Raw genomic sequence first — 44,594 nt, 5'->3', positions numbered from 1 at the left:
TCATTCGCCCTGACAAACTCAGCTGCTTCGCGAATTTGCTCGTCCGATACTTCATGATGATAGAGACGAATGTTGCTTGCAATCGTCCCCGTGTAAAGGAATGGATCTTGAAGAACGAGTCCAATTTTTTTTCGCAACACATCATTTCGAAACGATCCAATTGGTTGTCCATCAATCAAAATCTCTCCCCTTTTTATCGGGTAAAAACGCATGAGTACGTTAATAATCGAGCTTTTCCCACTGCCAGTATGTCCAACAAGAGCCACCGTTTCCCCTTTATTCACTTTAAACGAAATGTTTTTAAGCACGTCTGTTTTCCCGTCATAGGAAAAGCTGACATTTCTAAATTCTATTTCTCCTTCGGTCACTCGCCCTTCGCCGCTTCCTTCATGAGTCGGTGCCAGTTCTTGATGATCCATTAGCTTGAAGACACGTCCACCTGAGACAATCGCCTGCTGAAAAAGCGACAGCCGCATCATCATTTGATTGACAGGCTCGAAGAAACGGTCCAGATAGTTCACAAAAGCATAAAGCACACCAATCTCAACAGGACTAGAAAGGGACGTAATGCCAAAAAAGCTTAAGACTAACACGAGAGCCAAAATCGCAATAAAATCAACCATTGGACGTAAGAGTATACCGTCCAGCTTCATGCTTTTCATACCTGCGTTTAGATGCTGTTCATTAATCGACTGAAACTCTTTACGCATACGCCGTTCTTGGCGAAACATTTGGATGATCGCCATCCCTTGAATGGATTCATTCATTTTGGCATTTAGCTGACTCAGCTTCTCACTCATATCAGCGTAAAATTTGGCGCTCAATTTTCGGTAGAGCTGCATGAGACCGAAAATGATTGGTAAAAAAATCAGACAGAAAAATGCCAATCTCGTATTTAAATAAAACATGGCGATAAAGATTCCTGTCAAGAAAATAAAATTTTGTACAAATACAGCTAATACGGTAATATAAAAATCTTTGATCGTTTCCGTGTCATTTGTAATTCTTGAGATCAAGCCGCCTGCTGGTGTCCGGTCAAAAAAAGAAAGAGACAGCCGTTGAACATTTGAGAAAACATCCGTACGTAGCTGTTGAATAATAATTAAAGCAATCTTTTGGAAAAGAAAGATTTGAAAATAATTAGCGATAACCGATGTAAGATGCAAAACAACATAGAGAACCCCTAGCCATAATAATGGCTCGAACGGAAAATGCCTCGGCGTTAAATAATCATCGATAAAAATCTTCACAAGAATCGGCCCGAGAAGCTCTGTACCCGTCGCTAAAAATAGTAAGAGAAAGGCAAGAAATAAGCTTTTTTTGTGGGGCTTTGCGTAGGATAAGAGTCGCTTTAAAACAGCACGCTGCTCTTTTCCAGTTAGAACATCATCTTTATGCTCCATTGCCATTCCCCCCTCGTTCTACGAGTGACTCCAACTGCTGCTGCTCATACATTCGCCGATACCATCCAGCATTCTCCATCAAGGTATCGTGATTGCCTCGCTCGACAATCTCACCATCTTCAAGGACAAGAATTAAGTCGGCGTGTTTGATGGCGCTAAGTCGGTGTGCTGTTATAATCGTTGTTTTTCCTTTTCGTTCATTGCGAAGGGAAGATAAAATTTGCTCCTCTGTTTTCGCATCGACCGCAGATAAGGAATCATCAAGAATTAAAATGTAAGGGTCGGATAGAAGCGCTCGGGCAATCGATATCCGTTGCTTTTGACCGCCTGACAACGTGACACCACGTTCTCCCACCACTGTATCATACCCTTGTTCAAAACGAATAATATCATCATGGATGTTTGCCAGTTGACTCACCTTGATAATGTCAGCCATGCTTGCATCTGGTTTTGCAAAGGCAATATTATCTGCAATCGTAGCTGAAAAAAGAAAATGATCTTGTGGCACATAGCCATAAGCAGATTTTAGAGCGTCTAATGTAAATTGCGGTAACGACACGCCGCCAATTGAAATGTCTCCCTTTTTTAGTTCATATTCTCGCTGAAGTAGTCGAATGAATGTAGACTTTCCGCTGCCGGTTTTCCCAACAATACCAAGCGTTTCTCCTGAATTCAGGTGAAATTTTACCTTTTTTAATACTGGAGCTTCTTGATCTGGGTAAGAAAATTCTTCAATATCAACGAACAGATCGCCAGCTGGCGCTTTGTTCACAGTTGCATCAGCGTCGGTGATATCTTGCTTCACCTTCAGAAGCTCAGAGACTCGATCATAGGATGCACGACCTCTCTCTACGATATTAAAAAGCCAGCCAAACGCTAGCATCGGCCATATAAGCAGCCCTAAATAAATCGTAAAACTCGTCAGTTGTCCAATTGTCATCTCTCCTGCAACGACAAAGCGGGCGCCAAATACAACCGCAAGAAAATAAGAGGCGCCTACAATGAAAGAAATTGTCGGGTCAAAAAGTGCATCAATTCGAGCAACCGCAACATTTTTATCTACTACATCTTTTGATTGTTCACGAAACGATTCAATTTCGTCTTTTTCCTGGCCGAATGCTTTCGTCACCCGAATCCCTGTTATGCTTTCCTGCACTTTATCATTCAAGGAAGAAAACGCTGCTTGGGCATGATAAAACAATTTGTGGAGCAATGTACCATAATAAAAGGTTAAAAATGCCATGAACGGCATTGGCAATAAGCTAATCAAGGTTAACTCCCAGCTAATCGTCACAGCCATCGTAATGATCACAAATCCACCCATTGTTAAGGAGTCAACTAATGTTAACACACCTTGCCCTGCCGTCATTTGTATGGCCTTAATATCGTTTGTCGCATGGGCCATTAAATCACCTGTACGGTGCCGATGATAAAAACGATTTGACATCTTCGTAAAATGCTCATAGAGCTGGTTTCGCAACAGTCGCGCTAATCGAATCGATGCACCAAAGATCATAATACGCCATAAATAACGTACAACGTATACAATGAGACCAGTAGCCAAAAGAATTCCAACCCATTGAAAAAGAATCGTTTCTGTCAAAGTACCCTGATTAATATGATCGACAATGATCCCAACAATTTGTGGAGGTACTAATGTTAAGAGCGACACAATGGCTAGCAACAAAACCCCTGCTCCATAGGCAAGTTTCTCTTGCTTAAAAAACCACCATAAATCAATAAATACTTTCACGTTTTTTCCCCCAGTATCACAAGCCTGATGTAAGTGAATCAATCGTCTCTTTTACTTTTTTAACCCCATCTTCAAAACTCTTGATTTCAATCGTCTGTTCACACTGTTTGTACTGCTTGAACGAATGATCATATCGCTTGTCATAATACTGTTCAAGAAGAAGGGCAACATATCGATGGAAATCTTTTTGCTCAAGCGCACGAAGCGCTTCTTCTTGAAGCAATGGTGACAGTCGCTTTTGAATTTTTTCTGCCGCTTCATATATCGCTGTAGAATGTTCTTCCACTTTATATGTTGCTAAAATATGTTCCACACGTTTCCAAAAAGGATAGCGAAGCTCGATTCTTATTCCTTGTTGTTTTCCATCCATGATAAAATCAGGTAAAATCACGCGTCCAATACGTTTGCTTTCTGACTCAATAATAAAATAAGAAGCATTCTTTAATTCAATGAGCCGCTCACTTAACCTCGCCTCAAAGCTTTTTTGGCTTCGCGGCTCCATGCCAATATGGCCGAATATTGAGCCACGATGACCAGCAAGCCCTTCAAAATCAAGCACAGGATACCCTTCCTTTTCGAGCTGAAGCAAAATTTCTGTTTTCATTGTACCTGTATGACCGGATAATATGATGTATGGCCGTGGTGTTTTTGCAGCTTGTGCTAAAATTGCTTGTACATGACGTCGGTACGAGCGAATGCCTCCCTCCAGCTGATAGCAATCAATCCCCATTAGACTCATCGTTGATACAATGGTTTTGCTTCGCATCCCGCCACGCCAGCAATAAACGACGAGGCGTTTTTTAGGATTGGCTGCTCGCAGCGCTTTGACTTGCTGATAATACGAAGGCAGCTTCATTGAAAACTTAGTCAATCCTAATTCCATTGCTTTTTCACGGCTATGTTGTTTATACATTGTCCCTACTTCAGCACGTTCCTCATTTCTAAATAATGGAAAATTTACCGCTTGAGGTAGATGATACTCAGCAAATTCTGCTGGTGAACGTACATCGATAAATATATCCTCTGAAAGCTTAACATCCTTTAAAGCTATGGTTGAAACATTCATGGTAGACATACCTACTTCACCCACTTTTTTCCTCTTCATTCTTATCACACGAAAAAACACCCCGTCAAGAGGTGCTTTTGAAGCTCGTTATTTTGATTGCTGTTTTTGCATCGCTTTCATCATTTGATTAATCTTCTTTTGAGAAGGGTTTTGTCCCATTTGCATCATCATGACACGTAGCATCTGTTCATTGATGGGTGGGTTCTTCTTCAAATATGACATCATCGTTTTGCGGGCAATGAAAAAGCCGATTGCCACACCAGCAAGTAACGACAATGCGCCCACTAGGAAATACATCCAGTTCATAAGTCCTAAAATCCTCCTTCAACCTGTCTCACGTTGGGGATTGTCCCAACTCAATCTTGTTTATTATATCGTACTCACTCATCATTTGAAAGAGTCGGATGTAAAATCTCCTTTAAATAAGCCTGACTTGTTTAATTGGATTTAGCCAGCCGTAGTTTGCATGCTCAAAATCTACCGCAAAAAAACAAGCATGGAGCCTGCGCAGTACTTCAAAAAACATTGTCTCACAGACCGTCGTTCCCGCTCCAGTAAGAAGAATACGGTGTGAGTGGATAACGAGTTCCGCCTTCGATTCTTCCTGTTTCATCTCAAGATAATGGGTTTGCTCGTTTGTCACATAACCTAGTCGTTGCTTAAATGCTGCCTGTAGCTTTTGTTGAACTTGTAGAGTAGGAATCGGCTCACTAATATAGGCAATCTGACGATTCAAAAGATCACGCTGGCTCCACTTTGCCTGCTCATGCTCTAAAAACAGCTGAAACAGCTTTGCTTCTTGACCAAAGTAATGTCGTGCAACCTCTTCGACGATTAAATATATCTCATAGTGTCTCATCTTGCCCCTCCTCACTCCATCTTTTTTCTAAGTATAGTACAAGACAAGACAAATCATTGTCTGAAGTTGGAGCAAGATTTCACTACTTTTGTCGAAACCTCCTTGAGGCTCTCACTTTACTTTCAAACGATTCATTCCCCCTCTTAAAAAAAGCGCAAGGTACTTGTAGCTACACAGCTTCAAAGTTTTATTCTTTTTATCTCTTTAAAAAACCTCTCGTTCATGCGAACAAGAGGTTTCCAAGAGATGCTTATTTTTGTAGCAAGACTTTCGCCTTTGCCACAACATTTTCTACAGTAAATCCATACTCTTCCATAATTTTTTCACCAGGAGCAGAAGCACCAAAGGTATCGATGGCAAGAACATCGCCTTCGTCACCTACATACTTTGCCCAACCAAAGGAAGATCCCATTTCTAAACCAAGACGTGCTTTCACCTTTTTCGGGATGACTTGCTCCTTGTATTCTGCAGATTGAGCTTCAAATCGATCCCAGCTTGGCATGCTTACAACGGACGCATGAATCCCCTCTTTTTCGAGGATCGCTTGCGCTTCTACCGCAAGATGGACTTCAGATCCTGTGGCAAGAAGAAGCAAATCCTCCTCGCCATTTGCTTTTGAAATGACATAGGCACCTTTTTTGACACCTTCATATGCGCTTTCCTTTGTTCCTTCAATCGTTGGAAGATCTTGACGCGTTAACACAAGAGCTGTAGGTGTATCCGTGCTCTCAAGTGCCAATTTCCATGCTGCAACCGTTTCGTTACTATCAGCAGGTCTAATCACTGATAACCCAGGCATAGCACGTAAAGCAGCCAATTGCTCAACAGGCTCATGGGTAGGACCATCCTCACCAACTGCAATGCTATCATGAGTGAACACATAAATGACAGGAAGCTTCATTAATGCAGCAAGACGAATTGCTGGACGTAAGTAATCAGAGAATACAAAGAACGTTGCTCCAAATACTTTTAAACCGCCGTGTAATGCCATACCGTTCATTGCCGTACCCATGGCAAATTCACGTACGCCAAACCAAATGTTACGGCCGCCATAATCTTCACGAGAGAAGTTACTTTCGCCTTTAAGTAACGTTTTATTGGAAGAAGCTAAATCGGCAGAACCACCAATAAGTTGAGGGACCGACTGAGCAAACGCATTTAACGCTTCACCTGAAGAGGAACGTGAAGCAACGCTTGTTCCCACTTCATACGTTGGAGCAACAGAATCCCATCCCTCCGGTAATTCTCCACGATGGGCAAGCTCAAATTGCTTTGCTAGCTCTGGATGAGCTTCACTGTAGCGCTTGAATAGCTCATTCCAGGCTTGCTCCTTTTCTGCCCCTTGCTTCTTAACCTTTTCAAAAAATGCAGCGACTTCCTCAGGAATATGAAATTCCTCTTCGAAGCTCCACTGATAAAACTCTTTTGTTAGCTTCACTTCGTCAGCCCCTAATGGTGCACCGTGTGAAGCAGATTTCCCTGATTTATTAGGTGACCCAAAACCGATCAAAGTCTTTACTTCAATCAATGTTGGTCGTTCATCTGCCTTTGCAGCCTCAACTGCCTTGTCAATCTCTTCAAGATCATTACCATCTTCGACACGAATCACTTGCCATCCGTATGCTTTGAACCGATCTTCAACGCTCTCAGAGAAAGAAAGGTTTAATTCACCATCTAAGGAAATGTCATTTGAATCATAAAGTACGATCAAACGACCAAGCTTTAAGTGACCAGCAAGAGATGCAGCTTCTGCAGAGACCCCTTCCATTAAATCGCCATCACCACAAATGGAATAGGTATAATGATCGACAATTTCAAAGCCATCGCGATTATATGTACTGGCTAAATGTCTTTCAGCCATTGCCATTCCAACAGCCATCGCAACCCCTTGTCCAAGTGGGCCTGTTGTTGCTTCAACTCCTGGAGTATGACCATATTCAGGATGTCCTGGTGTTTTACTGCCCCATTGCCGGAATTGTTGAAGGTCTTCTAAGCTTACGTCATAGCCTGTTAAATGAAGCAAGCTATATAACAGCATGGAGCCGTGCCCTGCTGATAAAACAAAACGATCACGGTTTGCCCATTGCGGGTTTGATGGGTTATGGTTCATAAATTTAGTCCAAAGACTAAAGGCCATTGGCGCTGCCCCCATTGGCATACCAGGGTGACCCGAATTTGCTTTTTCAATGCTGTCAATAGAAAGTGTGCGGATTGTATTTACCGCTAAATTTTGAATGTTTACAGACATGCTATCTTCTTCATCCTTTCCGTTCTCTCATAACGTTATTGTTCGATTTCATGATATACTTTCTCGCCTAATTGCACAAGCGTCCATCCCAAAAAATCAAAATCAATCAGTTCAATAACAAAACAGGCTCCAAAAAATGTAGAAGCCTGTTCTGTCAATGCATTTTGTTACTCTTTTGCTTTTTCTGTTCTTTCAGCTTTATCGGCGTGACATCATTACCGTTTTGATCAACAACCGTTACCGAGTGAAGCTGATTTTCAAAGGATTGACGAAACTGTTGAATATACTGTTTTCGAAGCATTTGCTGCTCTGAATGCTCTTCCTTTGTCAATCCAGTCGTTTTTGCACGTTTGGCAAGCTCATTGATTCGCGCTAATTTATCTTTTGATAACATAGTAACCTCCTAAATAACCCCTTACCTCACTTACTCTACACGAAGGCTTCACTACATTCAAGAAATAAGCTTGCGCAAAAAAGTGGTAAAAGTCATTGGTAAAAAGTCTTTACATCCAGTCATTTTTTTAATCGCTTTGCCATCAATCATAAGCCACCACTATATCATGAGGCAGTATCCATTTTAAGGTAACCTTATAATTTATAAAAAATCCTGAGATGAATTTATTCATTTTCCTGTTCTATTTTTACCAGTTCAACATGCTCTTGGTATCGACGGTGAACCGTTGCTTTTGAAACTTGATAACCAAGCCCCCTTAATGTTGCAGCAATATCATGAAAGGTAAGTTTTAACGAGCGAAGACGGACGATTTCTTCGATTGGAACTTCCTTTTTATCTCGTCCTCCATTTGCACCCCGTTTAATGTTTCGTTCCGGACGATATCCATTTGTAATTGCCTTTTTCATTCCGCGCTTAATTTTTGCATTATGAAGCTTACGTTGATACTCTTCAACAATCGATACAATATCCAAAACCATCTCGTCTGCTTCAGATAAGCTTAATTTCCCTTGATCCCTCACTGTATAAACCGGAATCGCTAATTTTTTCAACTGATGAAGAAGCGCAATTTTTGCATGACCTCGAGCGAGGCGCGTATCATCCTGAACTAGAAGCACCTCTGCCTGCTTCTCTTGAAAAGCCACCAGACAATCTAACATTCCTGGCCGATCAAACTCAAACCCACTAGCTTGTTCCTTTATGACTTGCACGACTTCCCAACCATAAAGTACTGCCATTTGTCGTAGTTCGTCCTCTTGTCGAGTAAGAGAGGTTTCTTGCTCTTCCTTTTTCGTACTGACACGACAATAAATAATTGCTTTCATTTTCTCAACCTATCTTCTTTTCTATTATATATGATTGCTTAATCTTGTTCTGTCTGTTCAAGGGTAAAACGATAAGCAACGCTATTTGTTCCTTCCATCATCTTATCTTCAGACTCTTCATACGTAAAGGAATGGCTATCTTCAGTAACAGTTGTTGGATCAACTGAGAGCACGATCGCTCCATACATAAATAGTAATGTTAAAAATGCAGCGACTATGAGACCTCGTTCTTGTTTTGAAAAGCGCTTTAGCATTATCATCACTCCTACAAGAATGTTTGTTCTCATTCATTGTATATGAGAACATTCGTTTGTGTCAACAAAAATTAGAACTTACGTTTGCGTTACATACGTTCGCATGGTATAATTTAGTTAACAAAGGAAAGAAAAGTGAGGTGTCGGACGGTGTCAAAACTATCAAGACGACAGCAAGAAATTTTGGATTACATCAAAACTGAGGTTCGCAAGAAAGGATATCCACCTTCCGTTCGAGAAATCGGTGAAGCTGTCGGTTTAGCGTCAAGCTCAACTGTCCATGGTCATCTTTCCCGGCTAGAGAAAAAAGGCTATATTCGGCGTGACCCTACCAAACCAAGAGCAATCGAGATTTTAGAGCTTGAAGATTCTTTATCACATGTAGAAGAGACAAGAACAACTTACGCACCCGTTATCGGTAAAGTAACAGCTGGTCTACCGATAACAGCGATTGAGAATGTAGAGGATTACCTTCCTCTTCCTGAACGTCTTGTTGCTAATGACCAAGTATATGTTCTAGTCATTCAAGGTGAAAGTATGATTGAGGCCGGAATTTATGATGGAGATATGGTAATCGTTCGCCAGCAGCAAACAGCTAATAACGGTGATATTGTCGTTGCTATGACCGAAGATAATGAAGCAACAGTAAAACGTTTCTTCCGTGAAAAAGACTACATTCGCTTACAACCAGAAAACTCTACAATGGAGCCAATTATTTTGAAAGATGTGACAGTGCTCGGAAAGGTTATTGGTGTATTCCGAACCATTCATTAATTTTATAGGTAAGAGGCTTGCTGCTTGTCCTTTTTCCAATTTTATGTTCAGCTATTCCTAAGTATTCCTACCACTTATAAATTTTCAGACGTGGAAAAAGCCACTGGGTGTCACTCTCATGGGACTTCAGTGGCTTTTTATCATTCCTATAACTCTTACTGATACCTGCAGATAAAGCGTCAACCTTCTGATTAATAAACATAATCAAGTATGAGCGTTTTTCCTTAAAGCTAACAATGAATGTTTCGCATAGTTCTATTAACGATTTTTTTCTACCCTAGTGCTTCAATAAAGAGGCTGGGACATAACGAACGTGTATTGATTGAACATGCGAACAAGGCACAACCTTAGCGAAGGAAATAGACGTAGACTCCTGCGGGATCAAAGGCAAGGGTGAGGCCCCACAGTGCGAAAAGCACGAGGAGACTCACCAGCCGCCCGCGGAAAACGAAGTATAGTTCCGAAGCGAATGCTATGCATCAACTACGTTCGGATTACTCATCAATGTTTTTAGTAGCCGTAGCCGCCATAGCCGCCTCTACAACACCAGCTTGCACCAACAATGATTAACAAAATGAACAGGACAACTATTAGCGCAAACCCTCTTCCATGATGTTCCATTACAACCCCTCCTTTTTACTACATTATGAAGCTACGCTTCACTAATACAGGCTATGCGGAAGGGATCAATTTGGAATGGACGATGTTCTTAATGAATATGCTGAAAATTCCAGTCGAATTTTGGTTTAATATGCCAAAAGCATAGAACGTTTTTCTCTTTTCAACAACCATCCGTTTTCTATAAATTAAAACTATGATGAGCGGATACGAAATTTGGGTTCTATGATTAGTTTTGTTACTTTCTGAATTGGGCGGCTTGCTAAGATAAAGGCTAAGCAAAGTGCAAGTATTCCAAATAATATATATAGCTGATGCTCAACGAACCAATCAAAGATTGGCGTAATTCTAAGTAACTTAATAACGGCACCATGTAGCAAATAGATATATAATGTATGTGCCCCAATCGACGTGAAAATATAACGTTTTTGCGGAACAAAAGCTAAAAAGGCAAACATCATAATGATGCTAGCAATATACCATAATAAACGAATCGCTCCACCTAACAGTCCCTCGACGCCCATCTCTGCATATGACTTCGAACCCCAAAGCCAAGCTGAAGCTTCCCCTGGGAGATAATAGCTAACAACAGCAATAACTAGCCAGACAAAAGCAGCCATCAACTGAAAACTCTTCTGCTTTAGCTTTTTGAAATTTATTTCTTTTAAATGAAATCCGAGCAGGAAAATTGGAAAGTAGACAAACGTTCTTGAAATGCTTAAAAACGTTCCTGCTTCATCAATGTAGCCAATACCTAATCCAAGCAGCAATGCGAGAATCATTCCATAATGCTTTTTCGGGAACACGTACAAAAATGCATTCCAACAAAACAAACTGATTAAAAACCAAAGCGTCCATTGAGGATTAAAAATGGTAAAAGCAGCATCATTTGTAGCAATCAATACAGTCGTATAGGCTAATTGAAAGATAAGATAAGGAATTAATAGTTTGATAGCAAGATTTTTTAAATAGCCTTTACGTTTATAATTTTTTGCAAAATATCCTGTAATCAAAATAAAAGCAGGCATATGAAAAATGTAAATAAAATGGTAAATTGTCCCTAGAAATTCACTCTCGTTTCGATAAGGACTAATCATATGACCGAAAATAACAAGGACAATTAAAATAAATTTAGCATTATCAAAAAAGTGACTTCGCTTTTCCATGAAGCTCCTCCTTTTATTCTCTCTATATTTACCGAAAATTATTTTAGATGTGAAGGACTATCGAAGATTTTAAAAAAACTAACAAACTTTTACATAATTCATTTCTTAATTTACCAGGCAAGTATTCTTTCTCTAACCTCTTTCAAGAGAAATCATAATAAAAAACCCCTAACTTTTTCATCAAGAAGCTTGGGGTTTGGTTCAGCTTTTATTTATAGTTGAAAATTACCTCTACAAACGCTTGAACGAAATTTTTCTAAAAAGGATAGCCCATTAATCGAGCAAGCCTAATCGATTAAGAATGGTTGCTAGTTGTTCTCGTGTTAAAGGCTCTTTCGGGCGTTCCCCATTGAAAATCCCTTTAGCCGTTGCTTTCTCCCAGTTCTTTTGGTGTGTTGGGCTTGGTTCGTTCACTTGATTCCCTCCTTGCTTTCTTCTTAAATTAAATGCGGAAACAATGCCTTCCACATGACCTCTAGCAATGGCTCTTAAAAAGTCATTGTCTTTTAATTTAGCTGCATCTGCTGTGTTATCTATAAAAAGGTTTTCTGTAAGAATAGCGGGCATGCTTGTATTTCGTAAAACAGAAAAATTAGCCGTTTTCATTCCTCTATCAACGACCTGAATTTCACTCACAATTTTAGGATGAATGGTTTGCTGTAGCTGTACGGTCCTAGCTGCTCTACTCGGATGGACAAATGACTCAAATCCTGCTCCACCACCAGCATTAATATGCACAGAAATAAAGCAATCAGCACGCCAAGCATTGGCAAGGCGAGCTCGCTCTCCTAGTTCAATAAAGCGATCATCCTCTCGGCTCATTCTTACTTCCACATTTTCATACTCGTTGAGTAGCATGCTGCGGATGTGACGAGAAATGGTTAATACTAATGCTTTCTCTTGCAGGCCATTCCCCACAGCTCCAGAATCCCTTCCTCCATGACCAGGGTCAATAAAAACCTTCACCAAAGCTCTTTCCCCCTTTTTATCGTTCTGCTATCACCATATGTACTCCTAAATATTTAAGGGACGGCTGTTGTTCTTGATTTTTAAAATTTGTTTCGAAATCAGCTACGGCTGAAACTTAAAGAACGTGGCTCAACAATGCACAACCTTTGCGGAGGAAATAGACGTAGAACTCCTGCGGGGCAAAGGCAAGGGTGAGACCTCAGAAAGCGAAGGATATTTCCGAAACAAATGCTATGTATCAACGTTCGTGACGTTCGCATTTCTCATCAATAAAAACCCTTTAGTCCAAGCCTCTATGATTCTTTAACAATGCGTCAGCTGTGCGCTGGCTTTCTTAGTTAAACCCTAGTACCTGGCATTAAGTTTTCAAGTTCCTTATTATCTCATGGGCTTTTTTCATACCTAGAGATTTTAATTTTCTCCTCATCTATAAAAAATCCTCAAGTCTCTAATTTCAAGGGTTCTATTTCTTAATATGAAGACATGAATTTATATTGTTTCACACTAGTATTCTTTGAGTGAGGACTTTTTTTCTATCACAGTATCTCAAAGCTTATTGATCGTTCGCTCGTTCATCCTTTAATGAAGTTTTTTTGGGAAACTAATTCTATAACTAAAACGTATAAAAAAAACGTAGCCAGTGTACGACTGTATTATTGCGTAACACTGGCTACATAATCCTTTATTTTTTTGTGACAAGCTGTCAACTTTTCAGAGATGAAGCTACTTTCATTCTTATGGTTTTCTGCTGTTCACTTTTATCATAGAGAACAAATAGATAGTAACTGTTTACTATCTATTTGTCTTTAGCTTTAACATCTAAGTCATGATGCAATTCAGTCGCAGGGACTTCTGGATTAGGAATCTGGCCTTTAGGCACTGGTTCTGCCACGTACACGAAATCACCTGTGTTGTCCGGTGCGCTCCCTTTTGCCCATGGACCTTCTTTGGATTCTTCACCTTCCGATAAATTCCAAAATTCATATGCCTCTTGCTGTGATTCTTCTTCTGCTTCTGGTGGAAACGAAGCTGGAACTACAACACCATTTTTTTCTTCAAGCTCTGCGATGGCAACCATCCATTGGTATTGATGATAACGATCACGAGCCAACATTTTACGGAATGCCGCACGGACTCCTTCATCTTTTGTCATATGATACAGTCGTGCAACTTGAAGGCGTCCTTGGCTTTCAGCATGGAGGTTTGAACGCATATCTGCTAATAAATTTCCACTTGCCACGATATACGCACCGTTCCATGGAACACCATTCGAGTTGGTTGGCAATCCACCAAGACCGCTCACAAGCAAATGCTGAGGATTAATCCCACCCATGATTGCTGCTGTTGTTGTATCCTTCGCTGCTTCTGCTTGATCTTCCGGAGAAGCTCCATCTAACAATTGACTGATAAGAGAACAAAGCATTTCAACATGCCCTATTTCCTCTGTGCCAATATCCATTAGCATATCCTTATATTTTTCTTCTCCACGACAGTTAAATCCTTGAAAGAGATATTGCATCATAACCGTCATTTCTCCAAATTGCCCGCCTAAAACTTCCTGTACTTGTCGAGCTAGCATAGGATCTGGTTTTTCTACCTTTATTTCAAACTGCAATTCTTTCTGATGACGGAACATAGTAACGCCTCCTTAATTTTTCAATTTTAAAGCATTATTCGGTTCGCTTGTTTTCTACCCGAATAAAAAGAAATAAAACATTTGACTTTTTTTTCCTGCACGATATCGCACTGTTTAGCTGAAAGAATTCTTTTAAATAAACTATGACGCGTTCTACTGCACTACGTTGCTTGTAAATGTTTTTCCATGCTTTTGACCCACGATCTGGGGCTGTATAGCGTCGCAAATCGGTTGCCATTTTCACTTTATACACCTTTTGGCATAGCGTGTCTTCTGCTAAACCAGCTAATAGTTTGTCAATAGTTTTCAATAAAAAACTTAAAAAAGGCATGATATACTAAAAAAGTGCATACTAAATAACCTTCCTTATTACACATGAGGAAGGTTTTGTGTTCTTGGAATGCGAATTCAAAAGACGCATTGACTTTTACAAGCGTACGTTTGATCCGGTAGGAATCTCTTACTTTTTCAGTTGGTAGCTGGAGTAACGGGTTCCTTTCTTTTTTGAATTCAAAAATAGGGATTTTCCCTGTACTTTGATGTAACTCATGGTTAATACGAGTACCTAAATCGTGTACGAACTGAAGTAACTCTTCAAAAGTAAGTTGCCCTTGATAAGGATGCACGGAATCTTGAACAGGAAAGAAGTAATACAGCTACATCAAGGAGAATTACAAAAGTAACCAAAGGATTTTATACATCCTGATCCATACTTGCGGTACCAGGTAAAGTTACGAATTCCATCGTTTGTTAAATGGGTAAGTTAAGCCCCTCTCTCGAAGAAGGGACAGGTTATTTTTTAACTATCCCTCAAGAACATTTTGCTTAGTGGAGTAAATATTTTTTTAAAGCTTGTTGTAACGTGCCAAATGTTGTTGTTTTAGAATCAAAGGAATGGCTTATATTTATCATTTTCCTCACTACTTCTGGTCTCAACCCTGTAATAACCGTATTACATCCCATTAGAGAGGTACCGTCAATAATTCTCACTAAATGGTTAATAATTTTGGGTTCCATATCTCCTATTCCTGATAAATCCATAATTAAGGTTTGAATACGAGATATCCCAATCTCATTTAAAACTTTTTCTTCAATAATTGAAGTTCGGATTTCATCCATTGAACCGATCAAAGGCAAAATACTGACCTGACCATTAATTGGAATGATGGGAACCGAAAGAGCTTCAACCATTTCTCTATGAGCCTTAATTAAGGAATCCTTATATGTAGAATAATTGATAAAAAACGTATTTAAAAATAGATCGATTTGAGTATTAATGTGCTCTTCTAGACGAAAAAAGTTTGAAGCCATTGTTTCCTCAATTAATTGATTATATTGTTCTATAAAACCCCATACCGTTCTACGGATAGCTTGCACCCACTCTAATTTGAATGATAATTCAATGGAATGAATTGCCCAGGCAATCCCTTCCTGTTTCGCAAACAATTGGAGCTCTTTGACATTCCCATCAATAATATAACCGACTATCTTATTAGCATTATTAACAAGGTCTATATTGCCAATAGTTAAAATTTCATTTATTTTATCTTTTACATTGACTGCCTCTGATAATAATTCTTCCTCAAATTTCTTCCGATTTCCCTCAAAAAATTCTTTTAGTTTCATTGAATCTTGAATTGAGGCTTTCACATATACTCCTCCTTTTGTATGTTGACTCCCAAAAATGTTATCTACTTTTATTATTATAAAGCATATCACATTGCCCGATTGATATATTTCACTATACAGGCTAGATGGTTTAATCGTCATTCGAAAAGCCACTAATAATGAATGTTCTTATAATATAAATATGCTAATAATTATATAGGAGTACTCGTGTTCATTAATTCAGACTAACTATTTATCATCCTTATAATGTTCAATTTAGTTATTTGGTGCAAAGAAAAAGTCCTTTAAATGGCTACGTCAGGCGGTAATCCCGTCCAAATCCAATAAAAAGGACCAACCTTATGGATATTTATGCAAAACTAATGATGGTATTAATAAATATTAGTTCATTGTTAAGTATGTGTTAATTTGTTTATGTGGCTGCTTAATATCATCTCCATGACATATGCTTACAACTTTAGGTTCTAAATCTTTTATAATTTTTGCACTTTCTACTGCTTGCCTCATATCAGCTGTAAACATCTTAATTGGTTGTTTTAGCTTCCCCCTCTTGGAGGTAAATAAATCTCCACCAATTAGGACACGGTCGGTTGGGTGGTAATAACTTACATGTCCCGGAGAATGCCCTGGTGTATGATAAGGTACTAAACTTCCAACAGGCTCTAAAGAACCATCTTCGTTTTGTTGTAAGGGTTTAACAATACCAGGAGTCACAAGATTTTCTTTTTTCTTTCTCCCTGGAAAAGGTTCTTTACCCTCCATATGTTTAATATCTAGAATATGACTATAAACTGGAAGTGTGTGGTTATCACCTAAGATCTTTTTTAACCCCCCCACGTGATCGGAATGCCCATGTGTTAATAAAACTGCTTTTAATTCTCCTAATTTCTTTGCTTCTTTTAAAATCCGTTTACCCATAAATGGCATGCCTGTATCAACTATATAAACTTCATTATTTTTTTTCACAATCCAAGCACTCATTTTCAAAAAAAACCACGCTTCAATTTTGTAGACGTGTGGCGAGACTTTTATTACTTTCATCAACTTTTCCTCCTTGTATAAGATATGTGATTGACCTATCAATGATTGGAAATATACGTTTTATAATTCCAGTTATACGTTCATCAACATCCTTATACGTCATAATAATTCCATGCAAAACAAAATAAATCATCCGACTTAGATCTAGTAAACTTTTTTCATCGGCTACAGGGAATACTCCTTTTACTGCATCTTTTAAATGGGCAAACAAATCCAAACGTTTTTCATTTAATTCCCAAATCGTCTCTTCTACGTCGACTCGACTTGCTTCAAATGCAAGAAAGGCATGATACAGATTTCGATAACTCAAACCAAAGTGAACAAACACTTTAGATAGTCTAATGAGTTTTTCCTGCTCTGTATATTTGTCAGAAGTTAGTATTCCTTGAATACATTTTTGTAGACGATCAAGGGGTTCTTTTGCCAAGGCTTCTAATAGTTGTTTTTTATCTTCAAAATAAACATAAATACTTGTGTGCGAACATTTTGCTTCCCTGGCTATCTCTCGTACAGTTACTTGTTCGTAGCCTTTTTGAGCAAATAGCTTCTTTGCTGCAATTAATATCCTCTCTCTTGCTTGTATTTCTGTATGCATTTTTAATACCCCCCAAAAAATAATATAACCGTTGGTTACTAACCAACGGTTATATTATAGCATAATTAAGTTCATTAACAACCTAAGATTTACCCAATTCGATTCTTTTTTCTTATCCCTCTGAAGTTGTTCACTATCTTTCTTGACTACTCACACAGGTCTTGCTTTTCTCGATTGCATTAAGTAAGTTTTGGGTTTTCTTATGTGTTATTTGACGCTTAGCATGAAATATATCCAAGCGCGCCTTGGGCATGGGAGCATGCAAATTACCGCTGATGTCTATAGCCCGTTAGTAGCCGCATAGAAAAAGATTCCCTTTCTAAATTTGAAACGAATACAGATAAAATTTTCGGTTCTTAAAAAGTTCGCGGCGGATAACCCTAACAAAATAAATATTATCAAAAAGCCACGAAACAAAAAACCCTCAAAGCCTCTAGCTTCAAGGGTTTCACCTATTAATATGAAGACATGTACTGGTCGCGTTCCCAAGGGTGAACTTGCGTGCGGAACATATCCCATTCAATTTCTTTTGCTTCGACAAAGTGCTCTACTGCATGCTCACCTAAAGCTTTTACAAGAACTTCGTCTTTCACAAGATTGTCGATTGCTTCTTTTAATGTTGCAGGAAGGTCACGAATGCCTTCTTCTTCACGCTCTTCCTTGCTCATTACATAGATGTTTCGATCAGTTGCTGGTGGTGGAGACAATTTCTTCTTAATGCCATCAAGACCAGCTGCTAACATGACAGCCATTGCCAAATAAGGATTCGCCGCTGGATCTGGGCTACGCACTTCAACACGTGTGCTTAAGCCACGAGACGACGGGATACGGATAAGTGGACTGCGATTGCGCATAGACCATGCCACATAGACCGGTGCTTCATATCCTGGAACAAGACGCTTATATGAGTTCACAATTGGGTTTGTAATCGCAGTGAAAGCTTCTGCATGCTCAAGGATACCACCAAGGAACTGCAATGCTGTTTCACTTAACTGGCTTTCTGTGCTTTCATCAAAAAACACATTTCCCTCTTCATTAAACAGAGACATATTACAATGCATCCCTGAACCATTAACACCAAATAGCGGCTTTGGCATAAATGTTGCGTGCAGACCATGCTTACGTGCAATTGTCTTAACAACAAGCTTAAATGTTTGAATGTTGTCACAAGCAGTAACTGCATCTGCATATTTGAAATCAATTTCATGTTGTCCTGGAGCAACCTCATGGTGAGACGCTTCAATATCAAAGCCCATGTCTTCAAGCTCAAGAACGATGTCACGGCGGCAATTTTCACCTAAGTCCGTAGGTGCTAAGTCAAAATAGCCCCCTTTGTCGTTAAGCTCTAAAGTTGGCTCACCATTTTCGTCATTTTTGAACAAGAAAAATTCCGGCTCTGGTCCAATATTGAAAGCTGTAAATCCAAGGTCTCGAGCTTCCTTTAGAACACGCTTAAGAATGCCACGGGGATCACCTTCAAATGGTGTTGGCTCTTCACCAGGCTTACCAGGAAGGTAAACATCACAAATTAAACGAGCGACTTTTCCTTTTTCTGGTGTCCACGGGAATACTACCCATGTATCAAAATCCGGATACAGATACATATCTGATTCCTCAATGCGGACGAATCCTTCGATGGATGAACCATCAAACATCATTTTGTTATCAAGTGCTTTGGGAAGTTGATCAACTGGAATCTCAACATTTTTGATTGTCCCTAGTAAATCAGTGAACTGCAGTCGAATATAACGGACGTTATCCTCTTGTGCAATTCGCATAATGTCATCTTTCGTGTACTTAGACATCCTATGTAATCCCCTTTCAAATCATTGGTTTTATTGAAAAACGCAATCTTTCTTTAAAAAGAAGACCCGTTTTCAAGACAAAATATTAATGAAAAAACCGTGAAAGCTGTCCTTGGATAATCGAAGCCCGCCCATGTCTACCAGCCATCATGATTTCATTTTTTAAATAATTACGGAGCTCTTTGTCGGTCATTTCACGCTGAGACTCATGCTCTAGCTTCGCTTGTGGCTCCATTTCTTTTGCTTGGGCTTTGAGTGCAAAAATTTGCTTAATTCCAGAGATATTCACGCCTTCTTCAATAAGCGCCTTAATTTCTAGCAATCTTTCAACATCAACAAACGAAAAAAGCCGTTGGTTACCGTTTGTTCGAGCCGGTTTAATTAAATGGTGCTCTTCATAGTACCGAATTTGTCGAGCGGATAATTCTGTTAATTGCTTTACAATTCCTATCGGAAAGAGTGGCATGTTACGGCGAATTTGGTCATTCATGACACAACACTACCTCCTCCATCATCATTAACCATAGTGTAATGGATGGAAGCTAACATGTCAAGAGATGTTAGGTTTCTTCACATCAGAATTATCTGATGAAACAATGTTTTTATTTTCTTTATTTCCATCTGCCACTAGAAGAAATCCAAACATTTTGTGACGAACTTGAAAAACATTCACACTTTCTTAAAAATAAGTGGCCATCGTTAGCTATTTTATATCTAGAAGTCGCGTAATCAAAAAAAGTACCCTCTCTTAACGAAAAAGGTACCTTGACGAAAAAATTTATAAGGAAACTTCTTTGCTCTCAAGCAAGGCGTCCACCGCTTGGAGAACAGCAATTTTCACATGCTCATAGGTTAATCCTCCTTGAACATAGGCCATGTATGGTGAGCGAATTGGACCATCAGCGGTGAGTTCAATGCTCGCCCCTTGAATAAACGTACCCGCAGCCATGATAACTGGGTCTTCATAACCAGGCATTGGACTTGGATGCGGGGTAACATGGGCATTAATTGGAGAAGCAGCTTGGATCGCTTGGCAAAAGGCAATCATCGCTTCTGCCGTAGGAAACTTGACCGATTGAATTAAATCGGTTCGTTTCACATTCCAGCTTGGGCTTGTCTCCATTCCAAGAACCTCAAGAAAAGCAGCGGTGAAAATGGCCCCTTTTACCGCTTGAGAGACAACATGTGGAGCTAGAAAGAAGCCTTGGTACATTTCTAATAAGCTATAGAGGCTCGCTCCTCCTTCAGCACCGATACCAGGAGCTGCAAGTCGATAAGAGGCTTGCTCCACCCACTGTTTTCTTCCAACGAGATAGCCCCCTGTTTTAACAATCCCCCCTCCAGGATTTTTAATCAGTGATCCAGCGATTATGTCAGCGCCCACATGACAAGGCTCCATCGTTTCCACAAATTCACCATAGCAATTATCAACAAAAACGATGAGCTCCGGGTTTACCGACTTGACGAGATCAATCATCTTTTTAATTTGTTCAATCGTATAAGAAGGACGGTCGCCATATCCTTTTGATCGCTGAATGCCGATCACTTTTGTCCGTTCGGTTATCAATGCCTTCACTTGTTCTTCATCAATCCAGCCATCCTCTCTTAGCTGAACGGCCTGATAGCCAATGCCATATTCTTTTAATGACCCGTTTTTTTTGCCTCTTATACCAACAATTTCCTCCAAGGTATCATAGGGCTTTCCTGTAATATAAAGCAAATCATCCCCTGGGCGCAGAAGGCCGAATAAGGCGATGGCGATCGCATGTGTTCCGGATATGATTTGCGGTCGTACAAGTGCTGCCTCTCCTCCAAAAACATCTGCATAAATCGCTTCAAGCGTATCTCGACCAACGTCGTCATAGCCGTAGCCTGTGGATGGGGTAAAATGATAATCAGAAACTTGATGTTCTTTGAAGGAAGTCATTACTCTCCCTTGATTCGTAAGAGCAATTTCTTCAACTTCAGAAAAATGTGCTTGAATCTTTTTTTCGATTTCTTCTACAAGTGCTTTTAGCTTCGTCCCATTTTTTAATTGCTGGTACATGGTTCAATTTGTCTCCTTCATTCTATGATGTGATTAGCACTCTTTTAAACGTTTCGCAAGGGGGCTGTTCTTTCTAACATAGCCTTTAACGATATAGATCTCCGTCTCCTCGTCCCATTCAGCCGTCTCAACGATCGTCTCTGTGCGAACCTGCGCAAGAAGCTTGCCTTCATTACTTTGGATCATCGCCTCGTATGGCAGCAGCTCTTTCTTTAAAAGCTCTTCAATTTTCTTCTTTAACTTGGTCAAATCTCCTTCATGATAAGCTGAGATTTGAATCGATGGAACGAGAGCACTTGCAAAAAAATCAGTTATTTGCTGGTCGGTTTTGTTGTAGACAATGAGTTGAGGAATGGAGGAAGCTTCAAGCTCTTTCAAAAGCTGATTGACCGTTTCTTCATGCTGATCATATTGCTTATTTGAGCTGTCAACTACATGAAGCAAAAGGTCAGCTTGTGCTACTTCTTCTAATGTCGAACGAAACGCAGCAATAAGCGTTGTAGGTAAGTCTTGAATAAAACCAACCGTATCGGATAAAAGCACATTCATCCCACTCGGCAAAGAAAACTTACGTGTCGTTGGGTCGAGTGTTGCAAACAACTGGTCTTCCTCAAGGGTATCGGCTTCCGTTAGACGATTAAGCAAGGTTGATTTTCCAGCATTCGTGTAGCCAACTAAAGCGATTTGCAAAACCCCATTTCGATTTCGCCGCTCACGATATCGCTCACGATGATTAACAACCGTCTGTAGCTGTCGCTCGATTTCAGACATCCGTCTCCGTATGTGTCGGCGGTCTGTTTCAAGCTGGGTTTCACCAGGTCCTCTCGTCCCAATTCCTCCTCCTTGCCGTGATAGCGCTTGACCTTGACCGACTAAGCGGGGCAATGAATAACGAAGCTGCGCAAGCTCGACTTGCAGCTTTCCTTCTCTTGATTTCGCACGACTAGCAAAAATATCTAAAATAAGCTGCGTCCGATCAATGACAGGCACCTGACAATGACGGGTCAGATTGCGTATTTGGCTGCCTGTGAGTTCATCGTTAAAAATGACCACATCGATTTCTGCTTCCTCTATGAGAGTGACAAGCTCTTCAATTTTTCCACGACCGATATAGGTGGTAGGCTCGACCGAATCTCGCTTTTGCGAAAGGGTCCCAATGACATATCCTTTTGCTGTTTCCGTTAACGCATGCAATTCTTTCATAGACGCTTCAAACCGCTCATCTTCTTGCTGAGCACGCTGGCAGCCTACAAGAATAACTCGTTCCGTTTCAGCACGATTTATTTCTTGCAATCTATAATCACGACCTTTTTTTAATCTTTGTTAGAAAAACTTGGCATATCATCATGTCCTAAATGATGAAAGCCTGAGTCTTTTTTTATTCGTTCATATTGTTATCATGATTTTTATACTTTCTGATTAGTGAACGAAAACTTCCTCCTGTGATCATACAAAAAACAGTGAGCCGATCGCAACTTCGACTCACTTTCCTTGTTATGGACGCACGTTCGTATTTTCAAAGGGAAAATCCTCTTCTGATAATGTCAACAGTGCCCGCCTTTCGTAATTACCTTCCTGCAGAAGCCGAACAGCCTGTGTACGAATGCCTTCTTCAAGCATGTTTCGAACGTAGCGGCCATTACTGAACGACCGGCCTTCCTCTTGTCGCAGCCTCTTCACATGCTCACGTATCTTACGCTTGGCTCCCTCTGAAAGCTCGTATTGTCGCTCACGTAACATGATTGTCACGATTTCCATTAGCTGTTCGGTTGTATAATTGGGAAAATCAATCGCAATCGGAAAACGGGACGGTAAGCCTGGATTAAGGGAAAGAAAGTAATCCATTTCTCTAGAATAGCCAGCTAAAATCAGCACAAATTCATGCTGTTGGTCCTCCATGGCTTTCACCAACGTGTCAATCGCCTCTTTGCCGAAATCTTTCTCGCCTCCCCTGCCAAGGGAATACGCTTCGTCCACAAATAGTACGCCGCCCTGTGCTTTTTTAATTAGCTCCCGTGTTTTTTGCGCCGTATGACCAATATACTCACCAACAAGATCCGCTCGCTCTGCCTCAATTAAATGTCCTCTTGATAGAACATTCATTTCACGAAAAAATTGAGCGATCAACCGCGCTACCGTTGTTTTTCCAGTACCAGGGTTTCCTTTAAAAATCATATGGAGCGCTTGCTTCGTCACTTTTAACCCTTGCTCTTCCCGACAGCGGTTAATGTACAGCCAAGCATATACTTCTTTGATGAGACGCTTTACTTCTATTAGTCCAACATACTGTTCAAGCTCTCGCTCAATCCGTTCTAATACATAATGCTTTTCTCTTTCGGCTTCCGTATGAAAAAACGATTGCTGTGCGTCTGTGCGAGCGTTTTGCTTATGGGTAAGGACAATATTAATTCGTCCTTTTGAAGAGGCCGTAGTTGGATGATTCAAAGCGGTTCACCCCTTTTTTAGACGTTTCTACGTTTTACTGCTTTTTATTACTATACGCAAGACGCCCAAAATTGTGACAAACGCCTAGTTGTTTTTACGCTCTCGCTTCTTTCAGCTCTCAAGCTTGAAATTTGATATACTCGTAATAGATAAGAGATTAAGGAGGGTTCGTTATTTTTAATCATACGTTGCCATCATTTGTCGAGCCATACATCGGTCACCTACAAGCTCGGGGAAGACAGCCTTCAACAATTCGCCGCTATCTCTATGATCTGGAAGCTTTTTTTGGTTGGATGGCAACTGTCATTGGGCCACCAACATTTGAACAATGGAAAAACCTTCGTTACACTGATTTGGAGTGCTATTTTACTCATTTAATCAAAGATCGTCATTACAAAGTACGCACCATCCGTAGAATCTATTCCGTCCTTCACCAGCTGGCAACCTTTCAAAAAAGGAGCGGTCAATTATCAGGGCATTCGATTGAAGGTTTTGAACCACCAGTCCTACATCAGGAAGCACTGGCAGAAAATGAATATGTAAGCAACGACGAAGCGAAACGGCTTTTAAAAACGTTAACCTCAGCCGAAGGGCTAAGTGAGCGCCAACAAGCGATACGCCCCCTAATCGCTGAGCGAAACCTCTTGATCGTCAAGCTTTTTTTGTATTATGGTCTCTCTCTTCAAGAAGCTGTCCTGCTAACGATGAATCGCATCCAATTTCAGACAAAGACACTAGAGATTGTTTCTGAAACGAAAAACGAACGGAGCATCCAGCTTAGCGCTGAAGATCACGCATTGGCCTATCGCTATTATGAGACGATTCCAGCAGCTGTGAGACCACGTTATCACAGTCAGGATCCGTTTTTTGTCGCCTTTGATTTTCAACGTAAAACCTATCGATGGTCCTATGAGCTCGACCAACCGAAAGCATGGACAGAAATTGCCGTGCAAAAAATGCTGCGCTTAGAGGTGAAACGGGCAGGATTACGAAAAGGGATTTCTGCTCAAAGCTTACGAAATACGTTTATTTTACAAAAATTACGTGAAGGGATGGCATCTTCTCAATTGTTAGATATACTTGGATTCCAAAGTGAATTGTCCTTATTACGCTATGTAAAAACGATTCAAGAAAAAGCGACAGACAGTAAAAAAAGCGCAAGACGCTTGCGCTAGACATCATCGAATGTATGCTTTTCTTTTCTTTCAAAAAAGCCGACAATGCTGTCAGCTTTTTTTGTGGAAGAGGGCGGCTGAGAACACGTAATCGCAGTCTCGCTCATACCACCCATTTTAATGATTTCTCTAACTGAGCCTCATGTATCGGTTTCAGTCCTCGTGCGAAAAGCCAACCGTTCCTGAAGCGATTTGTCATCTTTTATTGTCCAGGCTCTTGCTCTACCTTCATCTGCACATTGCGCTGTGGCGCAAAGGTTGAAATCGCATGCTTGTAAACAAGCTGTTGCTTTCCTTCACTTTCAAGGACAATTGTAAAATTATCAAATCCTTTAATGAGACCTCGTAATTGAAAGCCATTTAAAAGAAAAACGGTGACAGGGATGTTTTCCTTTCGCAGCTGGTTCAAAAAATGGTCTTGAATATTAACAGTTGATTTCATTCGTTAGTCCCCCTCTTCTTGGCTACTGTTTTATTTCGCCTTTTCTTTTAGCTTTCCTTCTATTAAATCCTTCATTTCTTGAAATTTTTGTTGACTCAATCCATTTGTCATGTCAAACCATGTCACATCCGCTTTGTTGCGAAACCATGTAAGCTGACGTTTTGCATATCGACGAGAGTTTCGTTTAAGCATTTCAATCGCTTCGGTAAGGCTTACATGGCCTTCTAAGAATTCATACACCTCTTTATAGCCAATTGCTTGCACCGATTGACAGTTCCGTACACCCGACTTATAGAGAGAACGAGCTTCTTCCAGTAATCCTTGCTCAATCATTCGATCGACACGGCGGTTAATTCGATCATATAGAACCTCACGTTCCATCGTTAGACCGATCATCACCAAATTATAGGGCGTTTGCTGCTTTTGTTCTTGGCGAAATTCGGCCAACGTTTTTCCTGTTAATTTGTAAACCTCAAGCGCTCGGATAACACGGCGATAGTTGTTCGGGTGAAGCTCACGACTCGTGACAGGATCGATTTCTTCTAGTTTGCAGTGAAGGGCTTTTGCGCCATGTTCCGTCACAAACTGCTCAAGCTCTTCCCGATAATTCGGGTCAGATGGTGAATCAGCAAACATAAAGTGATGGGTTACCGCATTAACATATAAGCCTGTCCCTCCTACTAAAAAAGGCGTCTTTCCTCGAGCGTTGATGTTCGATATGAGTGGAATGGCTTGCTCCTGAAATTCAGCAACGGAGAAGGACTCCGTTGGTTCTTTAATATCGACCAAGTGATGAGGAATATTATCCATCTCTTCCTTTGTTACTTTCGCTGTTCCAATGTCCATTCCTCGATACACTTGCATCGAGTCCCCGCTTATCACTTCTCCACGGAACAATTGCGCTAGCTTGATACTTAATTCTGTCTTTCCAACAGCAGTCGGTCCAACGATTGCAACAAGATTTTCCTTCATCATCTTCTCCCTTTTTCATTCATCTCAAACATGTTTGTCTCATCTTTTTTTGTTTTGTCTCCTACATCACGATAGCTATAATGAAACGCTGCATGCTGCCGTTTGATTACGTGAAAGCCAAGCGCTTCGAAACGTGAGCTTTTCCAATGGTCTTTCAAAACAACACGTCGCCTTGCCACTCGACATGCTTCATTGATTACTGTTTGATTTAGATCATCATGAACAGCAAAACTTTTTAACCCTGCGATCCCAGCAGAAGGCAAGCTCTGTTCAAACATGGGGTCAAAATAAACAACATCATAGCTTTTATCTGCTACTGTCTGCAAATAATCATAATGTTCTGCACAAATGACCTTTATTTCTCTCATCGCCTGAAGAAATTGCGGGTCTCCCTCAGACCAGAGCTTTAGCCCTTCTGATACTAAAAAAGCAATCACAGGATTCGCTTCAACACCAACGACATCCCCTTTTGCCCCTACTGCTAGCTTAGCAATGATGCTGTCAGCGCCTAAGCCAAATGTACAGTCTAAGAAACGGTCTCCTTGTTTCAGCTGGGCCGCCTCAATTAACGGATCATGCCCAGTTTGTTGCCATTGCTTTCTTCGCACCATGGCTGAGTTAGGATGAAAGAAAAACGGCTTTGCTCCATTTTTTGGGTGTAGCACTGCTTTTTCTGCTCCGACGACAAGGACATCGTCACCATAGACAGAAATGAGCTCCTCGACTGAACGTTTCTCCCGTTCGACAAACGAGCCGTCCAGCCTTCCTGCATATTCCTTTGCCTTATTTCTTGCCTGAGTAGCCGATTTTAAACCTGTCGTTACGATCATGAATTCTGTTTCTCCTATTCTATTGTTCCCACTCCAAGGCATCCCCCCTCTTGTAAAGGGACGAACTCCATTGGTATGAATCAATGCTTCGCCCGTTACATCACACGCTTAAACATTTTCTCCATTTCGTAGGTCGTAATTTGGACAATGATTGGACGACCATGAGGACATGTAAATGGGTCACTGCTTTTTCGAAGCGCATCAAGAAGAGCAAACATCTCATCTTGACGCAAATGACGATTCGCTTTAATCGCCGCTTTACACGACATCAAGATCGCAGCCTTCTCTCTCAATTTTTTTACGTCGATTTTCTTCTCCTCTAATAATTGATCGACAATTTCACGAATTGTCTCTTCTTCAAGTCCTTTTGGTAGCCATGTGGGGTGACTGCGAACAATATACGTTTGTGCACCAAATTCCTCTAAAAATACACCAACCTCTTTTAATTTGTCCATATTCTCTTCAAGTATCGCTGCTTCCTGATGGGTGCATTCGATTGTAAATGGAACGAGTAGCTCTTGAAGCTCCTTCTTTACTTGGCCTACCTTATCACGGAAAAATTCGTACTTAATTCGTTCTTGGGCAGCATGCTGATCAATAATATACAAGCCAAGCTCGTTTTGTGCCAAAATATATGTACCATGCATTTGACCAATGGGATACATTGTTGGTACTCGGTTAAGGACTGGAGCTTCTTTCTTCATTTTTTCTGTTGCTTCAAAAGAACTTTCCGTACTTTCCGCAACTTCGTCATCAATGAACACTTCCGTTGCACTGTCAGATTCGCTTTCAGTTTCCTCTGCATCATTCATTTGATTGGCTTCAATCGGCTCGTTCGTTATTTTGTATGTCGGCTGCTCAATTCTTTCTGCTTTAAGTAAAGTGGTTTCCACTAACTGTTCATTTGTCGTAACTTCCTTCACGAGATTCTGTGTCAGTTCTTGTGGCTTTTTCTCATCCAAGTCAAGGGAAAGCTGCTCGCTTTTTTGCTTTGGCTGCTTCGGTCGTGCCGCCTCCGGAATAAGCTGAACACGCTGGAAGCACTCTTTAATCGATTCTGTAATCAGCCGGCAAAGCTCGTCCTCCTTACTCAATCGCACCTCTAGCTTTGAAGGATGAACGTTCACATCGATTAAAAGTGGGTCCATTTGAATATGCAGGACCGCAATAGGATACCGTCCAATCGGAAGTAGTGTATGATAGCCTTCTTGAATCGCACGGGCAAGAGCATAATTACGAATATAACGCCCATTGACGAAAATCGATAAATATTGTCTTGACGCTCTTGTGATTTCAGGCTTTGCTACATAGCCTGTTACTTGAAAATCGATCGTTTCTCCCTTTAGCGAAAGCATGCTTTTCGCCACACTTCGTCCGTAAATGGCAGCGATCACTTGAAGACGATCCCCATTCCCTGATGTTTTTAGCATCTCTTTTCCATTATGCACCAATTGGAAAGACACATGTGGATAAGCAATCGCTAGACGGTTGATCACATCACTGATATTTCCTATCTCTGTATGAACCGTTTTTAAATATTTCAACCGTGCTGGCGTATTGTAAAACAAGTTCGTGACCGTGACATCTGTGCCTTTTCTTGTTTTTGTGGCGGAAGATTCAATGATTTTTCCACCTTCAAGGGTCAGCTCGATTCCCGCCTCAACTCCTGTACTCGTCTTTAAGATAAGATGAGAAACAGATGCGATACTTGGCAAGGCTTCTCCACGAAAGCCAAGAGTCATGATTTGAAATAAGTCCTTGTCATTTTTAATTTTGCTAGTGGCATGGCGATAAAAGGCTGCTTCCACGTCGTCTTTTTCAATTCCATCTCCGTCATCAACGACACGGATGCGATCTAGGCCTCCTGCTTCCACCTCAACTAAAATACTTTTACTATTTGCATCAAGGGCATTCTCTACTAGTTCCTTAACGATTGAAGCGGGACGCTCAACGACTTCTCCAGCAGCGATCTTATTAGAGAGCTGTTCGTCTAGTTTGATGATCTTTCCCATTGTCCCAACCTCCTTGGTCATCCCTTTTCGTTACGAAGTGATCGCTGTAACTCATTTAATAAATTGATCGCTTCAAGGGGTGTCAGATTTAAGACATCAATTGATTTAAGTGCATGAAGAACGGGATGCTCTTCTTGTATCTCATTCTTGTTTCGAATCTCTTTCTTCTTATTCTCTGTCCGATGGTCCATTTCTTCACCAAAGAGTGAAAGCTGTGTTGGCTCATTTGTTGGTGCCGCTTCATCTTTCACAGCCTTTACCTCTTCACGAACAGTCAGTGCAGTCGCTTGCCCTTCAAGCTGAGCTAAAATTTCCTCCGCTCGCTCTGTTACTTGCTTAGGTAAGTTAGCAAGCTCCGCCACATAAATGCCGTAGCTCCGATCAGCTTGTCCGTCAACAACCTTGTGTAAAAACACAACTTTTCCTTGCTCCTCTACAGCTGAAACATGAACATTTTTTAGATGTGTGAGTTCATGCTCCAATGCGGTTAGCTCATGATAATGGGTGGAGAACAACGTTTTAGCCCGCACTTCGTCATGAATGTATTCAATGATCGCTTGAGCGAGAGCCATCCCGTCGTACGTTGATGTTCCGCGTCCAATTTCATCAAGCAGAATCAGGCTATCCTGAGTTGCTTTTGCTAACGCATATTTGGTTTCGAGCATTTCGACCATAAACGTGCTCTGTCCGCTCGCCAAATCATCGGCAGCTCCGATCCGAGTAAACACTTGATCAAAAATAGGCAGTTCCGCCTCTGTTGCTGGAACAAAGCAACCAATTTGCGCCATGACCGCTAAAAGGGCAAGCTGTCGCATATAGGTGCTTTTCCCTGCCATGTTCGGCCCCGTAATGAGCAGCGTTTCCCGACCTTCATGCATGTTCACATCATTGGCAACGTATTCTCCACGGGGAATCACTTGCTCCACAACAGGATGGCGCCCATCTATAATACGAATCGTACGTGAAGCAGAAAAAATCGGCTGTGTATAATGGTTTTTTTCACTGACGGTGGCAAAGCCTTGCAATACATCAAGCGTACTAATACAAGCGGCTAACGCCTGTAATGGACGGGTATATGCTTTTACTTGCTCCCTGAGGGCAAGGAATAATTCATATTCTAAGGCTTCAATCTTTTCTTCTGCCTCTAAAATTAATGCTTCTTTTTCTTTTAATTCAGGGGTAATAAATCGTTCAGCGTTTGATAACGTTTGTTTACGCTCATAACGACCTTCCGGGATCAGATGAAGGTTTGAGCGTGTCACTTCAATATAATAGCCAAATACCTTGTTATAGCCTACCTTCAACGATTTAATCCCTGTCTCTTCCCGCTCTTGTCGTTCAAGCTGAGCGATCCACGTCTTTCCGTTCCGACTCGCATCTCGGTACCGATCAAGTTCTTGACTGTACCCGTCATTAATCATTCCGCCTTCTTTTACGGAAATGGGTGGCTCATCAAGCAAGCTCCTCTCTAATAAATCAACGAGCTCTTCACAAGGGTCAATCTCTTTAATCAAGCTTGTTGCACGGTCATTTTCTAGCTTGCGAACAAGGGCAAAAATGGCTGGGACCCGTTGCAATGATTTTCTTAGCTGAACAAGCTCGCGGGCATTTACACTCCCATACGCCACTTTCCCAACGAGCCTTTCAAGATCATAGACATGGCGAAGCTCATCCCGTAGCTCTTCTCTCTCAAAATAATGCTCAATGAGAGACTGAACCATCTCTTGCCGTTCTTCGATCGCCATTTTGGATAAAAGCGGACGCTCCACCCATTGCTTAAGAAGTCGTCCACCCATTGCTGTCACCGTTTGATCGAGCACCCATAATAGTGAGCCTTGTTTCTTTTTTTCCCGTAACGTTTCAACAAGCTCAAGGTTCCGTTTTGAATGAAGGTCAATTTTCATATAGGCATTCGTCGCATAATAATGGACAGGCTGCAAATGTTCAAGTGAGCGTTTTTGCGTGCGAATTAAATAGTGGAGCAGACGTCCGAAGGCACGGGACAGCTTTTTCTGATCAAGGCTTTCACATAGCTGCTCATAGCCCTCTGGAATCGTGGATGCTTCTTCAAAAGAAATCGTAATCGGCAAGGCTTCTTTTAATGACAACACCGCCTGCTCCTGCCATTCGGAACCGAGAACCACTTCTTTTGCTCCGCATGCTGAGAGCTCTTGAACCACTTCGTCTATATCCCCATCAAGCAAGGTCACCATGTTCTCACCTGTCGTTAAATCGGCACGGGCAAAGCCGAAGCTCCCATCTTCAAACCATGTCACAGCTGCAAGAAAATTGTTTTCCTTTTCTTGAATCATGTTACCTTCCATGACTGTACCTGGTGTGATCATCTTGACCACTTCTCGCTTTACGACCCCTTTTGCCTGTTTTGGGTCTTCTACCTGTTCACAAATTGCGATTTTATAGCCCTTTTCAATCAAACGGGCAATATAATGTTCAGCTGAATGGTAGGGCACACCGCACATCGGAATACGGTCTTCTCCTTGCCCACGACCTGTTAATGTAATTTCAAGCTCTTGTGCTGCCTTTATGGCATCATCCAAAAAAAGCTCGTAAAAATCACCTAATCGAAAAAATAAAAAGGCATCCTGATGCTGTGCCTTAATCTCTAAATATTGCTTCATCATTGGTGTTTGTTGTCCGTTCATCTGTTCTTTCACCGTCCCTTAATATCGCCTCCCATTATAGCACATCGTCCTTGTATTCCGCACGGGACATTCGTTTTGAATACTCATTTATCGTTAGAGACAAACAAGCTGGTGCCTCGAGCTAAACAGCTTTGTCATGTCATCCTATCTTTTTCGCTAAAAAATTAAGCTAGGAAGTGGCTTCCCAGCTCATGCTTCGCTATTCTTCTAATTCGCCGTGTAAAAAGTTCGGGTCTAAATCCTCAAATTCTTCATCAGTTAGATCCTCTTCATACTCTTCCTCAGGAAACTCCTCGATAATACCTTCTGGATTTACAGCAACTGCGAGCTTTGTTTCGCCAATCACCTCAACAACAAATTCCCGTTCCACTTGTACATCTACCGTGGTTCCCGTTTCTGAGATGGTCGCTTCCAACGTATTCGGTTGTTGGATCGGACGGGCGATCACGTCTAATTCATCAGATAGAACAAGTTCATCCCTCATTTTAAGAGGAATAAGATCGGAATAGGTGACGGTTTCAGTTGCAACATCTGTTTTCGTGTTATTGTTGTAAGAGAACCAAACGTTGATATCATAACTTCCTTCCACTTCCACATTTTCGTCCTTCTTCTCAGCGCTGTATTTATGATTAATAATCCAGCAGCCAAGGATGCTTGACGGGTTCTGGGAAGGGCTGATTTTGTGTTCAGCCTGTGAAAACTTCCGACCTTTTCCACAAACCGCTTTTGTAATGATTTCGCGATAAATAAAATCCTCAGACATGTTTTTAAACCCTCCTCATTCTCATATCAAACGCACTTGCCGGTCGTAGGTGTCACTCTAGCTTATTACGCTCCGCCAAATTCTTCACTCCCATCCTATGCAGGGCGAATAACCAATGTGCGAAAAACAAAAAGCAAAAATTAGAGCTCTATCTGTAACACGATATGAACAAGGGTGTCGTTTTAGTACACGTTTTGAGGGAATTTCATCGAAGCACTAGTAAATCAGACTATCTAGAGAAATATACAAGTATTTTTATTCAATTGCATCCTTATTTATTCTTAAAATGAATGATCAAAAAAAGCTTGTCGTTAGGAGCCAAAAAAACCTGCACTCCTTTTCAAGAGTACAGGTTACGGTCATTGACTATTCCTCCGCCTTGCAGTCTCCACTGCTTACTAACGGATTTTTTGTTGTCGTTCTTTTTAAAAGATCCCCACCCATAGAGGTAATGATCTCATCTGTCACTCTTCTCGAAATCGTATGTGTGACAACTTGTAAGAGATGGTTCACTTCAATCTGGCTCTGTTTGAATTCCTCTACAAGTGGAATCGCATCCAACTCATTTTGCAAGGCATCAATCTTCGCTTCTACTTCTTTTAGTGCTTCTGTTTTGCCATAGTGTTGAAGGTTAACCGCTTCTTTATGAAGCTTTTTAATTTCGGCAATTAATTCTTGAACACGAAGATGTTCGTTAATTTGCTTTTCCGCCCGTTTAAAAAAATCAACCTCTTCTGTTTCTGCGATCATATTTGCTAGTTCAATTGCTTTTTCTCGAATATCATTTTTCGTATACACTGCCATTATGCTTTCACCTCTGCCATTTCAACCATTTCTCCATCCAGTGACCATGTTTTCGCTTCCGTTACTTTCACATAAACGATTTCGCCAATCACAGATTTTGGTCCTTTGAAGTTCACAAGACGATTGGTACGAGTACGTCCTGCAAGGATTTCTGGATTCTTTTTACTTTCTCCTTCAACAAGAACCTCAACGATCTTATCTTGATACTCAAGGTTTTTCTTCGCTGAAATCTCATTTACAAGTGCATTCAAACGAGCTAGACGCTCACGCTTTACTTCCATTGGAACATTGTCGTTCATTTTTGCAGCTGGCGTTCCTTCACGTGGTGAATAAATATACGTATAGGCACTATCAAACTCGATTTCACGTACAAGAGACAACGTATCCTCAAATTGCTCCTCTGTCTCATTCGGGAAGCCGACAATTAAATCGGTTGTAAAAGATGCATTTGGAATCGCCGCTTTGATTTTATTAGCTAGTTCAATGTAATGCTCACGTGTATATTTTCTCGCCATCAGCTTAAGGATTTCTGTGTTTCCATGTTGAACAGGTAAGTGAATATGCTCAACAAGGTTTCCACCTTTCGCTAAAACCTGAATTAAGTGATCATCAAAGTCCCGTGGATGACTTGTTGTAAAACGGACACGAGGGATATCTATTTTATAAATTTCGTCCATTAGATCCCCAAGACCGTAGTTCATGTCTTTAAAGTCTTTCCCATAGGCATTGACGTTCTGTCCAAGCAGTGTAATTTCCTTATAGCCTTGACGAGCTAAATCACGCACTTCAGAGATAATATCCTCTGGGCGTCGGCTTCGCTCTTTTCCTCTTGTATAGGGAACAATGCAATACGTACAGAACTTATCACAGCCATACATAATATTTACCCAAGCCTGTGTTTTGCCTTGACGAGCGCGAGGCATGTTCTCAACAATGTCCCCTTCTTTGGACCAAACTTCAATAACCATTTCTTTACCGAACAAAGCATTACGAAGAAGATGTGGGAGACGGTGAATGTTATGCGTACCGAAAATCATATCAATATGCTGATGTTTTTCCATAATACGATTCACAACATTTTCCTCTTGTGACATACAACCGCACACGCCGACAATAAGCTCTGGTCGCTCACGCTTTAACGCTTTCAAATTACCGATTTCACCAAACACTTTGTTCTCGGCATTTTCACGGATTGCACAGGTGTTGATAAGGATCACATCGGCATTTTCTGTTTCCTCCGTAGCTTCAAACCCCATGTCTAATAACAGACCGGCCATGTTTTCTGAGTCATGGACATTCATCTGACAGCCGTATGTGCGAATTAAAAACTTTTTGCCTACACCGATTGCTTTCATTTCTTCAGGGATGAGCTGACCAGGACGAATCACTTGAACCTCTTCTTTTCCACGACGTTTGCCCTGTTTGTAGTCAGGCTGGTCGTAGATGGAAATATCACGTCCACCAATTCGAATGACTTTTTTATCGTCTTCCTCGCTGATGATTTTTGCATTAGAGAAATCAAAATACTTACTATAGTCCTTTGTTGCTGTTCCACTGCTGGATTTTACGTCCTGAGCGGAAGGTATGTTTTTTGTATTTCCATTGCGTCCGAGACGCTGATCTTCATTCATTTTTAAGCTCCTTTCTTACTTTTTTCATCATTAAAAAGAGCAAACGCTCAATCATCTATTATACCTGTATCATTTTTTAAAGACAATGAGGTCAGTTGGAAAAACAAGCTTTTGACACAATCTATCGTCAAATCTACCATAGAACAAAATCCCCAACGTAAAAACCACCCTCCATTTTAATGAGAGGGTGGTTGTTTAGAAGTTACATAAACTCTGCCATCAATTCATTGAATTTTTCTTCCTTTAGATGTAAATCCTGATGAGCAAGTGGATTTTCGTCATAACCGATGACCAGATCTTGGTAGGATGGTTGCGTTTGATTTTGATAAATTAAGCCTGTAACAAGCCCTTCATTTTCCATCAATGTTTGCATGGCCATCATACGATTTGAAGCATCATATCCTTCAATATCTGATAGCTTCTTAAGATTTTCTTTGAACCAGTCATACGTGTTTACTTTATTAAACGTGACACAAGGACTGAAAACATTAATAAGAGAGAAACCCTTATGCTGGATGCCTTGCTCAATTAAAGAAGTTAACTCCTTCAAGTCACTTGAGAAACTTTGAGCAACAAACGTTGCACCGGCTGTTAAAGCCATTTCCATTACGTTTAATGATGATTCAATCGAACCACCAGGCGTACTCTTTGTTTTAAAGCCCATCTCACTACGAGGAGACGTTTGTCCTTTTGTTAATCCATAGATTTGGTTATCCATAACGATATAGGTTATATCGATGTTTCGGCGAATCGCATGCACAGTGTGGCCCATTCCAATCGCAAATCCATCTCCATCTCCACCAGAAGCAATGACAGTTAAATCCTTGTTTGCCATCTTCACGCCCTGAGCAATTGGCAAAGAACGTCCGTGGACACCATGAAATCCATAGGCATTAATATAACCTGAGATTCGACCTGAACAGCCAATCCCTGAGACAACAGCTAGATCATCTGGCTCTAAACCAACGTTTGCCGCCGCACGCTGAATCGCAGCTTGAACGGAGAAATCTCCACATCCCGGGCACCAGTTCGGCTTTACTTTGTTACGAAATTCTTTGAACGTAGCCAATTAAACCAACTCCTTGCATGCTTGATGTAATTCACCTGGTAAAAATGGGTTTCCGTCATATTTTAAAACACTTTCAACCTTTTCTCCGCCAACATTCATTTTTACAAGACTTGCTAGCTGTGCCGTTGCATTATTTTCAACAACAACAACCTTTTTCGCTCGCTCCATTAAAGGCTTTAATTGCTCAGCAGGGAATGGATGCACCAAACGAATTTGGGCATGATTGACCTTAATGCCATCTGCTTCAAGACGTGGCATCGCCTCTTCAATCGTTCCTCTTGTTGAGTTAATTCCCACAACAAGCAAATCAGGATTTTCGTGCTTTTCATTAACAAATACAGGGGTATTGAAACGATTCGCAAGCCCGTTTAATTTGCGAAGACGTTTGTCCATTTGAGCGATCCGGTTCGTTGGACTTTCAGACGGCTTTCCTGTTTCATCATGTTCAACACCTGTTACATGGTGAATCCCTTGCTTCATCCCAGGAATGACACGATGAGAAACCCCGTCTTCTGTTACTTCATAACGCTTAAAGTACGCACCGTCTTCACGTTCAGGCAACGTTTCATGAAGATCTAGCTTTCCACGGCGAATTTCAATCTTCGAATAATCGAGTGGTTCAACCGTTTGCTTTCCTAACGAAAGGGCTAAATCTGTTAACAAAATCACAGGGACTTGTAGCTCTTCTGCAAGATTAAACGCTTCAACTGTATCGTAAAATGCTTCTTCAACCGTACTTGGTGCAATAACCACCTTAGGAATGTCACCATGTGTGCTATACACCATCGCCATTAAATCAGATTGTTCCTGCTTAGTAGGCAAGCCTGTACTTGGACCGCCACGCTGTGTATCAACGATAACAAGTGGTGTTTCCGTCATACCAGAAAGTCCAATCGATTCTGCCATCAATGACAAACCAGGTCCTGCTGAAGCTGTGAACGAACGAACACCTGCGTAATTTGCTCCAATTGCCATGGTACAAGCGGCAATTTCATCTTCTGTTTGAATGACCGTACCGCCAAACTCAGGAAGCTTCTTAATAAGATATTCCATAATTTCAGAAGCGGGAGTAATTGGGTAAGCAGCCATAAAACGGCAACCTCCAGCAATTGCACCCATAGCGATGGCATCGTTTCCAATCATGAACATACGCTTATTTCCATCCGCTGGCTCAAGCTCTAACTCTTTAATTTGTCCCCCTGCTTCTTTGTTGAAAAAGTCAGCGCCGGCTTGTATCGCTTCCATGTTTTTTTCAACCACAGATGCCCCTTTACGGCTAAAAATTTCCTCCACCACTTCTCGATACGCTTCTGGACGTAAGCCAAGAATTGCACTTGAAGCACCTACAGCTACCATGTTTTTCATTAATGACGTTCCAAGTTCATTAGCAATTTCTGTAAACGGAACCGCGAATAATCGAGCGTTCGAATCTTCTGGAATTGTTGGGTTAAACTTTGCGTCTCCCACAACAATCCCGCCATCTCTTAGTTCATGGACATTGACATCGATTGTTTCCTGATCAAAAGCAATCAAAATGTCAAGATCATCAGATATTGCATTCAGAGGCTTCGTACTCACACGTATTTTATTGTTTGTGTGTCCACCTTTAATTCGTGACGAAAAGTGACGGTAGCCATATAAATAATAGCCTAAACGATTAAGAGTTGTAGCAAAAATTTCCCCTGTACTTTCAATTCCCTCTCCCTGCTGTCCGCCAACTTTCCAAGAAAGTTGATTGATCATAGAAAACGCACCCCTTCGGTGAAATAATATCGATAAACCTGTTGATTTAATCGATTAATACAGCTATTTTCATAGTTGATTATTCAAAGTTTACCACATTCCCGAGTAAACTACTAGAAATAGTACAAAATAAAAGCATGCCTCGTTTTTGTTGAGAATTATGTACTAAACGATTTTTATGATAAATCTACTAAAAAGAAAAAGCAAGGTAAAAGATCGATTTTGATGATTGTTTATCAGAATTTTTAAAATAAAAATGAGGGATTTAGAGCGTTAATCGTCATAAAAAAAAAAGCGTAAGACCCCGCATAGCGACATTGAGCGTTGGAAACTCTGACTCGAAAACGTTTTTTATTTCGCAGGAGAAGTTAAGGCGGACTTTTTCCGCTAGCCCCTGTAGCTTGAAGCTTTACGATGGTATCCCTTCAAAAGAAAAGGACCCATTCACATATGTGAACAGGCCCTCTTTGCAATTAGCGCGGCTCTACAATTAGCTTTATCGCCGTACGCTCTTCTCCGTCTATTTCAATATCTGTAAATGCAGGGATACACACGAGGTCAATTCCACTAGGAGCTACAAAGCCACGAGCAATAGCAATCGCTTTAATTGATTGGTTGAGTGCACCTGCCCCGATCGCTTGAATCTCCGCTGCTCCTCTTTCTCGAATTACACCAGCAAGCGCTCCAGCGACAGAATTAGGCGTAGATTTTGCTGAAACTTTTAATATTTCCATTTCTTGTACCTCCTCATTAGATGGATAATGCCACTCTACATAGTATATATTTCAAGAAATCAATAGATATTCCTCTAACTGAAATGAATTATTTCAAAATACTGAGTTTCTTTATTCGTAGAATGGGTGGTCTTCATTAATAAGGATTCTCTCGATCGATTTTGCAAGTCCTGTTTTTGAATCGAGGTCAATGATGACTCCATTTAATTGTTCCCGTCCTTGAGCAACTTCAAACCTCACAGGTAAATTTGTGTAAAATTTTCTCAAGACCGCTTCTCGTTCCACCCCTAATATTCCATCATATGGACCTGTCATCCCAACATCGGTGATATAAGCTGTTCCTTTTGGTAGGACTCGATTGTCTGCTGTTTGAACATGAGTGTGGGTTCCGACCACTGCGGATACTCGACCATCTACATGCCAACCCATTGCTTGCTTTTCACTCGTTGCTTCTGCATGAAAGTCAACAAATACATAGGGAGTACGCTTTTTTACTTCCTCTAGAACCTGGTCAATTTTACGAAACGGACAATCATTTGGAGCTAAAAAAGTCCGCCCCATCATATTGATGACTGCAAATTCAACATCGTTTACTTTGATCATCGTATAGCCCTTACCAGGTGTTCCTTCAGGAAAGTTTGCAGGTCGCACAAGTAAATTTACGCCTTCAATAAACTCAAAGATGTCTCGGTTATCCCAAGCATGATTGCCCAAAGTTACCGCTTGTGCCCCTGCGTCTAAAAATCCTTTATAAATTTTTTCTGTAATGCCTTTTCCATTTGCTGCATTTTCACCATTGACCACGGTCAGAGTAGGTTTGTATTTTTTCTTCAAACTACCTAAGTATTGTTGAATCATTTTTCTACCTGGTGAACCGACAACATCACCAATAAACAAAATTTTCATTGAATTGCTCCTTTTCTATCCTTCACTTGCAGACATTTTACTTATTTCATCATAGTCCATCCAATCCTCGTCTACAAGGTAATCATTAAAGCCATAGCAGGGAAAAAATTTCGGCATAAAAAGAAATAAAGTGGCTTTCGCCACTTTATTTCGCATATTCGACCGCTCGAGTTTCTCGAATCACTGTCACGCGAATGTGCCCTGGATAATCGAGTTCCTCTTCAATTTTCTTCGTGATATCTCGAGCAAGCTTATGAGCAAGCACGTCATCAACAATGTCTGGTTTGACTAAAATCCGTACTTCTCGTCCTGCTTGAATCGCATACGTCTTCTCTACTCCTTCGAAGGATTCAGAGATTTCTTCAAGCTTCTCAAGGCGACGGATATACGTTTCAAGTGTTTCACGTCTTGCACCAGGTCTAGCCGCAGATAATGCATCAGCAGCAGCAACCAGTGTGGCAAGAACAGAAGTTGCTTCCGTATCTCCGTGGTGAGAAGCAATGGAATTAATGACAACTTGGTGTTCCTTGTATTTCGTTGCAAGCTCAACCCCGATTTCCACATGACTACCTTCCACTTCATGGTCAATCGCTTTTCCAATGTCATGAAGCAGACCCGCACGGCGAGCTAGCTTCACATCTTCACCAAGCTCAGCGGCCATTAAACCAGCTAAATAAGCGACTTCCATTGAGTGCTTCAGAACATTTTGTCCATAGCTTGTTCTAAATTTAAGACGCCCAAGTATTTTAATTAAATCTGGATGAAGCCCGTGAACACCCATTTCAAAGGTTGCCTGTTCACCATATTCACGAATGGACTCATCAACTTCACGACGAGCTTTATCTACCATTTCTTCAATACGAGCTGGATGAATTCGTCCATCTTGAACGAGCTTTTCAAGAGCTGTCCGAGCGATTTCTCGTCGAATCGGGTCAAAACCAGAAAGGATGACAGCTTCAGGCGTATCATCAATAATTAGATCAATTCCCGTCAGCGTCTCTAATGCCCGAATGTTTCGTCCTTCACGACCAATAATTCGCCCTTTCATTTCATCATTAGGAAGGTTCACAACGGACACCGTTGTTTCCGTTACATGATCAGCAGAGCAGCGCTGAATGGCTAGAGCTAAAATCTCTCGTGCCTTCTTGTCCGCTTCTTCTTTCGCTTGAGCAAAACGCTCCTTCACTAAGATGGCCGTCTCATGAGCAAGTTCCTGTTCGACTTCAGAACGAATGGCCATTCGTGCTTCTTCGCGAGAAAATCCAGAAATTCGCTCAAGCTCAGCTCTCTGCTTGTTCAAGATTTCCTCCACTTTGCTATCCATCTCTTCAATTTGTCGTTGTTTTTTGGTGAGAGATTCCTCCCTTTTTTCCAAAGCTTCCTCTTTTTTATCTAAGGTTTCACTCTTTCGGTCAAGGATCTCTTCTTTTTGAACCAAACGATTCTCTTGTTTTTGAATCTCATTTCTCCGTTCACGAACCTCGCGTTCTGCTTCAGTTCGAAGTTTATGAACCTCATCCTTTACCTCCAGGATGGCTTCCTTCTTACTCGCTTCCGCTTCCCGCTTCGCATCCTCAACTATTTGTTTCGCTGCATGTTCCGCACTGGAAATTTTCGCTTCCGCAATGGATCTTCGAACAAGATATCCAACAACTGCACTTCCTGCAGAGACAACAAGCAAAATGGAGATGAGCAAGACATTTTCCATACTCTTTCACCTCCCCTTGCTATCTAATTGTTGGTTCCAACTTACGTGTCATACTTTCATTTTGTTTTCAAGGTGTGCAAACAATCGCACAAATATTTAGCGAAAAAGTGTAAATATGACGTGAAATAGCCTCATTCTTTTTCATTGTATCGGTGGAAAGATCAATTGTCAAGTGCTGTCAATTTGGGCAATTTCACTGATTCCATCACGAATTTCTACATAGTAAGCACGGTCTCCAGATTCAGCGAGGTGTTGATTATGAGTAATCATTAAGATTTGCCGACCAAACATCGTACTGAGAGATTTCAAAAACTCATAAAGATAATGGGCATACTCATTTGACACATGCTTTCCAGGCTCATCTAACAAAATCGGGCCTGAAAGCGAAGGCTGCACCGTTTCAATAAGCGCCACTCGTAATGCGAGCGTAACAATATCAACAACTCCTCCTCCACGTGAATCCTGAGGTTTCGTTTTTACCCGAATGCCTTCATATTCTGTGACGACATAAAATTCTGCAACAGGCTTGTTTCCTTGCTCTTCTATCTCAATTTGAAAAAAGAATAGAGGACCAAACACATATTGCAGCGCATTGGTTACGAGTGTTTCGATTTGTTGTTTCGCTTGCTCTCGTGCATATTCAGCCGATTGCTGCAATAGCACCCGTGCTTTTTCATATGTATCCTTCGTCTCTTGAAATCGTTCAAGCTGTTCCTGCCGTTCGTTTCGTTGCGTTAGCAGGAGCTGCCGATTTGCATCAAGACGGAGCCATTTCTCATTGGCAAGCTTAAGTTTAAGCTCAAGCGCTTCAAGGCTCAACCAATCTTCATTCATCCTTCATCAGTTCCTTTGGAATAAGGTTCCATGTTTCTTTTAGTCCTTGGTCAATCTCCTGTTCAAGGCGAGCGATTTCTCCTTCCAGCTCTTCAGGCTTCACACCTAACTCCTCTAAATCTTCTAATAAACGCTTGTGCTGATTTTCAAGCTCTTCTAATTTCGCTTCCGCACGGTACCTCATATCTCTCGCTTTCTCAATCGCTTTTCTTATTGCTGCCAAGTCCTGTTCTACATGCTTCATGTCTAACCCCTCCTTTTATATTTTACCTTCGTAATAATGCCTGCAGCTTTTCCTTACTCACATCCCCACCACATGTGGGGCATGTTCCTTCATTCAAAAGCTGGTGCTCGTATTGGTGCTCAAGCTCGACTAATTCTTTTCTTTTATGTTCTAAAAAACTACGTCCATCATGAAGTCGCTGCTCAATCATTTTTATTTGCTCAAAACGTTCCTTTAGCATATTCCATTTCGAAATGGTATCTTGTAAATGGGTAAGTGATACTCCCTCTTTTTCAGCTTCTTTCATCTTCTTATGCAGTTGTTTTGTTTGTTCCATTTGGTTCATTAGGCTCACCCGGTGAACCTGCAGCTCCTTTAGTTTCCGTAAACGTTGCGCATTTCCCCTCAGCTGTTCTATTTTTTCTACGTGGCGATCATCAGCAAAGCCTGTAGCTCGTAGCACCGCCGTTGCTTTACTAGCTACTCGGCTCACTTCTGTTAGCTGATTTTGGAGGCGAAGTAATTGTTTGTAACGGCTGTAGGCTTCAGTCAGCTCTTGCTCACGCTGTTTTACAATTGTGAACACCTCTGTTTTTTCAATCCACTCCTTATGATGTTTTCGCAGTTGAGCATTCTCGTCTAACTGATTCTTTCTTTGTCTATATGTTTGATAACGACTTGTTAAGAGCGTAAGACGTTCATGCTTTTCCTGCCACCGTTCCACGTCTAAGACAAGCATTCTTTGGATTTCGACATTCTCTCTTTGCCGATGATTCTCATTTAAGCTGTCCGCCAACATTGACAGCCTCTCTTGCCGCTTTTTCATTTGCTTAAAGATTTCGAGCTTTTTTTCTATTTCTTGAAGCTGCCGTTTTTGTTCATCAAGCGACTCATAAGGAACTAGTGCTTCTGTTAAACGTTCGATTTCTTCTTCCTCATACCTTGCTTGTTGATTCAGTTTTGCCACATCTTTTGTTGTATCACGAATCGCCATATCAAGAAAATGAGCACCACTTATTCGGCCAATCGCTTTTGCACGTAAAGATGCGGGTTGATCTAGGAGAAACGGACCGTCAAGTTGCTGCGAGACGTGGAGAAGTAATTCATGATCACGATCGATTCGTAGTGGTTTCATGCCGTGGGCTTGTAAAACCTCTTCTGGAACGTTTGTGCCAAATCCCTCAAGAACAAGATCATCTTCTCCCTCCTTTTTGATCACGTAGCGGTTTTTTGATGCTGTTCGCTCTCGTACAATGGTTGTTTTGTTTGAAAATGTAACGGTCACCCGAACAAAATCAGCCCCTACTCTCATAAAATCTGTTCCTCTTGGCTGATTGTACAACACCCAGCGTATCGCACGTAAAATCGACGTTTTCCCACTGTCTGACTGGCCGACAATCACATTGAGGCCAGTGCTAAAATCTATGCTCGTATCAAGATGGGACTGAAAGTTCTCAAGGCGTACTGTGTTAATCGTATTCATCTTCTCCCCCCTTCCAAAGCTCTTCAATCACCGTTATTCTCCGCAATGCTTCCTGCTTTACTTTTTCCTCCACATTTGACATTGCTGCAATTTCTCCAATAATCTGATTCATGTTCAGGGATTGAAACTCTGCCTGTTCTTTCACTTGCTGAACAAAGGCATGAAGTTTTTCCTCTTGGTGAACAGCCTTTTCAAGGAAGCTTCGATCAAGCACATCATCCCCTTTTTTTGCCGACTGCAAAGGATACTCTTTAAGCTCAATACCTTCTTTTGTAACCGTTCCTAAAATGATAGTAGGCTGGCGGCTTATTTCTGACCAATGATTATTAATTCTTGCAATGGCCCCAGGATTGCAAATATATTTGCCGTTTCGTTCTTTGATTCCAAAACCTCCATGATAATGTCCTGTTAAAATGACATCAGCGCTCGTCCCCCATATGTGATCAATAATTGTATGAGGAATCTCATCTGGCAATGCTTTTTCTACAAGCATACTATGCACAAGATGAATGAGTACATCTGCACGACGCTGATTGCTTGGATAATAATCAAGTTTTGGGTCACGTTGATCGATATCGTAATGGTACGGTTGACCAGAAATTTGTACACGTAGCCCATTTTCTTCAAACAGTAACGGTTGATCAGGATGAATGAGTGTTAAAATGCCAAAGGAATCCATTAAACCAAGCATCGTTCTTGTAATTGTATTTGGATTATGCCCGTATGTATCGTGATTTCCAGAAATTGCATAGATCGGTCGATTTGCTTTGCGAAAAATTTGCGCAAATTGGCCAACTACATTTGGAGACAAATCGGGACGGTCGAAGACATCTCCTCCATGCAGTAGGAAATCGACTTCGTGTTTATTGGCAAGCTCCATAATTTCATGGAGCTTATCCTTCAATGTGTCAACAAAGGAATCTAAACGATTTTTCGGCGTTGTTCCTCGTATATGGGTATCAGTAAAATAGAGAAATTTCATGGTTCCTCCTTGAGATCATTGGTGTGACAGAACA

General features: G+C 41.1%; 40 protein-coding genes and 1 pseudogene. 2 read left to right on the top strand and 39 right to left on the bottom strand.

From position 1 onward, the window contains the following. The 9 genes from BLT_RS0108855 to BLT_RS0108810 all read right to left on the bottom strand — a co-directional run. Nucleotides 1-1,403, bottom strand: a 1,403-nt coding sequence (locus tag BLT_RS0108855; protein ID WP_017727434.1) for an ABC transporter ATP-binding protein, incomplete at its 3' end; no start/stop codon positions are given. Continuing rightward, complete coding sequence (locus tag BLT_RS0108850) at nucleotides 1,393-3,156, bottom strand: ABC transporter transmembrane domain-containing protein (RefSeq protein WP_017727433.1); 1,764 nt, start codon at nucleotides 3,154-3,156, stop codon at nucleotides 1,393-1,395. The genes BLT_RS0108850 and BLT_RS0108855, both read right to left, overlap by 11 nt. Nucleotides 3,157-3,172: 16 nt before the next feature. Continuing rightward, nucleotides 3,173-4,246 carry a tRNA 2-selenouridine(34) synthase MnmH gene (gene mnmH, locus BLT_RS0108845; protein WP_017727432.1) on the bottom strand — a complete coding sequence of 358 codons (1,074 nt, stop codon included), beginning with the start codon at nucleotides 4,244-4,246 and terminating at the stop codon, nucleotides 3,173-3,175. A gap of 63 nt (nucleotides 4,247-4,309) precedes the next feature. After that, on the bottom strand, nucleotides 4,310-4,528 hold the full coding sequence (locus BLT_RS0108840; protein WP_017727431.1) for a YneF family protein: 219 nt from the start codon (nucleotides 4,526-4,528) through the stop codon (nucleotides 4,310-4,312). Between the two features lie 112 nt (nucleotides 4,529-4,640). Continuing rightward, nucleotides 4,641-5,081 carry a sporulation inhibitor of replication protein SirA gene (gene sirA, locus BLT_RS0108835; RefSeq protein ID WP_017727430.1) on the bottom strand — a complete coding sequence of 147 codons (441 nt, stop codon included), beginning with the start codon at nucleotides 5,079-5,081 and terminating at the stop codon, nucleotides 4,641-4,643. 250 nt (nucleotides 5,082-5,331) lie between these two features. Next, on the bottom strand, nucleotides 5,332-7,329 hold the full coding sequence (gene tkt, locus BLT_RS0108830; protein WP_017727429.1) for a transketolase: 1,998 nt from the start codon (nucleotides 7,327-7,329) through the stop codon (nucleotides 5,332-5,334). A 154-nt stretch (nucleotides 7,330-7,483) separates the two neighbouring features. Then, entirely contained in the window at nucleotides 7,484-7,723 is a 240-nt protein-coding gene (locus BLT_RS0108820) for a DUF896 domain-containing protein (RefSeq protein ID WP_017727427.1), read from the bottom strand. A 224-nt stretch (nucleotides 7,724-7,947) separates the two neighbouring features. Then, a complete protein-coding gene (locus BLT_RS0108815; RefSeq protein WP_017727426.1) occupies nucleotides 7,948-8,607 on the bottom strand; it encodes a YneB family resolvase-like protein in 660 nt (219 codons plus the stop codon). Nucleotides 8,608-8,645: 38 nt separating this feature from the next. Further along, nucleotides 8,646-8,861, bottom strand: a complete 216-nt coding sequence (locus BLT_RS0108810; RefSeq protein WP_017727425.1) for a hypothetical protein — start codon at nucleotides 8,859-8,861, stop codon at nucleotides 8,646-8,648. A 150-nt stretch (nucleotides 8,862-9,011) separates the two neighbouring features. On the opposite strand from BLT_RS0108810, the gene lexA reads away from it, so the two are divergent. Next, a complete protein-coding gene (gene lexA / locus BLT_RS0108805; protein ID WP_017727424.1) occupies nucleotides 9,012-9,635 on the top strand; it encodes a transcriptional repressor LexA in 624 nt (207 codons plus the stop codon). Between the two features lie 510 nt (nucleotides 9,636-10,145). Here lexA and BLT_RS23050 read toward each other — a convergent pair. The 13 genes and pseudogenes from BLT_RS23050 to spoVK all read right to left on the bottom strand — a co-directional run bounded on the left by BLT_RS23050 (nucleotide 10,146) and on the right by spoVK (nucleotide 23,586). Continuing rightward, entirely contained in the window at nucleotides 10,146-10,256 is a 111-nt protein-coding gene (locus BLT_RS23050) for a YjcZ family sporulation protein (RefSeq protein ID WP_017727423.1), read from the bottom strand. A 191-nt stretch (nucleotides 10,257-10,447) separates the two neighbouring features. Then, a complete protein-coding gene (locus BLT_RS0108795; protein WP_017727422.1) occupies nucleotides 10,448-11,419 on the bottom strand; it encodes an acyltransferase family protein in 972 nt (323 codons plus the stop codon). 273 nt (nucleotides 11,420-11,692) lie between these two features. Then, on the bottom strand, nucleotides 11,693-12,388 hold the full coding sequence (locus BLT_RS21655) for an N-acetylmuramoyl-L-alanine amidase (RefSeq protein ID WP_017727421.1): 696 nt from the start codon (nucleotides 12,386-12,388) through the stop codon (nucleotides 11,693-11,695). Between the two features lie 796 nt (nucleotides 12,389-13,184). Beyond that, nucleotides 13,185-14,024 (bottom strand): manganese catalase family protein, encoded by an 840-nt coding sequence (locus tag BLT_RS0108785; protein WP_017727420.1) that lies wholly within the window; start codon nucleotides 14,022-14,024, stop codon nucleotides 13,185-13,187. A 72-nt stretch (nucleotides 14,025-14,096) separates the two neighbouring features. Beyond that, a pseudogene (locus BLT_RS0108780) lies at nucleotides 14,097-14,304 on the bottom strand (IS5/IS1182 family transposase); the annotation flags it as partial. A 545-nt stretch (nucleotides 14,305-14,849) separates the two neighbouring features. After that, nucleotides 14,850-15,674 carry an STAS domain-containing protein gene (locus tag BLT_RS0108775; protein WP_017727418.1) on the bottom strand — a complete coding sequence of 275 codons (825 nt, stop codon included), beginning with the start codon at nucleotides 15,672-15,674 and terminating at the stop codon, nucleotides 14,850-14,852. 360 nt (nucleotides 15,675-16,034) lie between these two features. After that, nucleotides 16,035-16,694 (bottom strand): MBL fold metallo-hydrolase, encoded by a 660-nt coding sequence (locus BLT_RS0108770; RefSeq protein ID WP_017727417.1) that lies wholly within the window; start codon nucleotides 16,692-16,694, stop codon nucleotides 16,035-16,037. Further along, nucleotides 16,654-17,289, bottom strand: coding sequence for a TetR/AcrR family transcriptional regulator (locus BLT_RS0108765; protein ID WP_017727416.1), 636 nt, complete (start codon nucleotides 17,287-17,289; stop codon nucleotides 16,654-16,656). The genes BLT_RS0108770 and BLT_RS0108765 overlap by 41 nt, the downstream gene beginning before the upstream one ends. A gap of 455 nt (nucleotides 17,290-17,744) precedes the next feature. Beyond that, on the bottom strand, nucleotides 17,745-19,094 hold the full coding sequence (gene glnA / locus BLT_RS0108760; protein WP_017727415.1) for a type I glutamate--ammonia ligase: 1,350 nt from the start codon (nucleotides 19,092-19,094) through the stop codon (nucleotides 17,745-17,747). A gap of 85 nt (nucleotides 19,095-19,179) precedes the next feature. Next, nucleotides 19,180-19,584 (bottom strand): MerR family transcriptional regulator, encoded by a 405-nt coding sequence (locus BLT_RS0108755; RefSeq protein ID WP_017727414.1) that lies wholly within the window; start codon nucleotides 19,582-19,584, stop codon nucleotides 19,180-19,182. A gap of 288 nt (nucleotides 19,585-19,872) precedes the next feature. Continuing rightward, the gene (locus BLT_RS0108750; RefSeq protein ID WP_017727413.1) at nucleotides 19,873-21,141 is read right to left on the bottom strand and encodes a methionine gamma-lyase family protein; all 1,269 of its coding nucleotides are present in this window, start codon (nucleotides 21,139-21,141) and stop codon (nucleotides 19,873-19,875) included. Nucleotides 21,142-21,174: 33 nt separating this feature from the next. Continuing rightward, nucleotides 21,175-22,434, bottom strand: a complete 1,260-nt coding sequence (hflX, locus tag BLT_RS0108745; RefSeq protein ID WP_017727412.1) for a GTPase HflX — start codon at nucleotides 22,432-22,434, stop codon at nucleotides 21,175-21,177. A gap of 201 nt (nucleotides 22,435-22,635) precedes the next feature. Beyond that, entirely contained in the window at nucleotides 22,636-23,586 is a 951-nt protein-coding gene (gene spoVK / locus BLT_RS0108740; protein WP_017727411.1) for a stage V sporulation protein K, read from the bottom strand. A gap of 188 nt (nucleotides 23,587-23,774) precedes the next feature. On the opposite strand from spoVK, the gene BLT_RS21650 reads away from it, so the two are divergent. After that, nucleotides 23,775-24,761 (top strand): tyrosine-type recombinase/integrase, encoded by a 987-nt coding sequence (locus BLT_RS21650; protein ID WP_017727410.1) that lies wholly within the window; start codon nucleotides 23,775-23,777, stop codon nucleotides 24,759-24,761. A gap of 202 nt (nucleotides 24,762-24,963) precedes the next feature. Here BLT_RS21650 and hfq read toward each other — a convergent pair whose 3' ends face one another. The 17 genes from hfq to BLT_RS0108640 all read right to left on the bottom strand — a co-directional run bounded on the left by hfq (nucleotide 24,964) and on the right by BLT_RS0108640 (nucleotide 44,560). After that, nucleotides 24,964-25,203: an RNA chaperone Hfq gene (gene hfq, locus BLT_RS0108725; protein ID WP_017727408.1), complete on the bottom strand. Its 240-nt coding sequence runs from the start codon at nucleotides 25,201-25,203 to the stop codon at nucleotides 24,964-24,966. Nucleotides 25,204-25,233: 30 nt separating this feature from the next. Further along, nucleotides 25,234-26,175: a tRNA (adenosine(37)-N6)-dimethylallyltransferase MiaA gene (gene miaA / locus BLT_RS0108720; protein WP_017727407.1), complete on the bottom strand. Its 942-nt coding sequence runs from the start codon at nucleotides 26,173-26,175 to the stop codon at nucleotides 25,234-25,236. Further along, nucleotides 26,175-27,005 (bottom strand): class I SAM-dependent methyltransferase, encoded by an 831-nt coding sequence (locus BLT_RS0108715; RefSeq protein WP_017727406.1) that lies wholly within the window; start codon nucleotides 27,003-27,005, stop codon nucleotides 26,175-26,177. The genes miaA and BLT_RS0108715 overlap by 1 nt, the downstream gene beginning before the upstream one ends. Nucleotides 27,006-27,100: 95 nt before the next feature. Beyond that, nucleotides 27,101-29,017: a DNA mismatch repair endonuclease MutL gene (gene mutL / locus BLT_RS0108710; protein WP_017727405.1), complete on the bottom strand. Its 1,917-nt coding sequence runs from the start codon at nucleotides 29,015-29,017 to the stop codon at nucleotides 27,101-27,103. 17 nt (nucleotides 29,018-29,034) lie between these two features. After that, the gene (gene mutS, locus BLT_RS0108705) at nucleotides 29,035-31,680 is read right to left on the bottom strand and encodes a DNA mismatch repair protein MutS (protein ID WP_035425704.1); all 2,646 of its coding nucleotides are present in this window, start codon (nucleotides 31,678-31,680) and stop codon (nucleotides 29,035-29,037) included. Nucleotides 31,681-31,879: 199 nt separating this feature from the next. Continuing rightward, entirely contained in the window at nucleotides 31,880-32,443 is a 564-nt protein-coding gene (locus BLT_RS0108700; RefSeq protein ID WP_017727403.1) for an outer spore coat protein CotE, read from the bottom strand. Nucleotides 32,444-32,809: 366 nt separating this feature from the next. Beyond that, nucleotides 32,810-33,247, bottom strand: coding sequence for a RicAFT regulatory complex protein RicA family protein (locus tag BLT_RS0108695; protein WP_017727402.1), 438 nt, complete (start codon nucleotides 33,245-33,247; stop codon nucleotides 32,810-32,812). Further along, nucleotides 33,247-34,878, bottom strand: coding sequence for a tRNA (N6-isopentenyl adenosine(37)-C2)-methylthiotransferase MiaB (gene miaB / locus BLT_RS0108690; protein WP_017727401.1), 1,632 nt, complete (start codon nucleotides 34,876-34,878; stop codon nucleotides 33,247-33,249). Before miaB ends, BLT_RS0108695 begins: the two co-directional genes overlap by 1 nt. 202 nt (nucleotides 34,879-35,080) lie before the next feature. Beyond that, nucleotides 35,081-35,947 carry a 2-oxoacid:ferredoxin oxidoreductase subunit beta gene (locus BLT_RS0108685; RefSeq protein WP_017727400.1) on the bottom strand — a complete coding sequence of 289 codons (867 nt, stop codon included), beginning with the start codon at nucleotides 35,945-35,947 and terminating at the stop codon, nucleotides 35,081-35,083. Continuing rightward, a complete protein-coding gene (locus tag BLT_RS0108680) occupies nucleotides 35,948-37,690 on the bottom strand; it encodes a 2-oxoacid:acceptor oxidoreductase subunit alpha (protein ID WP_017727399.1) in 1,743 nt (580 codons plus the stop codon). 473 nt (nucleotides 37,691-38,163) lie between these two features. After that, entirely contained in the window at nucleotides 38,164-38,424 is a 261-nt protein-coding gene (locus BLT_RS0108675) for a stage V sporulation protein S (protein ID WP_017727398.1), read from the bottom strand. A gap of 111 nt (nucleotides 38,425-38,535) precedes the next feature. Further along, nucleotides 38,536-39,330, bottom strand: coding sequence for a TIGR00282 family metallophosphoesterase (locus tag BLT_RS0108670; protein ID WP_017727397.1), 795 nt, complete (start codon nucleotides 39,328-39,330; stop codon nucleotides 38,536-38,538). A gap of 145 nt (nucleotides 39,331-39,475) precedes the next feature. Then, nucleotides 39,476-41,038: a ribonuclease Y gene (rny, locus tag BLT_RS0108660; RefSeq protein WP_017727395.1), complete on the bottom strand. Its 1,563-nt coding sequence runs from the start codon at nucleotides 41,036-41,038 to the stop codon at nucleotides 39,476-39,478. Nucleotides 41,039-41,206: 168 nt separating this feature from the next. Then, nucleotides 41,207-41,872 carry an ATPase gene (locus BLT_RS0108655; protein WP_017727394.1) on the bottom strand — a complete coding sequence of 222 codons (666 nt, stop codon included), beginning with the start codon at nucleotides 41,870-41,872 and terminating at the stop codon, nucleotides 41,207-41,209. Continuing rightward, nucleotides 41,865-42,116, bottom strand: coding sequence for a hypothetical protein (locus BLT_RS0108650; RefSeq protein WP_017727393.1), 252 nt, complete (start codon nucleotides 42,114-42,116; stop codon nucleotides 41,865-41,867). Before BLT_RS0108650 ends, BLT_RS0108655 begins: the two co-directional genes overlap by 8 nt. A gap of 22 nt (nucleotides 42,117-42,138) precedes the next feature. Continuing rightward, nucleotides 42,139-43,578 (bottom strand): AAA family ATPase, encoded by a 1,440-nt coding sequence (locus tag BLT_RS0108645; protein WP_017727392.1) that lies wholly within the window; start codon nucleotides 43,576-43,578, stop codon nucleotides 42,139-42,141. Next, complete coding sequence (locus BLT_RS0108640; protein WP_017727391.1) at nucleotides 43,565-44,560, bottom strand: metallophosphoesterase family protein; 996 nt, start codon at nucleotides 44,558-44,560, stop codon at nucleotides 43,565-43,567. The genes BLT_RS0108645 and BLT_RS0108640 overlap by 14 nt, the downstream gene beginning before the upstream one ends. Nucleotides 44,561-44,594: the final 34 nt, after the last annotated feature.

This window comes from Halalkalibacterium ligniniphilum, from assembly GCF_000334155.1.
GTDB classification, from domain to species: Bacteria; Bacillota; Bacilli; order Bacillales; family Bacillaceae_D; genus Halalkalibacterium; species Halalkalibacterium ligniniphilum.
Note: the sequence above shows the minus strand (reverse complement) of the source record. Positions and strands in the feature narration are given on the sequence as shown.

Bases quoted from the DNA above. Each gene is read 5' to 3' on its own strand.
- BLT_RS0108840 (WP_017727431.1), bottom strand. From the start codon at position 4,528: ATGAACTGGATGTATTTCCTAGTGGGCGCATTGTCGTTACTTGCTGGT.
- sirA (WP_017727430.1), bottom strand. From the start codon at position 5,081: ATGAGACACTATGAGATATATTTAATCGTCGAAGAGGTTGCACGACAT.
- tkt (WP_017727429.1), bottom strand. From the start codon at position 7,329: ATGTCTGTAAACATTCAAAATTTAGCGGTAAATACAATCCGCACACTT.
- BLT_RS0108820 (WP_017727427.1), bottom strand. From the start codon at position 7,723: ATGTTATCAAAAGATAAATTAGCGCGAATCAATGAGCTTGCCAAACGT.
- BLT_RS0108815 (WP_017727426.1), bottom strand. From the start codon at position 8,607: ATGAAAGCAATTATTTATTGTCGTGTCAGTACGAAAAAGGAAGAGCAA.
- BLT_RS0108810 (WP_017727425.1), bottom strand. From the start codon at position 8,861: ATGCTAAAGCGCTTTTCAAAACAAGAACGAGGTCTCATAGTCGCTGCA.
- BLT_RS23050 (WP_017727423.1), bottom strand. From the start codon at position 10,256: ATGGAACATCATGGAAGAGGGTTTGCGCTAATAGTTGTCCTGTTCATT.
- BLT_RS0108795 (WP_017727422.1), bottom strand. From the start codon at position 11,419: ATGGAAAAGCGAAGTCACTTTTTTGATAATGCTAAATTTATTTTAATT.
- BLT_RS0108785 (WP_017727420.1), bottom strand. From the start codon at position 14,024: ATGTTCCGTCATCAGAAAGAATTGCAGTTTGAAATAAAGGTAGAAAAA.
- BLT_RS0108770 (WP_017727417.1), bottom strand. From the start codon at position 16,694: ATGAAAGTAATAAAAGTCTCGCCACACGTCTACAAAATTGAAGCGTGG.
- BLT_RS0108765 (WP_017727416.1), bottom strand. From the start codon at position 17,289: ATGCATACAGAAATACAAGCAAGAGAGAGGATATTAATTGCAGCAAAG.
- glnA (WP_017727415.1), bottom strand. From the start codon at position 19,094: ATGTCTAAGTACACGAAAGATGACATTATGCGAATTGCACAAGAGGAT.
- BLT_RS0108755 (WP_017727414.1), bottom strand. From the start codon at position 19,584: ATGAATGACCAAATTCGCCGTAACATGCCACTCTTTCCGATAGGAATT.
- BLT_RS0108750 (WP_017727413.1), bottom strand. From the start codon at position 21,141: ATGTACCAGCAATTAAAAAATGGGACGAAGCTAAAAGCACTTGTAGAA.
- hfq (WP_017727408.1), bottom strand. From the start codon at position 25,203: ATGAAATCAACTGTTAATATTCAAGACCATTTTTTGAACCAGCTGCGA.
- miaA (WP_017727407.1), bottom strand. From the start codon at position 26,175: ATGAAGGAAAATCTTGTTGCAATCGTTGGACCGACTGCTGTTGGAAAG.
- BLT_RS0108715 (WP_017727406.1), bottom strand. From the start codon at position 27,005: ATGATCGTAACGACAGGTTTAAAATCGGCTACTCAGGCAAGAAATAAG.
- mutL (WP_017727405.1), bottom strand. From the start codon at position 29,017: ATGGGAAAGATCATCAAACTAGACGAACAGCTCTCTAATAAGATCGCT.
- mutS (WP_035425704.1), bottom strand. From the start codon at position 31,680: ATGAACGGACAACAAACACCAATGATGAAGCAATATTTAGAGATTAAG.
- BLT_RS0108700 (WP_017727403.1), bottom strand. From the start codon at position 32,443: ATGTCTGAGGATTTTATTTATCGCGAAATCATTACAAAAGCGGTTTGT.
- BLT_RS0108695 (WP_017727402.1), bottom strand. From the start codon at position 33,247: ATGGCAGTGTATACGAAAAATGATATTCGAGAAAAAGCAATTGAACTA.
- miaB (WP_017727401.1), bottom strand. From the start codon at position 34,878: ATGAATGAAGATCAGCGTCTCGGACGCAATGGAAATACAAAAAACATA.
- BLT_RS0108680 (WP_017727399.1), bottom strand. From the start codon at position 37,690: ATGATCAATCAACTTTCTTGGAAAGTTGGCGGACAGCAGGGAGAGGGA.
- BLT_RS0108675 (WP_017727398.1), bottom strand. From the start codon at position 38,424: ATGGAAATATTAAAAGTTTCAGCAAAATCTACGCCTAATTCTGTCGCT.
- BLT_RS0108670 (WP_017727397.1), bottom strand. From the start codon at position 39,330: ATGAAAATTTTGTTTATTGGTGATGTTGTCGGTTCACCAGGTAGAAAA.
- rny (WP_017727395.1), bottom strand. From the start codon at position 41,038: ATGGAAAATGTCTTGCTCATCTCCATTTTGCTTGTTGTCTCTGCAGGA.
- BLT_RS0108655 (WP_017727394.1), bottom strand. From the start codon at position 41,872: ATGAATGAAGATTGGTTGAGCCTTGAAGCGCTTGAGCTTAAACTTAAG.
- BLT_RS0108650 (WP_017727393.1), bottom strand. From the start codon at position 42,116: ATGAAGCATGTAGAACAGGACTTGGCAGCAATAAGAAAAGCGATTGAG.
- BLT_RS0108645 (WP_017727392.1), bottom strand. From the start codon at position 43,578: ATGAATACGATTAACACAGTACGCCTTGAGAACTTTCAGTCCCATCTT.
- BLT_RS0108640 (WP_017727391.1), bottom strand. From the start codon at position 44,560: ATGAAATTTCTCTATTTTACTGATACCCATATACGAGGAACAACGCCG.